The sequence below is a fragment of the Ensifer sp. Root558 genome, from assembly GCF_001427045.1.
In the GTDB taxonomy this organism is placed as follows: domain Bacteria; phylum Pseudomonadota; class Alphaproteobacteria; order Rhizobiales; family Rhizobiaceae; genus Ensifer; species Ensifer adhaerens.
On record NZ_LMGC01000039.1, the window covers coordinates 56,235 to 111,073 of the forward strand.

54 protein-coding genes (2 of these 54 cut by a window edge) are annotated in these 54,839 nt (G+C 63.4%); 27 read left to right on the forward strand and 27 right to left on the reverse strand.

Going from position 1 to position 54,839, the window contains the following annotated elements; all coding sequences use genetic code 11:
* The 11 genes from mnhG to ASD63_RS33260 form a co-directional block, all read right to left on the reverse strand.
* On the reverse strand, window positions 1–15 hold the 5' end (the start) of the coding sequence (gene mnhG / locus ASD63_RS33210) for a monovalent cation/H(+) antiporter subunit G (RefSeq protein ID WP_034787092.1). It extends 357 nt beyond the left edge of the window; only the first 15 of its 372 coding nucleotides appear in the window; its start codon is at window positions 13–15; its stop codon lies off the left edge, out of view.
* The gene (locus tag ASD63_RS33215) at window positions 12–293 is read right to left on the reverse strand and encodes a K+/H+ antiporter subunit F (RefSeq protein ID WP_034787089.1); all 282 of its coding nucleotides are present in this window, start codon (window positions 291–293) and stop codon (window positions 12–14) included. The genes mnhG and ASD63_RS33215 overlap by 4 nt, the downstream gene beginning before the upstream one ends.
* Window positions 290–775 carry a Na+/H+ antiporter subunit E gene (locus tag ASD63_RS33220; RefSeq protein WP_034787086.1) on the reverse strand — a complete coding sequence of 162 codons (486 nt, stop codon included), beginning with the start codon at window positions 773–775 and terminating at the stop codon, window positions 290–292. Before ASD63_RS33220 ends, ASD63_RS33215 begins: the two co-directional genes overlap by 4 nt.
* Window positions 776–778: 3 nt before the next feature.
* The gene (locus ASD63_RS33225) at window positions 779–2,395 is read right to left on the reverse strand and encodes a monovalent cation/H+ antiporter subunit D (RefSeq protein ID WP_034787084.1); all 1,617 of its coding nucleotides are present in this window, start codon (window positions 2,393–2,395) and stop codon (window positions 779–781) included.
* Window positions 2,388–2,735, reverse strand: a complete 348-nt coding sequence (locus ASD63_RS33230; RefSeq protein WP_034787081.1) for a Na+/H+ antiporter subunit C — start codon at window positions 2,733–2,735, stop codon at window positions 2,388–2,390. Before ASD63_RS33230 ends, ASD63_RS33225 begins: the two co-directional genes overlap by 8 nt.
* Complete coding sequence (locus ASD63_RS33235; protein ID WP_335668806.1) at window positions 2,735–5,653, reverse strand: monovalent cation/H+ antiporter subunit A; 2,919 nt, start codon at window positions 5,651–5,653, stop codon at window positions 2,735–2,737. The genes ASD63_RS33230 and ASD63_RS33235 overlap by 1 nt, the downstream gene beginning before the upstream one ends.
* Window positions 5,654–5,964: 311 nt before the next feature.
* Window positions 5,965–8,604 carry an EAL domain-containing protein gene (locus ASD63_RS33240; protein WP_060530581.1) on the reverse strand — a complete coding sequence of 880 codons (2,640 nt, stop codon included), beginning with the start codon at window positions 8,602–8,604 and terminating at the stop codon, window positions 5,965–5,967.
* Between the two features lie 132 nt (window positions 8,605–8,736).
* A complete protein-coding gene (locus ASD63_RS33245) occupies window positions 8,737–8,922 on the reverse strand; it encodes a DUF3008 family protein (RefSeq protein WP_034787077.1) in 186 nt (61 codons plus the stop codon).
* Between the two features lie 63 nt (window positions 8,923–8,985).
* On the reverse strand, window positions 8,986–10,605 hold the full coding sequence (locus ASD63_RS33250; protein WP_034787074.1) for a cisplatin damage response ATP-dependent DNA ligase: 1,620 nt from the start codon (window positions 10,603–10,605) through the stop codon (window positions 8,986–8,988).
* Window positions 10,606–10,609: 4 nt separating this feature from the next.
* Window positions 10,610–11,620 carry a ligase-associated DNA damage response exonuclease gene (locus ASD63_RS33255; protein ID WP_034787073.1) on the reverse strand — a complete coding sequence of 337 codons (1,011 nt, stop codon included), beginning with the start codon at window positions 11,618–11,620 and terminating at the stop codon, window positions 10,610–10,612.
* An 88-nt stretch (window positions 11,621–11,708) separates the two neighbouring features.
* Entirely contained in the window at window positions 11,709–12,662 is a 954-nt protein-coding gene (locus ASD63_RS33260; RefSeq protein WP_034787069.1) for a nucleoside hydrolase, read from the reverse strand.
* Between the two features lie 204 nt (window positions 12,663–12,866).
* Here ASD63_RS33260 and ASD63_RS33265 point away from each other — a divergent pair, with 204 nt between their 5' ends.
* Window positions 12,867–13,190, forward strand: a complete 324-nt coding sequence (locus ASD63_RS33265; RefSeq protein WP_034787066.1) for a hypothetical protein — start codon at window positions 12,867–12,869, stop codon at window positions 13,188–13,190.
* A gap of 199 nt (window positions 13,191–13,389) precedes the next feature.
* The gene (locus tag ASD63_RS33270) at window positions 13,390–14,049 is read left to right on the forward strand and encodes a hypothetical protein (protein WP_034787288.1); all 660 of its coding nucleotides are present in this window, start codon (window positions 13,390–13,392) and stop codon (window positions 14,047–14,049) included.
* 97 nt (window positions 14,050–14,146) lie between these two features.
* On the opposite strand, the gene lysS is transcribed toward ASD63_RS33270, so the two are convergent.
* Both lysS and gltX read right to left on the reverse strand, forming a co-directional pair.
* Window positions 14,147–15,643, reverse strand: coding sequence for a lysine--tRNA ligase (gene lysS / locus ASD63_RS33275; protein WP_060530582.1), 1,497 nt, complete (start codon window positions 15,641–15,643; stop codon window positions 14,147–14,149).
* A gap of 10 nt (window positions 15,644–15,653) precedes the next feature.
* Window positions 15,654–17,111, reverse strand: a complete 1,458-nt coding sequence (gltX, locus tag ASD63_RS33280) for a glutamate--tRNA ligase (RefSeq protein ID WP_034787058.1) — start codon at window positions 17,109–17,111, stop codon at window positions 15,654–15,656.
* 257 nt (window positions 17,112–17,368) lie between these two features.
* Between gltX and ASD63_RS33285 the strand changes: the two genes are divergently transcribed.
* Window positions 17,369–17,716 (forward strand): metalloregulator ArsR/SmtB family transcription factor, encoded by a 348-nt coding sequence (locus ASD63_RS33285; protein WP_034787053.1) that lies wholly within the window; start codon window positions 17,369–17,371, stop codon window positions 17,714–17,716.
* 226 nt (window positions 17,717–17,942) lie between these two features.
* A complete protein-coding gene (locus ASD63_RS33290) occupies window positions 17,943–18,323 on the forward strand; it encodes a VOC family protein (RefSeq protein WP_034787050.1) in 381 nt (126 codons plus the stop codon).
* Between the two features lie 239 nt (window positions 18,324–18,562).
* Here ASD63_RS33290 and ASD63_RS33295 read toward each other — a convergent pair whose 3' ends face one another.
* The 3 genes from ASD63_RS33295 to ASD63_RS33305 all read right to left on the reverse strand — a co-directional run bounded on the left by ASD63_RS33295 (window position 18,563) and on the right by ASD63_RS33305 (window position 21,104).
* Window positions 18,563–19,312, reverse strand: coding sequence for a TerC family protein (locus tag ASD63_RS33295; protein WP_034787044.1), 750 nt, complete (start codon window positions 19,310–19,312; stop codon window positions 18,563–18,565).
* A gap of 169 nt (window positions 19,313–19,481) precedes the next feature.
* Window positions 19,482–20,321, reverse strand: a complete 840-nt coding sequence (locus tag ASD63_RS33300; protein ID WP_034787039.1) for an AraC family transcriptional regulator — start codon at window positions 20,319–20,321, stop codon at window positions 19,482–19,484.
* A gap of 111 nt (window positions 20,322–20,432) precedes the next feature.
* On the reverse strand, window positions 20,433–21,104 hold the full coding sequence (locus tag ASD63_RS33305; protein WP_226020723.1) for a TetR/AcrR family transcriptional regulator: 672 nt from the start codon (window positions 21,102–21,104) through the stop codon (window positions 20,433–20,435).
* A 191-nt stretch (window positions 21,105–21,295) separates the two neighbouring features.
* Here ASD63_RS33305 and ASD63_RS33310 point away from each other — a divergent pair, with 191 nt between their 5' ends.
* The 5 genes from ASD63_RS33310 to xylB all read left to right on the forward strand — a co-directional run bounded on the left by ASD63_RS33310 (window position 21,296) and on the right by xylB (window position 28,138).
* On the forward strand, window positions 21,296–22,507 hold the full coding sequence (locus ASD63_RS33310) for an HlyD family secretion protein (protein ID WP_034787034.1): 1,212 nt from the start codon (window positions 21,296–21,298) through the stop codon (window positions 22,505–22,507).
* Window positions 22,508–22,655: 148 nt separating this feature from the next.
* Entirely contained in the window at window positions 22,656–24,245 is a 1,590-nt protein-coding gene (locus ASD63_RS33315; RefSeq protein ID WP_090427252.1) for a DHA2 family efflux MFS transporter permease subunit, read from the forward strand.
* Between the two features lie 89 nt (window positions 24,246–24,334).
* Window positions 24,335–25,450, forward strand: a complete 1,116-nt coding sequence (locus ASD63_RS33320; protein WP_060530583.1) for a metallophosphoesterase — start codon at window positions 24,335–24,337, stop codon at window positions 25,448–25,450.
* A 145-nt stretch (window positions 25,451–25,595) separates the two neighbouring features.
* Entirely contained in the window at window positions 25,596–26,633 is a 1,038-nt protein-coding gene (locus tag ASD63_RS33325) for a LacI family DNA-binding transcriptional regulator (RefSeq protein WP_034787022.1), read from the forward strand.
* Between the two features lie 50 nt (window positions 26,634–26,683).
* Window positions 26,684–28,138: a xylulokinase gene (xylB, locus tag ASD63_RS33330; RefSeq protein ID WP_034787284.1), complete on the forward strand. Its 1,455-nt coding sequence runs from the start codon at window positions 26,684–26,686 to the stop codon at window positions 28,136–28,138.
* Window positions 28,139–28,173: 35 nt separating this feature from the next.
* Here the strand turns inward: xylB and ASD63_RS33335 are convergent, their stop codons facing one another.
* Window positions 28,174–28,536: a nuclear transport factor 2 family protein gene (locus ASD63_RS33335; RefSeq protein ID WP_034787281.1), complete on the reverse strand. Its 363-nt coding sequence runs from the start codon at window positions 28,534–28,536 to the stop codon at window positions 28,174–28,176.
* Window positions 28,537–28,678: 142 nt separating this feature from the next.
* On the opposite strand from ASD63_RS33335, the gene xylA reads away from it, so the two are divergent.
* From xylA to ASD63_RS33355, 4 genes are all read left to right on the forward strand, one after another.
* Entirely contained in the window at window positions 28,679–29,989 is a 1,311-nt protein-coding gene (xylA, locus tag ASD63_RS33340; protein ID WP_034787018.1) for a xylose isomerase, read from the forward strand.
* A gap of 326 nt (window positions 29,990–30,315) precedes the next feature.
* Window positions 30,316–31,368: a sugar phosphate isomerase/epimerase gene (locus ASD63_RS33345; protein WP_034787015.1), complete on the forward strand. Its 1,053-nt coding sequence runs from the start codon at window positions 30,316–30,318 to the stop codon at window positions 31,366–31,368.
* A 260-nt stretch (window positions 31,369–31,628) separates the two neighbouring features.
* Complete coding sequence (locus tag ASD63_RS33350) at window positions 31,629–32,810, forward strand: Gfo/Idh/MocA family oxidoreductase (RefSeq protein WP_034787011.1); 1,182 nt, start codon at window positions 31,629–31,631, stop codon at window positions 32,808–32,810.
* 146 nt (window positions 32,811–32,956) lie between these two features.
* Window positions 32,957–34,324, forward strand: a complete 1,368-nt coding sequence (locus tag ASD63_RS33355) for a GH1 family beta-glucosidase (protein WP_034787007.1) — start codon at window positions 32,957–32,959, stop codon at window positions 34,322–34,324.
* 54 nt (window positions 34,325–34,378) lie between these two features.
* Here the strand turns inward: ASD63_RS33355 and ASD63_RS33360 are convergent, their stop codons facing one another.
* Complete coding sequence (locus tag ASD63_RS33360; protein ID WP_034787004.1) at window positions 34,379–35,251, reverse strand: NAD(P)-dependent oxidoreductase; 873 nt, start codon at window positions 35,249–35,251, stop codon at window positions 34,379–34,381.
* Window positions 35,252–35,665: 414 nt separating this feature from the next.
* Here ASD63_RS33360 and ASD63_RS33365 point away from each other — a divergent pair, with 414 nt between their 5' ends.
* From ASD63_RS33365 to ASD63_RS33380, 4 genes are all read left to right on the forward strand, one after another.
* Window positions 35,666–36,748 carry a methionine ABC transporter ATP-binding protein gene (locus tag ASD63_RS33365; RefSeq protein WP_034787001.1) on the forward strand — a complete coding sequence of 361 codons (1,083 nt, stop codon included), beginning with the start codon at window positions 35,666–35,668 and terminating at the stop codon, window positions 36,746–36,748.
* Complete coding sequence (locus ASD63_RS33370) at window positions 36,738–37,403, forward strand: methionine ABC transporter permease (protein WP_034786999.1); 666 nt, start codon at window positions 36,738–36,740, stop codon at window positions 37,401–37,403. Before ASD63_RS33365 ends, ASD63_RS33370 begins: the two co-directional genes overlap by 11 nt.
* Window positions 37,404–37,439: 36 nt before the next feature.
* On the forward strand, window positions 37,440–38,216 hold the full coding sequence (locus ASD63_RS33375) for a MetQ/NlpA family ABC transporter substrate-binding protein (RefSeq protein WP_034786995.1): 777 nt from the start codon (window positions 37,440–37,442) through the stop codon (window positions 38,214–38,216).
* A 113-nt stretch (window positions 38,217–38,329) separates the two neighbouring features.
* Window positions 38,330–38,737, forward strand: a complete 408-nt coding sequence (locus ASD63_RS33380; protein WP_034786992.1) for a GFA family protein — start codon at window positions 38,330–38,332, stop codon at window positions 38,735–38,737.
* Window positions 38,738–39,000: 263 nt separating this feature from the next.
* Here ASD63_RS33380 and ASD63_RS33385 read toward each other — a convergent pair whose 3' ends face one another.
* The 3 genes from ASD63_RS33385 to ASD63_RS33395 form a co-directional block, all read right to left on the reverse strand.
* Window positions 39,001–39,957, reverse strand: coding sequence for a rhodanese-related sulfurtransferase (locus ASD63_RS33385; protein ID WP_034786988.1), 957 nt, complete (start codon window positions 39,955–39,957; stop codon window positions 39,001–39,003).
* Window positions 39,958–40,066: 109 nt separating this feature from the next.
* Window positions 40,067–40,975, reverse strand: a complete 909-nt coding sequence (locus ASD63_RS33390) for a CHAD domain-containing protein (RefSeq protein ID WP_034786985.1) — start codon at window positions 40,973–40,975, stop codon at window positions 40,067–40,069.
* On the reverse strand, window positions 40,972–41,445 hold the full coding sequence (locus ASD63_RS33395) for a CYTH domain-containing protein (RefSeq protein ID WP_034786982.1): 474 nt from the start codon (window positions 41,443–41,445) through the stop codon (window positions 40,972–40,974). The genes ASD63_RS33390 and ASD63_RS33395 overlap by 4 nt, the downstream gene beginning before the upstream one ends.
* A 200-nt stretch (window positions 41,446–41,645) precedes the next feature.
* Between ASD63_RS33395 and ASD63_RS33400 the strand changes: the two genes are divergently transcribed.
* The 4 genes from ASD63_RS33400 (at window position 41,646) to ASD63_RS33415 (ending at window position 44,270) form a co-directional block, all read left to right on the forward strand.
* The gene (locus ASD63_RS33400) at window positions 41,646–42,284 is read left to right on the forward strand and encodes a 2-dehydro-3-deoxy-phosphogluconate aldolase (RefSeq protein WP_034786978.1); all 639 of its coding nucleotides are present in this window, start codon (window positions 41,646–41,648) and stop codon (window positions 42,282–42,284) included.
* A 207-nt stretch (window positions 42,285–42,491) separates the two neighbouring features.
* On the forward strand, window positions 42,492–43,205 hold the full coding sequence (locus ASD63_RS33405; RefSeq protein ID WP_034786977.1) for a tellurite resistance TerB family protein: 714 nt from the start codon (window positions 42,492–42,494) through the stop codon (window positions 43,203–43,205).
* A gap of 120 nt (window positions 43,206–43,325) precedes the next feature.
* The gene (locus ASD63_RS33410) at window positions 43,326–44,021 is read left to right on the forward strand and encodes a GNAT family protein (protein WP_034787278.1); all 696 of its coding nucleotides are present in this window, start codon (window positions 43,326–43,328) and stop codon (window positions 44,019–44,021) included.
* A 42-nt stretch (window positions 44,022–44,063) separates the two neighbouring features.
* On the forward strand, window positions 44,064–44,270 hold the full coding sequence (locus ASD63_RS33415) for a hypothetical protein (protein ID WP_034786975.1): 207 nt from the start codon (window positions 44,064–44,066) through the stop codon (window positions 44,268–44,270).
* A gap of 22 nt (window positions 44,271–44,292) precedes the next feature.
* Here ASD63_RS33415 and ASD63_RS33420 read toward each other — a convergent pair whose 3' ends face one another.
* The 3 genes from ASD63_RS33420 to ASD63_RS33430 all read right to left on the reverse strand — a co-directional run bounded on the left by ASD63_RS33420 (window position 44,293) and on the right by ASD63_RS33430 (window position 46,978).
* The gene (locus tag ASD63_RS33420) at window positions 44,293–45,345 is read right to left on the reverse strand and encodes a nickel/cobalt transporter (RefSeq protein ID WP_034786973.1); all 1,053 of its coding nucleotides are present in this window, start codon (window positions 45,343–45,345) and stop codon (window positions 44,293–44,295) included.
* Complete coding sequence (locus tag ASD63_RS33425) at window positions 45,339–45,983, reverse strand: DUF1007 family protein (RefSeq protein ID WP_034786971.1); 645 nt, start codon at window positions 45,981–45,983, stop codon at window positions 45,339–45,341. The genes ASD63_RS33420 and ASD63_RS33425 overlap by 7 nt, the downstream gene beginning before the upstream one ends.
* A gap of 101 nt (window positions 45,984–46,084) precedes the next feature.
* Window positions 46,085–46,978 carry a LysR family transcriptional regulator gene (locus tag ASD63_RS33430; RefSeq protein WP_034786968.1) on the reverse strand — a complete coding sequence of 298 codons (894 nt, stop codon included), beginning with the start codon at window positions 46,976–46,978 and terminating at the stop codon, window positions 46,085–46,087.
* 695 nt (window positions 46,979–47,673) lie between these two features.
* Here ASD63_RS33430 and odc2 point away from each other — a divergent pair.
* The 3 genes from odc2 (at window position 47,674) to ASD63_RS33445 (ending at window position 50,316) form a co-directional block, all read left to right on the forward strand.
* Window positions 47,674–48,813: an ornithine/lysine decarboxylase gene (odc2, locus tag ASD63_RS33435; RefSeq protein WP_218686560.1), complete on the forward strand. Its 1,140-nt coding sequence runs from the start codon at window positions 47,674–47,676 to the stop codon at window positions 48,811–48,813.
* A gap of 88 nt (window positions 48,814–48,901) precedes the next feature.
* Window positions 48,902–49,492 (forward strand): N-acetyltransferase, encoded by a 591-nt coding sequence (locus ASD63_RS33440; RefSeq protein ID WP_034786966.1) that lies wholly within the window; start codon window positions 48,902–48,904, stop codon window positions 49,490–49,492.
* 197 nt (window positions 49,493–49,689) lie between these two features.
* Window positions 49,690–50,316 (forward strand): LysE family translocator, encoded by a 627-nt coding sequence (locus ASD63_RS33445; RefSeq protein ID WP_034786964.1) that lies wholly within the window; start codon window positions 49,690–49,692, stop codon window positions 50,314–50,316.
* 6 nt (window positions 50,317–50,322) lie between these two features.
* Here the strand turns inward: ASD63_RS33445 and ASD63_RS33450 are convergent, their stop codons facing one another.
* The 3 genes from ASD63_RS33450 to ASD63_RS33460 all read right to left on the reverse strand — a co-directional run bounded on the left by ASD63_RS33450 (window position 50,323) and on the right by ASD63_RS33460 (window position 52,081).
* Window positions 50,323–50,730, reverse strand: a complete 408-nt coding sequence (locus tag ASD63_RS33450; RefSeq protein ID WP_034786961.1) for a VOC family protein — start codon at window positions 50,728–50,730, stop codon at window positions 50,323–50,325.
* Between the two features lie 144 nt (window positions 50,731–50,874).
* A complete protein-coding gene (locus ASD63_RS33455) occupies window positions 50,875–51,447 on the reverse strand; it encodes a hypothetical protein (RefSeq protein WP_034786960.1) in 573 nt (190 codons plus the stop codon).
* 1 nt (window position 51,448) lies between these two features.
* On the reverse strand, window positions 51,449–52,081 hold the full coding sequence (locus ASD63_RS33460) for a LysE family translocator (protein ID WP_034786957.1): 633 nt from the start codon (window positions 52,079–52,081) through the stop codon (window positions 51,449–51,451).
* Between the two features lie 274 nt (window positions 52,082–52,355).
* On the opposite strand from ASD63_RS33460, the gene ASD63_RS33465 reads away from it, so the two are divergent.
* The 3 genes from ASD63_RS33465 to ASD63_RS33475 all read left to right on the forward strand — a co-directional run.
* Window positions 52,356–52,802 (forward strand): glyoxalase superfamily protein, encoded by a 447-nt coding sequence (locus ASD63_RS33465; protein ID WP_034786954.1) that lies wholly within the window; start codon window positions 52,356–52,358, stop codon window positions 52,800–52,802.
* 310 nt (window positions 52,803–53,112) lie between these two features.
* Window positions 53,113–54,240: a multicopper oxidase domain-containing protein gene (locus tag ASD63_RS33470; protein ID WP_034786951.1), complete on the forward strand. Its 1,128-nt coding sequence runs from the start codon at window positions 53,113–53,115 to the stop codon at window positions 54,238–54,240.
* Window positions 54,237–54,839: the 5' portion of a ZIP family metal transporter gene (locus ASD63_RS33475; RefSeq protein ID WP_034786948.1), read on the forward strand. The gene runs 582 nt beyond the window's last position; the window shows 603 of its 1,185 coding nt (coding positions 1–603); its start codon is at window positions 54,237–54,239; the stop codon falls past the right edge of the window. Before ASD63_RS33470 ends, ASD63_RS33475 begins: the two co-directional genes overlap by 4 nt.

A 54,839-nucleotide genomic window follows, 5' to 3' on the forward strand; every position in this document is an offset into this window, starting at 1 on the left:
GGTGAGGTGGCTCATTCGATGATCTCCCCGCGCATCAGGAACTTGCCGAAGGCGATCGACGAGACGAAGCCGATCAAAGCCACGATCAAGGCGGACTCGAAATAGAGCGAGTTGGCCGTGCGGATGCCGAAGGTCAAGAGCATCAGCATGGCGTTGATATAGAGCGTGTCGAGGCCGAGGATGCGGTCCTGGGCGCGCGGTCCCCTCACCATGCGATAGAAGGCAAAAGCCATCGCCAGGCCGAGCATGATCTGGGCAATCAGGATCGACCAGATGATTGATAGTTCCATCATCCGAATATCTCCTTCAGGGCGGTCTCATAGCGCTTGACCGTATCGAGCCAAATGTCCTCGTTCTCCATGTCGAGCACGTGGAAGAGCAGGGACTTGCGGCCGCGATCGTATTCGAGCCAGGCCGTTCCCGGCGTGGCTGTCATGACACAGGCAAGCAGCGCCAGGGCGTTTTCGTCTTCCAGATCGAGATCGATGGTCAGGAAGCCCGAGTTCGGCGGTCGGCGCTGGCCACGCAGGATGACGGCGATGACGGCGATGTTCGAGCGGATCACGTCGACGGCGACGGCAAAGCCGAAGCGCACGATCAACAGAACCCGGCGCGGGTGCGAGCGCACGAGGCCAAGCTTCAGCGTCACCCAGCCAAGACCGGTTGCCAGTACCGTCCCCATCAGGAAGGTGCCGGGCGCAACCGACTGATTGAGCAGGAGCCAGATGATGAGCAGCCCGACGGAGAGCAGGGGATAGGGGAGCCAGGTGCGCATCGCCTATTGCCCTCCCGCCCGCGGCGCTGAGAGCACCCGCTCCGTATAACCCGCAGGATCGAAGAGCGAATCCGCTGTTGCCTGCATGTAGCGCATCGCCGGCCCGGCCTGCACGCTTAAGAAGATGCAGGCAGCGAGCAACACGACGACGGGGGTGATCTCGATGACCACGACGCGCGGCACGGTGTTTTCGATCGACGCCCAGAAGGTGCGGATGCCGACGCGGTTCATAGCGATCATCGCGGCGAGACCGGAAACGATCAGCAGCGTGACATAGGTCCAGTCGGCGGCGGAGACCGCCGGGGTGGCTTCCGCTCCCGACAGGCCGAAGAGACCGCCGAGGATCGCGAACTTGGCGACGAAGCCGGAGAGCGGCGGCAGGCCGGCAAGCAAGAGGGCGCAAAGGCAGAAGCAGAGGCCGAGGATCGCCATCGTGCCGGGGATCGCCGAGCCGACTTCTTCTTCCTCCTCGTCCTCGTCGGCGTCGCCGTAGGCTTCCATCGTCACCGCCAGAACGTCGGCGCCGGCGTCACGTCCGCGCTCGACCAGTTCGATCAGCAGGAAGAAGGCGGCGATCGTCAGTGTCGAGCTGACGAGGTAAAAGAGCGCACCGGCGATCATGCTTGGGTGGCCGAGGCCGATGGCGGCGAGCAGGGTGCCGGAGGAGACCAGCACCGAATAGGCGGCGAGGCGGCCCATGGCCTGCGATGCGAGCACGCCGATGGCGCCGAAGGCGATCGTCAGCAGGCCGCCGGCAAGCAGGATCGGCTGGCCGAAACCGGCAGACGCGCCGGCACTCGCGCCGAAGACCAGCAGCGACAGCCTGAGGATGACATAGATGCCGACCTTGGTGAGGATCGCAAAGACGGCGGCGACCGGCGGCGTCGCGGCTGCATAGGCCGTCGGCAGCCAGAAGCTCAAGGGCCACATGCCGGCCTTCACCAGGAAGGCGACGCCGAGCACGCCGGCACCGACCTCGACCATCTGGCGATCCTCCGGCGAGAGCGTCGCCAGCTTCATGGAGAGATCGGCCATATTGAGCGTGCCGGTCGCGCCATAGATCAGGCTGACGCCGATCAGGAAGAGCGAAGAGGCGGCGAGGTTGATCGCGACATAGTGCAGGCCGGCCTTGACGCGCAGCGGCCCGGAGCCGTGCAGCAGCAGCCCGTAGGACGCCGCCAGCATGATTTCGAAAAAGACGAAGAGGTTGAAGAGGTCGCCGGTCAGGAACGAACCGTTGAGGCCGGCGATCAAGAGCTGGAACAGCGAATGGAAATGATGGCCCGCGGTGTGCCAGCGCGCGATCGAATAGGCCTGGGCGGCAAGCGCCAGTCCGCTCGTCAGGCACAGCATCAGTGCCGAAAGGCGGTCGAGCACCAGCACGATGCCGAAAGGGGCGGGCCAGTTGCCGAGCTGATAGACGCCGTTGCCTGCGGGCGCCCCATCCATCGAGGCGATCCGCATCAGCACGATCGAGAGGATGAAGAGCGCGAGCGTCGAGACGAAGCTCAGCACACCCTTGAGCGAGCGGTTGCGCTCGTCGATCGGGATCATCGCGGCGCCGACCATCAGCGGCAGCAGGATCGGCAGGATCAGCAGGTGGTGCATCCAGTTAGTCATGGCGCTGCTCCCTGCCGTCGACGTGGTCGGTGCCGGTGAAGCCGCGCGAGGCGAGCAGCACGACGAGGAAGAGCGCGGTCATGGCAAAGCCGATGACGATCGCTGTCAGCACCAGGGCCTGTGGCACCGGATCGGTGAAGCGGCTGAGATCGCCGACACCGCCTGGCTCCAGCACCGGCGGCGCGTTCACGCGAAGGCGCCCCATGCCGAAGATGAAGAGATTGACCGCATAGGAGAGCAGCGAGAGGCCGATGATCACCTGATAGGTACGGGGACGCAGCAGCAGGTAGACGCCGGATGCCGTAAGCACGCCGATGGCGGCAGAGAGAATGATCTCCATCAGCGTGCCTCCTTTCGCATGGCGCGTGCATGGGCACGCGGCGCGCGGATCGACTGGTGGGCGAGCGCGATGAGGATCAGCACGGTCGCGCCGAGCACCAGCGAGAAGACGCCGAGATCGAAGAACAGGGCGCTCGCCAGCGGAAACTTGCCGATGATTGGCAGCGTCACGTATTGCGAATGCGACGTCAGGAACGGATAGCCGAAGAACCAGGAGCCGATGCCGGTCGCAGCGGCCACCAGAAGCCCGATGCTCATCCAGCGCAGCGGATGGATGCGCAGCCGCTCCTCGACCCAGCGGGTTCCGCCGGACATGTATTGTAGGATGAAGCCGATCGACATGGCGATGCCGGCAGCAAAGCCTCCGCCCGGCAGGTCATGGCCGCGCAGGAAGAGGTAGGCTGCGAGCATGCCGATGACCGGGAACATCCAACGCATGATCACCGATGGCACGAACAGGTATTCAGCCACGCTGTCACCCTTGTTGCGATCCGGGTGATCGTCGTCGAAGGCGTTCTGGACGCGCTGCTGTTCCGGAGCCTCCAGGCTGTCGGCCTGCGGGCGGAAGCGCAGCAGCAGGGCGAAGACGGTAAGCGCGACGATCGCCAGCACCGCGATCTCGCCGAGCGTGTCGAAGCCGCGGAAGTCGACGAGGATGACGTTGACGACATTGGTGCCGCCGCCCTCCTTGTAGGCGCGCTCGAGGAAGTAGCTCGCGATCGTGTCAGGCATGGGCCGGGTCATGATCGTATAGGCGATCAGCGCCACGCCGCCGCCGGCGACGATCGCCAGCAGGAAGTCACGCAGGCGCCGGAAGCGGACCTTCAGCGACAAGAGCTCGGTTTCCTCGGTGTCCTCGATGCGCTTCGGCAGCCATCGCAGGCCGAGCAGGATCAGCACCGTCGTGACGATCTCGACGAGGAGCTGTGTAACCGCCAGATCCGGCGCCGAAAGCCAGACGAAGGTGAGGCAGGTGGTGAGCCCGGCGCCGCCGAGCAGCACGAGTGCCGCCAGCCGGTGGAACTTCGCCAGGATCGCAGCACCGATGGCACAGGCGATGCCGACCGCCCAGAGGAGGGCAAAGGCCGGATCGATGCTGCGCACGAGAAGCGGCGGCAGCTCGAAATGATTGAGAAGCAGCGGCAGCGCGCCGGCGGCGATCGCGATGAAGACGAGGAAGCGCATCTGCGGCTGCAGCCGCCGCGTGCCGAGGCGCTGCTCCAGCGAACGCGCCCATTTCCAGGAGAGCGTTACCAGCACGCGCTCGAAGATGCGCTGGCCGTGCAGCAGGCGGAAGATCGGTGGCCCCTCGACGCTGGTGGCGAGGTAGTTGCGCATCAGGAAGTAGAGACCGATGCCGCCGGCAAGAGCGACGAAGCTCATGATCAGCGGCAGGTTCCAGCCGTGCCAGACGGAAAGGCTGTAATAGGGCGTGTTGGCGCCGAGAATGGAGACGACAGCCGTGTGCAGGAACGGGCCGATGGTGATCGCCGGAATGATGCCGACGACGAGGCAGGCGAGCACCAGGAACTCGATCGGCACACGCATCCAGCGCGGCGGCTCGTGCGGCACCTTGGGCAGGTCCTCCGGCGTTTTGCCGAAGAAGACGCTGTGGATGAAGCGCAGCGAATAGGTAACGGCAAACATGCCGGCGAGCGTCGCGACATAGGGCGTCATCGTATCGAGAATGTTGGCCTGGTGCGTTTCGATCGCTTCGGCGAAGAACATTTCCTTCGAGATGAAGCCGTTCAAGAGTGGTACGCCAGCCATGGCCGCGCTCGCGACCATGGCGAGCACCGCCGTTCCAGGCATGTACCTGATCAGCCCTCCGAGCTTGCGCATGTCGCGCGTTCCGGTCTCGTGGTCGATAATGCCGGCCGCCATGAACAGCGACGCCTTGAAGGTCGCGTGGTTGACGATGTGGAAGACCGCGGCGACCGCGGCCAGCGGGCTGCCGAGGCTCAGGAGCACGGTGATCAGGCCGAGATGGCTGATAGTGGAATAGGCGAGCAGGCCCTTGAGGTCCTGCTGGAAGATGGCGAAATAGGCGCCGAGCAGCAGCGTCGAAAGACCGGCAAGGCCAACGATCCAGAACCAGGCCTCGGTGCCGGCCATGACCGGCCAGAGGCGCGCCAACAGGAAGACGCCGGCCTTCACCATGGTTGCCGAATGCAGATAGGCCGAAACCGGCGTCGGCGCCGACATGGCGTGCGGCAGCCAGAAATGGAACGGGAACTGCGCGCTCTTCGTCAGCGCGCCGAGCAGCACCAGGATCAGTACCGGCATGTAGAGCGGCGAGTTGCGGATGAGGTCGCCGGAGGCGAGCACCACGTCGAGATCGTAGCTGCCGACGATGCGACCCATCAGCAGAAGGCCGACGAGCATGCAGAGGCCGCCTGTGCCGGTCACGGTCAGCGCCATGCGGGCGCCGTCACGGGCGTGGGCATTGTGGTGCCAGTAGCCGATCAAAAGGAAGGAGACGATGCTCGTCAGTTCCCAGAAGACGGCGAGCAGGATGAGATTGCCTGAAAGCACGACGCCGAGCATCGAGCCCATGAAGGCGAGGAAAAGCGACAGGAAGCGCGGCACCGGGTCTTCCGCGGCCATATAGTAGCGGGCGTAAAGCACCACGAGCACGCCGATCGCGGTTACCAGAACCGTGAAGAGCCAGGCGAAGCCGTCCATCCGGAGCGTGAAGTTGAGGCCGAGTTCCGGCAGCCAGGCGATGTCATAGCGCAGGACGCCGCCCGAGGTGACGAAGGGATAGAGGCCGGCGGCGACGAGGAAACAAAGGAGGGCGATCGCTCCTGCAAACCAGGCTGTCGCACCGCGCTGATCGGGCGGAAAGAAGATTGCAAGGAGGCTTCCCACAAATGGGGCGAGAATGAAGACAGAAAGCAATTTTCCCGCGTATTCGATCGTACCGTTCCCTTCGTTCGGGTTCATGGAGAGCGGGCACCCGAGCGCCGTGCTTTCCAAAAGAATGCACAAGGGACGCACCAGGATTTTGATTCTAGAGCATCTTTTCCGCTTTCAGTGGTTCCACTTGAAGCGAGACACTCTAGAGGCCCGAAAGGGCGGTCGCATCAGCGACTGCCGCAGGTGATGCCGCCATTCCCAAGAATGTGGAGGCAGGCAATTGTTTTTATGGCGATTCGCGGCAGGGCTGCCAAGCCTCAAGCCTGCGAAAAATGCACGCACCTGCGCTTTTTAGCTGAGGCCGAAGCCTCTCAGGCTGCCAGCCACCGACGCTCGAAGGCGAAGGTCGCAAGGTCGTTGGCGCTCATGGGCCGCGCGAAAGCATAACCTTGCAGCCCATGGCAGCCGAGTTCCTTCAGGATGGCCGCGTGTTCGAGGGTCTCGACGCCTTCGGCGATCACTTCGATGCCGAGCGACGTACCGATGTCGATGATGGACTCGACCAGACGCTTTTCGGCTGGGGATTTGAGGATCGGCAGGACGAGCTGGCGGTCGATCTTCAAGCGTCGCGGCGTCAGCTTCAACAGGCTGACGATGGATGCATAGCCGGTGCCGAAATCGTCGATCTCGATGGCGATGCCGAGTTCCTTGATCCGGCGGATGTTCGACAGGACCGTCATGTCGCTTTCGTCGAAGGAGATCGACTCCAACAGTTCAAACGACAGGCGGCCGGCCGGGATCTGCAACTGTTCCAGGCGCTCGATCAGATTTTCGTCGTGAAGCCGGGCATAGGAGAGATTGACAGAGACTTTGGGGATACGAATGCCGCTTGCTTCCCAGCGATAGATCTGGAACAGCGCCTGCTCCAGGATCGCCTGGTCGATCGCGGCCACGACGTTGATGTCTTCGGCCGTCTTCAGGAACGTGTGCGGGCCGAGCAGGCCCTTGGTGGGATGGTCCCAGCGCGCCAGCGCCTCGACGCCGATGATGTCGAGCGAGCGCGGGCAGAACTGCGGCTGGAAATGCGCGATGAATTCGTTGTGTTCGAGCCCGCGCAGGATCTCGTCGGCCGTCTGCTTGGTCTTGAAGACGGCCGTCTTCAGTTCGCCGGTAAAGATCTCGTGGCGGTTGCGGCCGCGGCGCTTGGCTTCATAGAGCGCGATGTCGGCGTTGACGAGCACGTGCGACAGCTCTTCGCTCGTCTGGCTTTGGGCGGCGATGCCGATGCTGACGCCGATGCGGCACTCCTGGTCCTTGTAGCGGACGGGCACGCTCATCGCCTCGATGATGCGTGACGCCAGCCGGGCATCCGGCTCGATGCCTCCATCCTGGCGGACGAGCACGAATTCGTCGCCGCCGATGCGGGCGACGAAGTCCTTTTCGTCGGCATTGCCGCGCAGAAGCTCGGCGGCATGCCGCAGGATCTCGTCACCGGCCGCGTGGCCGAGCGTATCGTTGATCTGCTTGAAGCGGTCGAGGTCCATGTGGAAGATGCTGAGTTTCGCCTCCCGCGCGAAATGCCGGTCGCGATCGGCCAGGACCTGGTCGAGGAAACGCCGGTTTGGCAGGCCGGTCAGCGGATCGTGCAGCGCGTTGAACTCCATGCGATGGCGCGCCGCTTCGAGTTCGACGCTGTGCGCCTCCGCGGTGCGCTTGGCTTCGAAAAGCGTTTCGCGGGTTTCGAAGTCGGCGGTCACGTCCCAGTTGACCCCGACGATCTTCCTGTGGCCGTCGGCGCCGATATAGAACGAGCCGTTGGCCGGGATGTGGCGCGTGCTGCCGTCGGGGAGGCGAACGCGGAAGTCGGAATTGTAGGCGAGCCCGGATTCCAGCGCCTCGGCAAATTCCCGCTCGGCGCGGTCGAGGTCGTCGGGGTGCAGCGCGTCCTTCCAGTCGTCATAGGCCTGACGCAACGACGTCTTTTGCCCATAGAGTTCCTTGGTCCGCTCGTCCCAGAGCAGCTTCTTGCTGGCGATGTCGAGTTCCCAGATGCCGATCTGGGAGGAGTCGAGCGCGATCTTCAGCCGATGGGACAGTTCCTGGAGCTGCACCTTGCTGTATCTGAGCGCACGAATGTTGCCTTGCCGCTCGCTCAAGAGGCGCCCGGTCAACACCATCGGCAGGATGATCATCAGTCCGCCGATGACGATGAGGCCGCGGATGAGCCAGGCGTTGCCCGCCGTCGTCGGCCAACCGCCCTTCGGAACGGCTGCGATATGCCAGGAACCGCCGGGTAGGAGCACGGTCATTTCGACCGGCGAGCCACGGAAAATATTGGCGTCGCCGTAAAAGACCGGACCTTGCGCGCCTGTGCCGTCCTGACCGGCAATGGCGACGTCTATGCCGAGTTCATCGGAAGAAAGGCCGCTGTCGCGATAGAGCCGGTCCACGTCGATGATGGCCGAGACGATGCCCCAGAAGCGGTTGCTGCCGCCGCCGGCGTCTATCGATACGGGGAAGCGGCCGATCAGCCCTTTGCCGCCCTGGACGAGATCGACAGGCCCGGCAAGCACCATTTGGCCGGTGTCCTTTACGCGCATGACGGCGGCGCGCTGCGCTTCGTTCCGGCGGTAGTCGAGGCCGAGTGCGCGGCGATTTTGTTCGAGCGGGTAGACGAGCGAGACGATGAGATTGGGCGCAGCCGCGATGCTGCGCAATTGCGAGCGCTCGGTGAAGACGCTGCGCGACAGCGCGGCGAAGCGCTGCTGATCCATTGCCGGCTCGGTGACCAGCGTGCCGATCAGCCCACGCACGAGCTGGATGTTGCCGTTGACGTTGGCCTCGAGCTTGGAGCGGATGGGATTGAGTTCCTCGGCGACGCGCGCGCGCTGGCGCGCCTCGTCGACCACCTGGTTCTGGTTGTCCGCAAGGATGCCAGCGACCAGAACAACGAAGGCGGCAATGATCGCCGGAAGATAGCTTGGCGTCAAAACCCTGGAGAGCCTCTTCATCCCGAGGTTGAAAGCATGTCTGGCAGGCACGAAACACCCCGGCGGCACGCGAATGGCTATGTCTTGAGCCGGATAATCCCAAAAGGGTCTTAATAAACCTTGTTTTAGGTCCCGCTTTTATTCCTTCGCGTCTCAGTCACCTTTGTGCTCGGGCAGCTTCTTGTGCTTGGTTTCTGCAAGGTCTTCGAGTTCACCTTCGCTCATGGATTTCTCCATTTCGCGCGAGGCGCCCTTGAGGCTGGATTTCTTGACGTCGCCGCGCTTGGCGGCAAGGGCAGCGCCGGCTGCACGCTGTTGGGCTTTCGACTTGGCTGGCATGGCACATCGCCTTTCGGTTGGTTGCCCTGGCCAACGCGAGGCAGCGCCGGATGTTCCGCGAAGCTAGGTATTCTCCCGCGCTTCGATCATCGCCTGCAGCGTCTCCAGCCGGTCGGCGTCACGCGGCAGCTTGTCCTGTCTCAGGCGCGCGATGCGCGGGAAGCGCATGGCGACGCCCGACTTGTGGCGGCTCGAGCGGTTGATACCCTCGAAGGCGACCTCGACGACGAAACCGAACTCGGGCTCGGCCCTGACGGCGCGCACCGGCCCGAAGCGCTCGGTCGTATTGTCCCGGACGAAACGGTCGAGAATTTCCAGTTCGGCATCGGTGAAGCCGAAATAGGCCTTGCCGACCGGTACCAGCGTTTCCTTTCCGTCGATGTCGGTCCAGACGCCGAAGGTGTAATCGGAGTAGTAGCTCGAGCGCTTGCCGTGGCCGCGCTGGGCATACATCAGCACCGCGTCGATGTTGAAGGGCGCGCGCTTCCACTTGAACCACGGGCCTTTGACGCGGCCCGGCGTATAGGGCGAATCCAGCCGTTTCAGCATGATGCCCTCGATCACCGGATCGGGCGGGTCGGCGCGCAGGCTGTCGAGTTCTTGCCAGGACGAGAAGGGCACCAGCGGCGACAGGTCGAAATGCTGCGGCGAGGCGCGCTCGACGATGTCGGCGAGCCGCGCGCGTCGTTCGACGAAACCCAGTGGGCGAACGTCCTCTTCGCCTGAGAAGAGAATGTCATAGGCGCGGACGAAGGCCGGATAGGTCTCGATGAGCTTAGGGTTGACCGTCTTGCGGTTCAGCCGTTGCTGCAGGTCGGCGAAAGTTCGGGTTGCGCGGTTGCTGCGCGCGGTGCCGCCCACGAGCAGTTCGCCATCGATCACCCCGGTGAAGTCGACGGCCTCCAGGACGTCGGGAAAGGCGCCGGAAATCTCGTCGCCACTGCGGGAATAGAGCCGGCGCACGCCGCCGATATTGGCAAGCTGCACGCGGATCCCGTCCCACTTCCATTCGGCAGCGAAGTCCTTGGGGTCGAGCCCGTCGAGATCGCCGTCGCCGACAGGATTGGCGAGCATGACCGAATGGAAGACGGCCGGCGTCGAAAGCTCGGGCTTTTCCGCCTCGCCCGAAAGCCAGCGGAAGAGCGGCAGATAGGGCGGCGACAGGCCGTGCCAGAGGGTCTCGATCTCGGCGACGTCCTTGCCGCCCATGTCGGCGAGCGCCTGCTTGGCGAGCTTCGCCGATACGCCGATGCGAAGGCCGCCCGTCACAAGTTTGAGGAAGGCGAAGCGCGCCGACGTATCCAATCGGTCGAGCATGTCGCGAACGACGCCGCGCACATCGGCCCGTCCGGTCCTTTGCAGACGCTCGATGGCCTCGCCAAGCGGTATGTCCGCCTCTACGGTGCCGGCAGGCGGCTCCCAGACGAGCGACACCGTTTCGGCGAGGTCACCGACATAGTCGTAGGAATACTGGAAAAGCACCGCGTCCATGCGTTCGAGCAAGAGGTCGCGGATCATCGCCGGCTTGACGGTGTTGAGCGACAGCGTGCCGGCGATCGCCGCGAGCGCATAGCCGCGATCCGGGTCCGGCGCGGTCCGGAAGTAATCGACAAGCAGGCGGATCTTGGCATTGCGCTGCGGGCTGAGGACGAGGCGGTCGAGCAGTTCGGCGAAGGCGCGCATCTCGTCACTCTCCCTCGTCGTCGTAGCCGACGAGGTGAAGCGGGCGGGCGGCGATGCCCTTGAGCTCGCACCAGCGCACCAGCGCTTCTTCGCGTCCGTGCGTGACCCAGACCTCGGCCGGCGCGATCTCGGTGATCGTTGCCGTCAGTTCGGCCCAGTCACAATGGTCGGAGATGATCAATGGCAGCTCGACGCCCCGCTGTTTCGCTCGTTGCCGGATCAACATCCAGCCGGAAGCGAAACTGGCAATCGGGTCGGAGAAGCGCCGCGACCAGCGATCGGCGAAGGCGGCGGGCGGGCCGATCACGATCGTGCCCTTGAAATCCTGCTTTTCGTCGGCGGCAAGCGTTGCCGGACGTAGGGCGCCGAGGTCGATGCCCTGGCTCTGATAGTAGTCGCACAGCCGTTGCAGGGCGCCATGGATGAAGATCGGCTGGTGATACTCCTCTTCGCGCAGGAGTGCGATCACCCGCTGCGCCTTGCCGAGCGCATAGGCACCGACCACGTGCGTGCGCTCGGGAAACTGGGCGAGCGACGTCAGCAATTTGCGGGTTTCCGCGCGATCGTCCGGGTGGTGGAAGACCGGCAGGCCGAAGGTGGCTTCGGTGATAAAGACATCGCAGGCGACCGGCTCGAAGCCAGCGCAGGTCGGATCCCGCCGTCGCTTGTAGTCGCCAGACGCGACGATGCGCACGCCGTTTGCACGAACGGAGATCTGCGCCGAGCCGAGTACATGACCGGCCGGATGGAAGCCCACGTCGACGCCATTGACGACAAGGGGTTCACCGAGGCTGATCGCCTGGCTCGTGCCGCAGAAGTCGTCGCCGTAGCGGATGCGCATGATGTCGAGGGTCTCGCGGGTGGCGAGCACGTGGCCGTGCCCCGCGCGGGCATGGTCGGAATGGCCGTGTGTGATCAGCGCCCTTTCGACCGGTTGAACCGGGTCGATGTAGAAGTCACCGATCGGGCAATAGAGGCCTTTGGGGGCGGGGTAGAGCAGGGCGTCCGGTTTCATGGACTGAAAGATAGCCGGCGAATGCGCATTCGCCAGCCGTCTTGTTCAAGTTTTTCAAGGCGCAACATTCGCTGCGCCTCGATCAGGTTCAGCCGGGCAGAACCAGCGTGTCGATAATGAGCTTCAGCGTGCGGGCGGCATCGATGTCGATGCAGGCCTTCTGGCTCGGCAGATCGTCCCAGGGGCTTGGCGGGAACAAACGGTTGTCGGGGCTCTGGATCGTCTGGCCGTCGGCAATGCCGCCGCAGACGACACGGATCGATCCGCTCCTGACGGTGAAGAGGTCGGGCGCCACGACATAGGCGCAGGCGCAGCTGTCATGCACGACCATGCCGTCGGGCACGTGCTGCTCGTAGAAGGTGACGTAGAATTTTGAGATATCGGCAAGCAGCTTGCCGGCGTCGCCGCCGCGTTCGGCGATATCGGCGATCATCGCCTTGGTCATCACGGTCTGGGTGGTGACGTCGAGGCCAACGACGGTGACCGGCCAGGGCGCCGTCATCACGACGTCGGCAGCTTCCGGGTCGCCGTGGATGTTGGCCTCGGCAGCCGGCGTGATGTTGCCGTTGACGTCGAAGGCGCCACCCATGATGACGACTTCGCGCACGAGCGCTGCGAAATCGGGATCCTCGCGCAGTGCCAGCGCCAGGTTGGTCATCCGGCCAACGGCGATCAGCGTCACTTCGCCGGGATGGGCGCGAACGGTGTCGATGATGAAGCGGTGCGCCGGGCGCGGATCGACCGGCAGGTCGACCGTCTCGGGCACGTCGATGTTGCCGAGGCCATCGTCACCGTGGATGAAGGTCGGCCAGCCGACATGCGGGCGGTCGGGATTGAAAGTCTTGTCGAGACCCTTGGCGACGGGCGCATCGATGCCCCAACGCTGCTTCAGGAACAGCGCGTTGCGGGTAGTGGTTTCGACCGAGGCGTTGCCGAATACGGTGGTGATGCCGATCAGGTCGATGGCCGGGTGACGGTGCAGGAAAAGCAGCGCCATTGCATCGTCGATGCCCGGATCCGTATCAAAGATGACTTTATGCATTCTCGTTCTTCTTTTCTTGTTCTTGTGTTTGACGGCTCGCAATGGAGGCAAGATGGCTGCGAATGTCAATCGCCATCCGGGTTGACTCGGGGAGCGGCCGCGCCTCTGGCCATGGTTTCCATGGGAACATCACCAACCGGGCGAGCATGGCAAGCTCTGCGTGTGGATGAGAACGGCTCATCCAGTCAACCGGGAGGTAATGTCATGCATCGGCTGGTCCTTGTTTCCATGATCGTCGTCACCGCGGCAACGTCGTTTGCCGCCCCCTCCTTTGCCCAAAGTGCCGGTGGCAAGGGCCGCGGCGGCGGTGGTGGCGGACACGGTTCTTCCGACAGCAGCGACTGGTATGCCGGCATCGGTTCCTTCACCCATGCCAACGACAGCTACAGCCGGCGGCGCCCCAAGGTCATCCTGACGAAGTCGGGCGCCTATTGCGTCGAAAACCGCCGGTGGATCGATGCCTCGGGCAAGGTGCATCTTTCGCCTTACCGCGAGTGCCGCGACCGGATCGATATCGCCGTCGACTGATCGGCGTGCATGCTTCAGACAGGAGGCCGGCGCACAATCACCGGCCTCCTGTCTGTTGATCTGCCACCCGCCGGTGTCTTGCGGGTTGCCGGAAGATCGCTACCGCAATTTAAACTTTCCGAAAGGTCGCGCGCCTAATGTTGTGCTGCCCGTTCCGGGCTTTCTGCAATTTCTGGATATGATGGCGGAGTCCACGCTCGTGAAGGCTATCCTCGGCAAGATCAGGCCATCAAAGAGACTGCTCGTCATTCTCACGGCGGCTTTCGGTGTTTCCGCCGCTTCGGGCGGTGCTGCCGTCTATGTCAGCCGCGATGCGCTCATGGCGGAACTTTCCAAGCCGAAGGTTTCGGGCCTCGAGTGCACGACCATTCGCACGTTGAAGCTCGGCCACAACGGCCAGCGCTGGATCCGCATGCACGTCAAGACCGACCGCGCCGACGGCCAGGCGCGCATGCGCACGGCGTTGCGCGTCGTGGGCGCCCTCGCGAAGGCCGAGCGGGCAGATCTCTATCAGGTCGTCGTGCTCGATTCCGCCGGTCCCGAAAACCGGGCTGACGTGCGCGGTGCGGCGATCGGTGCGGAGGTGCTCTTCGCCCCCGGTCCGCAGAGCGTTCCGGGCATGAGCGAGACGTTTCGGGCGTTCTACAATGACGGCACGGCAAATTCTGTCGGCGTCTTCCATGGCAAGACCGTCGACCTTTCGATGGACGACATCCGCACGATGATGGCGGCCATGGACGACCATTCGCCATGCATCGACCCATCGGCCGCACCGGCCGATGGCGTGAGCGCCGAGGGCGGCGCCGGTGAGCAGGAGGCCAAGCCGGCCGAGACCGCCGAGGCGCCTGCGGGCCACTAGGCCCGGGTTACGTTCGGTAATCCGTTCTTTCTGAGAATTGAAAAAGGCCCGGCGCGTGAGCGGCGGGCCTTCGTGTTCGTGGGTTTTGCGACCTTGATCAGTCAGCCTTCTGCCGGCGGGCCGGGAAGAGGATGACGTCGCGGATCGACGGTGCGTTGGTGAGCAGCATGATCAGGCGGTCGACGCCGATGCCGAGGCCACCGGCCGGCGGCATGCCCTGGTCGATCGCGTCAAGGAACTCGTCGTCGAGCTGCTTGGCCTTTTCGCCGCGGGCGTGGGCCTGTTCCAGCTGCTCGACCATGCGTGCGCGCTGCTCTTCCGGATCGTTAAGTTCGGAGAAGGCGTTGCCCAGTTCCCAGGCGTTGCAATAGGTCTCGAAACGCTCGACGAGGCGCGGTTCGCCCGGCACTTCCTTGGCAAAGGGCGAGATGTCCTTCGGGAAATGCGTGACGTGGGCCGGCTGGATCAGCGTGCCTTCGACCTTCTCTTCGAAGATGAAGGCGAGGCACTCGCCCCAGGTCCAGTCCTTCTCGACCTCAAAGCCGGCAGCCTTGGCGGCAGCGCGGGCTTCTTCGTCGGTCTTCATCGCCAGGAAGTCGATGCCGGTCGCTTCCTTGACAGCGTCGGGCATCGGCACGCGGCGGAACGGACCCTTGAAGGAGATTTCCTTGTCGCCATAGGCAAACTCGGTCGAGCCGTGGATCGCCATGGCAAGCTCACCGAACAGCCGCTCGACGAGGTCCATGATGTCCTCGTAGTCGGCATAGGCCCAGTAGCACTCCATCATGGTGAATTCCGGATTGTGCCGGGTGGAGACGCCTTCGTTGCGGAAGTTGCGGTTGATCTCGAAGACCTTGTCGGTGAGGCCCGAAACCAGCGTGCGCTTCAGGTACAGTTCCGGCGCGATGCGCAGGAACATGTCGAGCTTCAGCGTGTTGTGATGCGTCTTGAACGGCTCGGCGGTGGCGCCGCCGTAGACCGAGTGCAGCATCGGCGTCTCGACTTCCATGAAGCCGTCGTTTTCCATGAAGCGGCGGATGCCCGAGACGATCTTGCTGCGCTGCTGGAAGCGCAGCTTCGATTCCTCGTTGGTCATGATGTCGAGGTGGCGCTTGCGGTAGCGGATCTCGATGTCCGACAGGCCGTGCCACTTTTCGGGCATCGGCAGCAGCGACTTCGTCAGCATGGTGATTGCCTGGGCGTTGATCGTCAACTCACCACGCTTGGTGCGGCGAACGACGCCGGTCACGCCGATGATGTCGCCGATGTCGATCATCGGCAGCAGCGCGCGGGCGTCTTCCGGCGTGGGGTCCTTATGGCTGAAGATCTGGATCTTGCCGGAGGCGTCATGGATGTCCATGAACATGCCGGAGTTGCGCGAGGAATAGACGCGGCCGGCAACGGTCACGACATCCTGGGTCTCGGTGTCCGGCTCCAGGCTCTCGTACTTTGCGGTCAGCTCGGCATTGCTCATCGTCCGGTGGAAATGCGCCGGATAGACGTCGCCGATCTGCTCACGCAAAAGCTTCAGCTTCTGTGCACGCACTTCCGTGGCGTCGGAGGAGAGGCCAGTGGTCTCGGTCTTGTCGTTCATCGTGCTCTCCTTACTTTCCGCTGCCGACCATGGAGGCGACCACCTGGGACGCGACCTTGAGACGCTGGCGGACCACGGCGCGGCCGAGGATTTCCATGCTGTCGAACAGCGGCAGCGAGCGCTGCGAGCCGGATACAGACACGAAGAGCGGCGCCAGGATCACCTTCAGCTTCTTGCCCATGCGCTCGGCGACCGCGCGCAGTTCGGCTTCGATCGATTCCTTGTTCCATTCGAGGATCTTTTCAAGGTCCGGCTGAACGGTGTTGAGGATCTCGAGCAGTTCTTCGGGCGTCGACTTGACGCCGGCGAAGGCTTCGGGCTTGAGGCCGAGGTCGGACTTCAAAAGGAAGCTTGCGAGATCAGGCAGTTCGCCGAGCTTCGAAATGCGCGACTGGCTGAGCTTCAGGCCCTGTTTCAGGCGGTCGTTTTCCATGGCCCAGGCAAGGACGCGGGCGGCGAATTCTTCTTCCGAAAGCTTCTCGCGGATCCAGCGGGCGTTCAGCCAGTCGAGCTTCTGGATGTCGAAGATCGCGCCGGCCTTGGAGAGGTTCTCCGAGTCGAACTTTGCAGCCAGTTCCTCGATCGTCAGCAACTCCTCGCCTTCGGCGATCTGGATGAAGAACAGGCCGAGGAAGTTCATCAGCGCTTCCGGCAGATAGCCAAGCGCCGTGTAGTACGAGATCGACGTCGGGTTCTTGCGCTTCGACAGCTTCGACTTGTCGGCATTGCGCATTAGCGACAGGTGCATGAAGACCGGCGGCTCGAGGCCGAGATAGCGGTAGATCAGGATGTGCTTTGGCACGGAGGCCAGCCACTCCTCGCCGCGGGCGACGTGGGTGATCTTCATCAGGTGGTCGTCGACGACGTTGGCCATGTGGTAGGTCGGCATGCCGTCGGCCTTCAAGAGGACCTGCATGTCGACGGCATCCCACGGAATTTCCACGTCGCCATAGACGCCGTCGGTAAACTTGCACGAGCCCTCGGTCGGGATCTTCATGCGCACGACATGCGGCTCGCCGGCGGCAACGCGCGAGGTCACTTCTTCGGCGGACAGGTGGAGACACAGGCCGTCATACTTCGACGGCTTGCCGGCGGCGCGCTGGCTCTCGCGCATCTGCTCGAGCCGCTCGGGCGTGCAGAAGCAGCGGAAGCCGTGACCATTCTCGACGATCTTCTCGACGTAGGGGCGGTACATGTCCTTGCGGTCGCTCTGGCGGTAGGGACCATAGGGACCACCGACATCAGGACCTTCCGACCATTCGAGCCCGCACCATTTCAGCGCGTCCAGCACCTTCTGTTCGAACTCGGGCGTCGAGCGGGTGGCATCGGTGTCTTCGATGCGCAGGATGAACTCGCCGCCGTGCTTCTTTGCGAAGAGGTAGTTGAACAGAGCGATGTAGGCGGTGCCGACATGCGGCTCGCCGGTGGGGGAGGGTGCGATGCGTACCCGGACTGCTGAATTTGCCATGGTCTTTGCCCGTCTGACGTGCTTTTCGCCCCTTGCCGGAGAAGAAACCGGCCGCCGGGGGCGCGCATTTTATGGGAAGGAAAGGCCCGCAAGGGTGCCGCAACAACGGTATCGGCAGGCTATTCCAATAGGCTCGCGTGAGACCATAGAACGCCGATCATGTCAACGGAAACCCGATCACGCCGGTTTTTGTTGACACTGCCGCCTGCGGGCGTTAATGAACCGAAAGGTTATTTAACTGAAAGGTTTTTTAGAAAATGCCGGAAGATCGCTTGTCGACGACGCTCTCAGCTCTGGCCGATCCAACGCGAAGGGCCATTCTCGCCCGCCTCGCACTTGGAGAGGCCTCGGTCGGCGAGCTGGCGGAGCCCTTCGAAATGAGCCTGCCGGCAGTCTCCAAGCATCTCAAGGTTCTCGAGCGCGCCGGGCTGATCAGCCGTGGCCGCGAAGCGCAGTGGCGACCATGCAAGCTTGAAGCCGCCCCGCTGAAGGACGTCAACAGCTGGCTCGACGGCTATCGTCGCTTCTGGGAGCAGAAGTTCGACCGTCTCGACGCCTATCTGCAGGAACTCCAGCATGTCGACCCCGGTGCCGGCAAGAACTGATCGCCGGCCCGTCTTCCGTCCTTGGCCGTTCTGCGCTAAGCAGGGGACGTCGAAAAAGGCAGGACCGGATATGGTAAGCCCGGTCCCTTCGGTTTTCTAAACGAAGCTCTGCTCGAACGTCCCGTTCGAACCCGCGACGTGGTTCCGATGCAATCGCATCGGTCCGCGGCGGGGTGTATGCAATCGACGCAGTCCGCCGCGTTTCTCGAACACGGAGACTGTAAACATGCGACTGAACCATATCGACCTCTATAGCCCTGTCGTTGCCGAAACGGCGTCCTTCCTCATCGATCATTTCGGCCTGACGCTGGTCGAAAAACGCGGCAAGGATGCCTTTTTCCGCCTGACGGACGGTTCCGGCCTGGTGCTCGTCGTCAGCCCGCCGATCACTGCGCTCGGCGGCGGCGACCAGGTCAGCCTCGGGACCCAGACCTACCACATAGGCTTTTTGCTGCCGGTGCGGGCCGACGTCGACGATGCCTATCAGCGGGTGCTTGGATCCGGCGCCCAGGTGATCCCGCCTGCCGATCGGCACGGCGCCTATGTTTTCTACGTAGTGATACCCGGCAACATTCTGGTCGAGGTCGGCCATCGCCCGGATGTTTGAGCGGCTGAAACCGGATCGGAACGTTTCCTGAGGAGATGCGTTGTCCAACCAGAAGGCGTGGGGACTGGCCCCGGCAAGCTTGGCGGAAAGAGGAAACGACCCCGTTTGTCTTGCCGCCGATGGCTCGCGGTTGACGGCCGGTCAGCCAGCCTCCGCGTCTTCCAGAACTCCCGCAAGCAGAAGGCCCGCATCTTGGATGCGGGCCCTTCTCATGACGGGATTGTTTTCGGCCCGGCGCGTCAGTCGAGCTTTCCGGCCTTCCTCAGGCGCGCATTGCGCGCGACCATGTTGAGGATTTCGACGAGCGCCGAGAAGGCCATGGCGGCGTAGATGTAACCCTTCGGCACATGCAGGCCCATGCCTTCGGCGATCAGTGTCGTGCCGATCATCAGCAGGAAGGCGAGCGCCAGCATGACGATCGTCGGGTTCTTCTCGATGAAGTTGGCGAGCGGGTTGGCTGCAACGAGCATGACCGTGACGGCGGCGATGACGGCGATGACCATGATCGGCAGGTGCGGTGTCATGCCGACGGCGGTGATGATGCTGTCGACGGAGAAGACGAGGTCGAGCAAAAGGATCTGGGCGATCGCGGCGCCGAAGCTGTTGATCGCCGAGGAGGCGATGAAGTCCTCGCCGTGATCGGCCGGATCGACATTGTGGTGGATTTCCTTGGTCGCCTTCCAGACGAGGAACAGGCCGCCGGCAATGAGGATCATGTCCTTCCAGGAGAAGCCGTGGCCGAAGGCCTCGAACACCGGCGTCGTCAGCTTGACGATCCAGGCAACCGTGCCGAGCAGCGCAAGGCGCATGACGAGGGCAAGGGCGATACCGATGCGCCGGGCCTTTTCGCGATGCTCGACAGGCAGCTTGTTGGTGAGGATCGAGATGAAGATCAGGTTGTCGATGCCGAGAACCACCTCCATGACGACCAGGGTGACGAGGGCGACCCAGGCGGCGGGGTCTTGAGCAAGCAACAGGATATCCTGCATCGGCGATCTTTCTCTTTCAGCACTTCATAAGTTCCACAGCGCCGCGCGTCCGATGGACGCGCGGCGCTGTGGGGGATGGCGCGTCGACGCGCAAGAATCGCCGAAAGTATTTAAGAAACATTGCGGAAGAGACAAGCGCCGCTGCCCGATTGCAGCGGCGCTTTACCGTTTACGATTTGACAGGAATCCACATTTCGACCACGCCCATGCCCGAATGCGGGTCAAAGCGCGCATCATAGCGTTCGATGAGGTCGGGCGTTTCTCCATGCTGCAGTCCGGATTCGGGCAGCCATGTGCCGAAGACGTAGTCGGCGGTTTTGGCGATCGCGGAGATGTGCCCGCGATGCAGAAAGACGGCGTAGCGCTGCTTCGGCAGCCGTAGCGTCGAAAAGCCTTCCGCCAGGTCGTCGGCGTCACTGATTTCGGCTGCCGCCATGTAGCGGAAGGTGCCAGCCTCGCCGTTGCTGTCGGTGCACACACCGTAGGCGATGTCGCCTCTCTGTCCGGGTATCGCGCCGAAATGGCGATTGAACCGTTGCCAGAGCGACGGGATGCCTTCGGTGCGGCCGTAGGTGTAGGTTTCCGAAAGGCCCGCCAGAAGCAATGGCGGGCTGTCTTCGAAGCGGGGCGGGTCGATCTTGAGAAGGCGGGTATCGTCCATTCTTAAAGGCTCCATCAGCTCGATGTTTCGAATGTGCCTTTGCTTGCGAACCGTTTCGGGTGTCACGCCGAACTGGTCGCGAAAGGCACGGGTGAAAGCCTCGTGCGAGCTGTAACCCGCATCGAGTGCCACCGAGAGAATGCTGATGGAGCCATCGGCAAGCGCGCTGGCGGCATCGCTGAGACGCCGTCCGCGGATATAGGCGGTGATCGAGCGGCCGGTGACCAGCCCGAAAACGCGCGAAAGATGGAAGCGCGAAAGGCCCGCGGCCCCGGCGATTTCATCCAGCGATATCTCTTTTGCGAAATGGCTCTCGATGAACCAGACCGCCCGTCCGATGGCACTCATCTTCACTCCCCTGGCAACGCCCTTTTGATAGGGGCTCGGCTGAAGGCGCGCTTGATCGAAATTGCTCGATTGAAACGCAGGAGGGCTGAAGGAGGTTCGGCGTCAGTCCGCCTATTTCTTCTTCTTCGGACCGTAGGCGGACATGAAGACGCGGACGGCGGCGGTCACCGTCGCCTCGATCTGTTCTTTCGGCGGTGCCGAACACATGCCGCCGAAAAGCCGGTGCTTGAAGAGGCCGGCTTGGGCCATCTCGATAAACTGGCGGGCGGCCATTTCTGTGTTGTCGATGTCGAGCACGCCGGTCGGGACCTGCCGGTCGAGATAGGCCTTGAGCACAGTGTAGCCGTTCTCCGGTGCTTCGCTGAAGAAGCGCTCGGCCAGATGCGGCATGCGGTCGATCACCCCGATCACCATGCGCATGGAGCGGATCGTCTCTTCCGCCGTCATGCTCGTCGTCAGCGTCACGCCGAAATCGTAGAGTGATTCTTCGACGTCGTCGTGATCGTTGAGCGCGTGCTTGGCGGTCTGGACCACCCGGGTCTTGCCCTTGATGATCAGCGCCTTGAACAAGTCTTCCTTGTTCTCGAAATAGACGTAGAGCGTGCCCTTGGAGACGCCCGCCTCGCGGGTGATGTCGTTCATGCTGGCGGCATCGAAACCTTGGCTCAGGAACGCGCGTCGCGCGCCTTCGAGGATCTGTTCACGCTTGGCTGGATCCTCGCCGGCGGCGTGACGGCCGCCACCCGAACAGAGATCCTCATCCATGCCGGCTGCCGGCTGCATGACGTCCTGGGTTCCGTTCTTTGCCTCGCTCATGATGGTCGCTTGTTTCCGCCCTGCTCATATTAAATTTAAGTCATCGAACCACGCGGTTCGATTTCCTCTTGATATGCGACCAGAAAGGGCCTATGTCAAGTTCCAATCGAACCGAACGGTTCAGTTCGTTCAGCAATCCTTAACCAGGCCGGTGCCCAATGTCCGCATCCAACACGTCCAGCGCTGCCCGCGTCCGTCCCGTCGACGAGACTTTCGAAGTGCAGCAGGAAACCGCGCTTGAGGCGAAGGCGCCCGCTGCGGAGCAGGCGGTCGCGCCGGCTCCGGCAAAGGAAGCCGCCGCGCCGCAGAAGAAGGCGCGCAAGCCCATCCTTCCCGTACTCGGCCTGGCGCTTCTGGCTGCTGGTGCCTGGTATGGCTACGACTGGTGGACCAATGGCCGCTTCATGATCTCGACCGATGACGCCTATATCGAAGGCGACATCGCGACGATTTCGCCGAAGGTTTCCGGTTATGTCGCCAAGGTCGACGCCGTCGCCAACCAGAAGGTGAAGGCCGGCGACCCGCTGGTCACGCTCGATGACGGCGACTACCGCATCGCCGCCGAGCAGGCCGAGGCGAAGATTGCCACCCAGAAGCTTGCGCTCAGCCGCTTCGATGCGCAGATCGCCGGCGCCAAGGCGAGCCTTGCCCAGACCGAAGCGCAGAAGAAGGCTCTCGAAGCGACGGTGCGCGGCGCCGAACTCGCGCAGAAGCGCGCGAGCGACCTCCAGTCCAAGGCCGTTGGCACCGTCGCTTCGCTCGATAACGCCGATGTGGCGCTCGACCAGGCACGGGCAAACCTTGCCGGTGCCGATGCCAACATCGCCGCTGCCAACGCCAGCATCACCGTTCTCGAAGCGCAGCGCACGGAAGCCGAAAGCGAGATCCGTTCGCTGGAGCTTGCGCGCGACAAGGCCAACCGCGACCTCGGCTTCACCGTGCTGAAGGCGCCCTATGACGGCATCGTCGGCAACGTCGCGGTGCAGGTCGGCGACCTCGTGTCGGCCGGCCAGCGGCTTGCCGCCCTGGTTCCGGTCGACCAGCTCTATATCGACGCCAACTTCAAGGAGACCCAGATCGCCCATCTGGTGCCGGGCTCCAAGGTGAAGGTGCATGTCGACGCCTATGAGGATCATGCGATCGAAGGCACTGTCGCCTCGATCTCCCCGGCCTCCGGCTCGGTCTTCTCGCTGCTGCCGGCGGAAAACGCCACCGGCAACTTCACCAAGGTGATCCAGCGCGTGCCGGTGCGCATCACCCTGCCGGCCGACGTGCTGGCTGAAGGTCACCTGCGTGCGGGCTTGAGCGTTGTCGTCGACGTCGACACGCGCACAGCGCCGGATCAGACCAAGGTTGCCGCGACCAAGTAAGCGGACGAAATGCCGGCGCGCCCTTGGGCGCGCCTTTTGTCGAGACCCCGGCGCTACGGAGCGCGGTGAAGTCCGGAACGCCGGCGCGGCGAAACGCGCATGTCCAGAACGCTGGCGCCCAAGCGCGCCCATGCAAGGAGTGGCTGAGATGGCCGCAACGGCAACAGCAGGCTCGGTGGCGGCCGCCGCACCGAAGGTCGAGGAACATATGGACCCGAAGAGGCTGATCGCCTTCTTCGCCATGGTCGTCGGCATGTTCATGGCCATCCTCGACATCCAGATCGTCTCGGCCTCGCTTGCCGAGATCCAGGCCGGCCTTTCGGCCGGTTCCGACGAGATCGGCTGGGTGCAGACCTCCTATCTCATTGCCGAAGTCATCATGATCCCGCTCTCGGGCACGCTGGCGCGCATCGTCTCGACGCGTGTGCTGTTCTCGGTTTCGGCGGCGGGCTTCACCGCGGCAAGCGCGCTTGCCGCGACCGCGACGAACATCGACCAGATGATCGTCTATCGCGCGATCCAGGGCTTCATCGGCGGCGGCATGATCCCGTCGGTCTTTGCGGCCGCCTTCACCATCTTCCCGCCGTCGAAGCGCAACATCGTCTCGCCGATCATCGGCCTGATCGCCACGCTTGCCCCGACCATCGGTCCGACGGTCGGCGGCTATCTTAGCCACGCCTTCTCCTGGCACTGGCTGTTCCTCGTCAACGTCATTCCCGGCATCATCGTTGCGACGCTCACCTGGACCTTCATCGACTTCGACAAGCCGGAGCTTGGCCTGCTCAAGAAGTTCGACTGGTGGGGTCTCGCCTCGATGGCGATCTTCCTCGGCGCGCTCGAATACGTGCTGGAAGAGGGCAACACCAACGACTGGTTCAACGACGAGCACATTGTCATCGGTGCCGTCGCTTCGGCGATTGCCGCCATCGTGTTCTTCTACCGCGCCTTCAAGGTGGAGTTCCCGGTCGTCGACCTCAGGGCCTTTGCCAACCGAAACTTCGCCTTCGGCTCGATGTTCTCCTTCGTCATGGGCATCGGCCTTTATGGTCTCACTTATCTCTATCCGCTCTATCTCGGCCGTATCCGCGGCTACGACTCGCTGATGATCGGCGAGACCATGTTCGTCTCGGGCCTCGCCATGTTCTTCACGGCGCCGGTTGCGGGTATTCTCTCGGGTAAGCTCGATCCGCGCGTGCTGATGACGATCGGCTTCACCAGCTTTGCCAGCGGCACCTGGATCATGGGGCACCTGACGGCCGACTGGGACTTCTACGAGCTGTTCATCCCGCAGATCCTGCGCGGCGTCGGGCTGATGCTGTGCATGGTGCCGATCAACAACATCGCGCTCGGCACCATGCCGCCGGCGCGCATGCGCGGCGCCTCGGGCCTGTTCAACCTGACCCGTAACCTCGGCGGCGCGGTGGGGCTTGCGGTTATCAACACGATCCTGACCCAGCGCCAGGACTTCCACTATGCCCGCCTTGCCGAGCATATCCAGTGGGGTAACCCGGAAGCCATGGAACGCTTCAACAACATGGCCGCCAACTTCAACGCTCATGGTCTCGACGGCACGACGATCGCGATCAAGCAGCTTGCGGGCATGGCGCAGAAGCAGGCGATCATCCTGTCCTTCGGCGACATTTTCATGCTGCTGACGGTGCTGTTCCTGTCGCTGATCCTCGGCGTCATGATGATCAAGAAGCCCGAGGGCGTCGGCCCTAGCGGCGGCGGTCACTAGCTCCCCCTCTTAAGCAGGACGCGACTCTCGGTTTACGCGAGCCGAGCCTTGCGGCACACTTCTGTCCCAAGTGTGAGAGGGGGAGCGGCATGCGGCGATCGGGTTCTGACGGCATATCCAGGCGATCATTCGTTGCGGGCCTTGCCGGTCTCGGGGCAGCGCTTGCTGCCTCCCGAAGCCGCGCCGCAGTCCCGGCCATCGACGCGACATTCCTGTTTTCCAACGATATCCATGCCTGCCTCGTTTCAATCGAAGGGCTTGCTCCCAACTGCGCGGCCGAAGGCAAGACGGACGCAAATCTGCTGCGCCACGTCGCGGCGCTGAATGCCGTGCACGCCATGCGCTGGCCGGAGACGGTTGCCGGCAAGCCGAGCGGGCTTGCAAGCGCCGGGCGAGAGATCGGCAAGCCGCTCGGCCTGGTGCTCGGCGGCGATCTCACCGATGACGGCGGCGGCCAGGTGCGCCAGCCGCGCGAGGGGCGGCAGTTGCAGCAATTTTCAAGTCGCTACCAGGAAGGGGCGGGACCCGACCACGTCCACATGCCCGTCTATGTCGGCCTCGGCAACCACGACCTCGACCAGGATGGGCCCCCGCCGCATGTCGACTGGTATCGCCGCGAACTGCGCGACTATGTTGAGCTCAACCACCGCCAGTCGGTGTTCTACAAGCCTCCGGTGCCGGTCACCAACTACGATCCGCTGTCGGATTGCTATTCCTGGGACTGGGGCGGGCTGCATCTGGTGCAGTTGCAGCGCTTCGGCGGCGACGAGACCAAGGGTGCGGTCAATGCGCTGCCCTGGCTGAAACAGGATCTGGCGTCCTATGCCGCCGACGGCCGGCCGGTGATCCTCTTCCAGCACTACGGCTGGGACGCCTTTTCGACGGAGGTCTGGGATGCGAAGGCCAGGACTTTCGACGACGAAGGCGACGGCGCTCCGCATTGGTGGAGCATCCCTCAGCGCCAGGCGCTGCTCGACACCGTCAAAGGCAGCAACGTCATAGGCCTGTTCCACGGGCATCAGCACGAAACCGCAATGATCTACCGGCAGGGCGGGCTCGATCTCATCAAGCCGAAGGCCGCTTACATGGGCGGCTTTGGCGTCGTGCGCGTTACCGATGGCTTCATGGACGTGGCGCTGGCGGAGGCTGGACAGAGCCATGGCGAGGTTGTCTTTACCGATACCTTCAGCAAGCGCCTTTCCTAGGTCGAAAACTCTATCTGAATCAAATATTTAAGGTGTCGAATCCCCTGTCTCCGGACAGCCGTGCGGCGCTCCGTTTTTCACGTCTTGCGGATTTTTGATTTACGTACATCAGAAATTCCTCTAAAGGCAGAACCCGGAGGAAAACATGCGCCCGACAGTTCACGATATCGCTGCTAGAGCCGGGGTCAGCCTCGCGACCGTCGACCGGGTTCTGAACAACCGGCCGGGCGTGCGTGGTGTCACCCGCGACAAGGTCGAGCGCGCCATCGAAGCGCTCGGCTATGTGCGCGACGTCGCCGCCGCCAACCTCGCCAAGAGCCGGATCTACCCGCTGGTCTTCATCCTGCCGGAGGGCGACAACACCTTCATGCGCGGCCTTGCGGCCGAGGTGGAGGCGGCGAAGGCGCGCTCGGCAGTCGAGCGCACGGCGATCACGGTCTTTTCCGTGCCGGCCTTCGACCCGGAAGCGTTGGCTGCAGCCCTTCATAAAGCGCGGGCGCTTGACCCGGCCGGCGTCGCGGTCGTTGCGATCGATGCGCCCGAGGTCGTCAGTGCGGTAGATGCGCTGCGTGAAGACGGCGTCGCCGTCGTGACGTTGGTTTCCGACCTGCCGGGATCGTCGCGCGATCATTTCGCCGGTGTCGACAACGTTGCCGCCGGCCGGACCGCCGGCACCCTGATGGGACGTTTCCTCGGTGGCCGAAACGGCCCGGTGGCGATCGTAGCCGGCTCGATGCTGGTGCGCGACCATCGCGACCGTCTCGAAGGTTTTGGCGCGGCCATGGCAGAAAGTGCGCCTGGCCGCCGGCTGCTGCCCGTCGTCGAAGGCCATGACGATCCGGCCGAGGTCGATCGCCTCGTCTCCAACCTTCTCGCCGATCAACCGGAGCTTGCCGGCATCTACAGTCTCGGCGCCGGCAATCGTGGCCTGATCGCGGCACTGGAAAAGGCCGGTCGCGAAAAGGCTGTCTGCGCCATCGCCCATGAACTGACGCCGCACAGCCGCGCGGCACTTCTTTCCGGCACGCTCGACGCTCTCCTCAATCAGGACGGCGGCCATGAGGTGCGCAGCGCCATCCGGGTGCTGAAGGCCCGCGCCGACGGCCTTTCGGTGATCGGGGCGCAGGAGCGCATCCGCATCGAAATTTTCCTGAAGGACAACCTGCCGGTCGATCCGGCGTAGCGCTTTGAATTTACGCAGTTCTTTCGAAGAATTGCTCAATGGAGGCAAGCATGTATCTCGGACTGGATCTCGGCACTTCGGGCGTCAAGGCAATGTTGATCGATGGCGGCCAGCGCATCGTCGGTTCGGCCTCCGGCGCGCTCGACGTCTCGCGGCCGCATCCCGGCTGGTCGGAACAGGACCCGGCCGATTGGGTGCGCGCCACCGAAGAGGCAATTGCCGGGCTGAAGGCGGCACACCCGGCGGAGCTTTCGGCGGTGCGCGGTATCGGCCTTTCCGGCCAGATGCACGGTGCGACGCTGCTTGATGCCGACGACCGGGTGCTTCGGCCCTGCATCCTCTGGAACGACACCCGCAGCTTCCGAGAGGCGGCAGCGCTCGATGCGGACCCGCAGTTCCGCGCCATCACCGGCAACATCGTCTTCCCCGGCTTCACCGCACCGAAGCTTGCCTGGGTGCGGGCCAACGAGCCCGACATCTTCGCCAAGGTGCGCTGGGTGCTGCTGCCGAAGGATTATCTGCGCCTGTGGCTGACCGGCGAGCACATGTCGGAAATGTCCGACAGCGCCGGCACTGCCTGGCTCGACACTGGCAAGCGGCAGTGGTCGGAAAGCCTGCTTGCCGCCACCGACATGGACGAAAAGCAGATGCCGAGTCTGGTCGAGGGAACCGATGCGGCCGGGAAGCTGCGTTCGGAACTGGCCGCGCGCTGGGGCATTTCCGGTGACGTCGTGGTTGCCGGCGGTGCAGGCGACAATGCGGCTTCTGCCTGTGGCATGGGCACGGTCGGCGAGGGCAATGCCTTCGTCTCGCTCGGTACCTCGGGTGTTCTCTTCGCGGCGAATGCGAGCTACTTGCCCAACCCGGAAAGCGCCGTGCATGCCTTCTGCCACGCGCTGCCGAATACCTGGCACCAGATGGGCGTGATCCTGTCTGCGACCGATGCGTTGAACTGGTACTCCGGCATCGCCGGCCGCAGTGCTGCCGACCTGAGCGCCGAACTCGGCGATCATCTGAAGGCGCCTTCGGGCGTCACGTTCCTTCCCTATCTGTCGGGCGAGCGCACGCCGCACAATGACGCGGCGATCCGTGGCGCCTTTGTCGGGCTTGGCCATGAGAGCGGCCGGGTGGTGCTGACCCAGGCGGTGATGGAGGGCGTGTCCTTCGCCATTCGCGACAGCCTGGAAGCCTTGCGCGCCGCCGGCACGACGCTTTCTCGGGTGACGGCGATCGGTGGGGGTTCGCGCTCGCGCTACTGGCTCAAATCGATCGCTACGGCGCTCAACCTGCCGGTCGACCTGCCCGCCGACGGCGATTTCGGCGCTGCCTTCGGGGCGGCCCGCCTCGGCCTGATCGCCGCGACCGGTGCCCATCCCGTTGTCACCTGCTACGCCCCACAGACGGCCGAGACCATTGCGCCGGAGGCGTCGCTGGTTTCGGCCTATGAGGCGAGCTACCAGCGCTACCGCCGGCTCTATCCGGCGATCAAGGGCGCCGTGTCGTGATGCGGCGCCCCCTGTCTCGATCCGCCGCCTCGTGCTCAGCGGACCGGAACCTTGTCGAGGAAACCGGTGACCGTCTTCAGCCGACCATTTTCGATCTGGCAGACATCGGTGCCTTCGATGACAGAGGGAACGCCGTCCGGACCGAGTGCCCAGGAAAAGCGGATCGTGTCGGCGTAACCGTCGGCGGCACCCTTCAGCGTGAAGCGGAAGCCGGGGAACTGTCCGTGCACGCCGGCAATGAGCGCATCCATGCCGGCATGGCCGTCGCCCTGCATGATCGGGTCGCGATAGGCGACGTCGGCGGTGAAGGCCTTCTCGATCTGGCCGGCGCGGCTTGCGGCGTCGGTCGTGTTCCAGGCGGCGATGTAGGCTCTGGCGATGGCGTTGAAGTCGTGCATCGAAGTGTTCCTTTCGTTTGGCGTTTCGATGCTTCCGGTATCGCCGGACGAGGGAATGAAACCAATTACCTTCCACGTAATGGCCGCGCCTATCGCATGGGCGACGCCGGCCGACACCACTCTTGAAAGAGGAGCAAGACCCGTGAGCACTGGCTTTTTCGGCGATATCGCCAAGATCAAATATGAAGGACCGGATAGCGCCAACCCGCTCGCCTTCCGCCATTACAACAAGGACGAGGTCGTGCTCGGCAAGCGCATGGAAGATCACCTGCGCTTCGCGGTTGCCTACTGGCACACCTTCGTCTGGCCGGGCGGCGACCCCTTCGGCGGACAGACCTTCGAACGTCCCTGGTTCAAGGACGACATGGCTGCGGCCAAGCTGAAGGCCGACGTCGCCTTCGAATTCTTCGACCTGCTCGGCGTCCCGTTCTATTGCTTCCACGATGCCGACGTGCGCCCGGAAGGCAAAAGCTTCGTCGAGAACACGAAGAACCTCAACGAGATTGTCGACTACTTCGAAAAGAAGCAGGCCGAGACCGGTGTCAACCTGCTGTGGGGCACGGCGAACCTCTTCTCCAACCGGCGCTACATGTCGGGTGCGGCGACCAATCCGGATCCGGACGTCTTCGCGTTCGCAGCCGCGACGGTGAAAACCTGCCTTGACGCCACCAAGCGCCTCGGCGGCCAGAACTACGTACTCTGGGGCGGTCGTGAAGGCTACGAGACGCTGCTCAATACCGACATGAAGCGCGAGCTCGACCAGCTCGGCCGTTTCGTCAACCTCGTCGTCGAGTACAAGCACAAGATCGGCTTCAAGGGCGCGATCCTGATCGAGCCGAAGCCGCAGGAACCGACCAAGCACCAGTACGACTACGACGTCGCGACGGTCTACGGCTTCCTCAAGAACTACGGCCTGGAAAACGAGGTGAAGGTCAACATCGAGCAGGGCCATGCGATCCTCGCCGGCCACTCCTTCGAGCACGAGCTGGCGCTTGCCAACGCGCTCGGCATCTTCGGCTCGATCGACATGAACCGCAACGACTACCAGTCCGGCTGGGATACCGACCAGTTCCCGAACAACGTGCCGGAAATGGCGCTCGCCTATTACCAGGTTCTTGCCGGCGGCGGCTTTGCGACCGGCGGCACGAACTTCGACGCCAAGCTGCGTCGCCAGTCGATCGATCCGGAGGACCTGCTGATCGGCCATATCGGCGGCATGGATTGCTGCGCGCGTGGCCTGAAGGCAGCGGCAAAAATGATCGAGGACAAGGCGCTCTCCGCACCGCTCGAAGGCCGCTATGCCGGCTGGCAGGTGCCGGAAGCCAAGAAGATGCTCGACGGCGGCTTCTCGCTGGAAGAGATCGAGGCCTGGGTGCTGAAGTCGGACCTCAACCCGCAGCCGAAGTCCGGCAAGCAGGAGCTGCTCGAAAACGTCGTCAACCGCTACGTCTGAGCGGAGATGGATATCGAAAGGGCGCCTCGAAAGCGCCCTTTCTCTTCGTCGACGCGCACGGGAGGCGATCGTTGATGTCGCGGATTTCTGCAGCGAGGGCGTGCCGTGGCTGGTCTAATGCCGTGTGCAATGAAATCGATTACAAAACTTTTCGGAATCCGGTCGTGCGCTGTTGCCCCTCGCTGAAAATCTGCTAGCTTCGGCGCCTGCAACGTTTCAGATCCGGCAGTTCTGGGAGAAAACAAAGGCGTGCAATCGCCTTTCATGCCGGCTGTCAGGACAAGGCCAACACCAATTTCGGCCGTTCCATCGGGAGGAAAATCAGCATGAAGACCATCAAGGGGCCAGGGCTCTTTCTTGCGCAATTCGCCGGCGATGCCGCGCCGTTCAATTCCTGGGATGCGATCACCAAATGGGCGGCCGATTGCGGCTACAAGGGCGTGCAGGTGCCGAGCTGGGACGCGCGGCTGATCGATCTGAAAAAGGCGGCGACCTCGAAAGCCTATTGCGACGAGTTCGCCGGCACGGCGCGCGACAATGGCGTCGAGGTAACCGAGCTTTCGACCCATCTGCAGGGTCAGCTCGTCGCCGTGCATCCGGCCTATGATGAAGCCTTCGAGGGGTTTGCAGCACCCGAGGTGCGCGGCAATCCCAAAGCACGCCAGGCCTGGGCGGTGGAACAGGTGAAGCTGGCGCTGACGGCCTCGAAGAACCTCGGCCTCAACGCCATGGCAAGCTTCTCCGGCGCGCTCGCCTGGCCTTTCGTCTATCCCTGGCCGCAGCGGCCGGCCGGTCTCGTCGAGACCGCCTTCGATGAACTGGCGAAGCGCTGGAAGCCGATCCTCGACCATGCCGAGGATTGTGGCGTCGACGTCTGCTACGAGATCCATCCGGGCGAGGATCTGCACGACGGCATCACCTACGAGATGTTCCTGGAGCGCACCGGCAACCATGCCCGCGCCTGCATGCTCTACGACCCTTCGCACTACGTGCTGCAGTGCCTCGACTATCTCGACAATATCGACATCTACAAGGACCGCATCCGCATGTTCCACGTCAAGGACGCGGAGTTCAACCCGACCGGGCGCCAGGGCGTCTACGGCGGCTACCAGGGTTGGGTCAACCGCGCCGGCCGCTTCCGCTCGCCCGGCGACGGCCAGGTGGATTTCGGTGCGGTGTTCTCGAAGATGGCCGCCAACGATTTCGCCGGCTGGGCGGTGGTCGAGTGGGAATGCGCGCTGAAACATCCAGAGGATGGGGCACGCGAGGGTGCCGATTTCGTCAAGCATCACATCATCCGCGTGACCGAGAAGGCGTTCGACGACTTTGCCGGGGCTGGCACGGACGAGGCGGCCAACCGGCGCATGCTGGGGATCTGAGGCAGGTAGGACCTGAGGGTGCGACTGCCCGGTCTCCTCGGGTTAACCCGAGGACTGGCCCTCTTCCCGCAGGCGGGGAGAGGGGACGTGGATTGCCGCTGACCACGGGTTATCGTGGCTGCTGTTGCTGCGGTTTCGCAAGCGGGTGCGGCATGAGCCCTTCTCCCCGCGTGCGGGGAGAAGGTGCCGGCGGGCGAATGAGGGGCATCCCTTGCGCCAGGAAACGAACAAACAACACGGAACGAACAGGGGAGAAGATCATGGCAATCGAAGGAACGAGCGAGAAGCGCGAGCGTCGCATCCGGCTCGGCATGGTGGGCGGCGGCTCCGGCGCATTCATCGGCGCGGTGCATCGCATCGCAGCCCGTATCGACGATCACTATGAGCTGGTGGCCGGCGCGCTGTCGTCGACGCCGGAAAAGGCGGAAAGCTCAGGCCGAGAGCTCGGGCTCGATCCGTCGCGTGTCTATTCCGACTTCAAGCAGATGGCGATCCGCGAAGCGAAGCTGAAGGATGGCATCGAGGCGGTGGCGATCGTCACGCCAAACCATGTGCACTACGCTGCGGCCAAGGAATTCCTGAAGCGCGGCATCCACGTGATCTGCGACAAGCCGCTGACTTCGACGCTTGGCGACGCGAAGAAGCTGAAGAAAGCGGCGGACGAGAGCGATGCGCTGTTCGTGCTGACGCACAATTACACCGGCTATCCGATGGTACGGCAGGCGCGCGAGATGGTCGCCAATGGCGAGATCGGTGCGGTGCGGCTGGTGCAGATGGAGTACCCGCAAGACTGGCTCACCGAAAACATCGAGCAGTCGGGCCAGAAGCAGGCGGCCTGGCGCACCGATCCGGCGCGCTCGGGTGCCGGCGGCTCGACGGGTGATATCGGCACGCACGCCTATAATCTCGGCGCCTTCGTCTCCGGCCTCGAACTCGAAGAACTCGCTGCCGATCTCGACAGCTTCGTTGACGGCCGCCAGCTCGACGACAATGCCCATGTGATGATGCGCTTCAAGGCGAAGGACGGCGAGCGCGCCAAGGGGCTGCTCTGGTGCAGCCAGGTGGCGCCCGGCCACGAGAACGGCCTTATGGTGCGCGTCTACGGCACCAAGGGCGGGCTTGAATGGACGCAGAAGGACCCGAACTATCTCTGGTACACGCCGTTCGGTGAGCCGAAGCGCCTGCTCACTCGCGCCGGCGCCGGGGCGGGTGCGGCCGCAAACCGCGTCAGCCGTATTCCGTCGGGCCATCCGGAAGGTTACCTGGAAGGCTTCGCCAACATCTACACGGAGGCGGCGCGCGCCATCTTTGCCAAGCGCAAGGGCGAGAAGATCGATCCGGCCGTCACTTACCCGACCATCGACGATGGCATGAAGGGCATGGTCTTCGTCGACGCCTGCGTACAGTCATCCAAACGAAATGGGGCGTGGGTAAAGGTATAACCGCAGGCCAATACCGGCGGAAGGGCGGGGCTTTCCCGCCCTTTTTCGCGAGTTGACATTTGCCGGCATGGATTTAGGTCGGCCCGCTACAAACCGAAAACCAAGGTCCCGCTGGCAGCGGGGCCGGAACGAGACGAGACAAAGAGATGACCGATCCCAAGATCCTGGCAGAGCGCTTCCCGGGCGATTTCGTATTCGGGGTGGCGACCGCCTCCTTCCAGATCGAAGGCGCGACCAAAGCTGACGGGCGCAAGCCGTCGATCTGGGATGCCTTTTCGAACATGCCGGGCCGTGTCTTCGGGCGTCACAACGGCGATGTCGCCTGCGATCACTACAATAGGCTCGACGAGGATCTGGACCTGATCAAAAGCCTCGGCGTCGATGCCTATCGGTTTTCCGTTGCCTGGCCGCGGATCATTCCTGAAGGCACCGGCCCGATCAACGAAAAGGGTCTCGATTTCTACGACCGCCTCGTCGACGGCCTGAAGGCGCGTAACATAAAGGCCTTCGCCACGCTTTACCATTGGGACCTGCCGCTGGCGCTGATGGGCGATGGCGGCTGGACGGCGCGCACGACGGCCTATGCCTTCCAGCGCTACGCCAAGACCGTGATCGCTCGCCTCGGCGACCGGCTCGATGCGGTCGCGACCTTCAACGAGCCCTGGTGCTCGGTGTGGCTCAGCCACCTCTATGGCATCCATGCGCCGGGCGAGCGCAACATGGACGCAGCCCTGCATGCGCTGCACTTTACCAATCTGGCGCACGGGCTCGGCGTCGACGCCATCCGCTCCGAGCGGCCGAACTTGCCTACGGGCATCGTCATCAATGCGCATTCGGTCTACCCGGGCAGCGACAGCGCGGCCGACAGGAAAGCCGCCGATCGCGCCTTCGACTTCCACAATGGCGTCTTCTTCGGCCCGATCTTCAAGGGGGAGTACCCCGAAAGCTTCATGAGTGCGCTCGGCCATCGCATGCCCGCGATCGAAGACGGCGACATGGAGACGATCTCCCGGCCGCTCGACTGGTGGGGGCTCAACTACTACACGCCGATGCGGGTCAGTGCCGATCCGGCCAAGGGCGCAGAATATCCGGCAACCATCAATGCCAAGCCGGTGAGCCAGACAAAGACGGATATCGGTTGGGAGGTTTACGCTCCGGCGCTAGGCAGCCTGGTCAAGACGCTGAACGCGACCTACCAGCTGCCCGACTGCTACATCACCGAGAACGGCGCCTGCTACAACATGGGCGTCGAGAACGGCATTGTCGACGACCAGCCGCGGCTCGACTATATCGCCGACCACTTGTCGGTGACGGCGGATCTGATCGCCGAGGGTTATCCGATGCGCGGCTATTTCGCCTGGAGCCTGATGGACAATTTCGAATGGGCCGAAGGTTACAAGATGCGTTTCGGCATCGTCCATGTCGACTACGACACCCAGGTCCGCACCATCAAGAAGAGCGGTGAGTGGTACCAGGCTCTGGCCGAACAGTTCCCGAAGGGCAACCACATCTGACGCTCAAGCGGGCGGGCTCACCCGCCCGCAACGCTTCCGTGCGGCTCGGTCAATTCACCGCCGGACCGGCAGGACTTCCAGGCTCTGCCGGTCGAGCTGGGCCAGCACTTCCTTGAAACCGTAGCGCGGCTTCCAGTCGAGCTTTTCGATCGCAGCACTCGGGTCATACACCCGGTCGATGGTCGCGGGCAGCGGCCAGTCGCGATCGGCAAAGGCCTGCGACAGTTTTGGCGCACGCTCACGCAGGAGCCCTGCGGCATCCTCCGCCAGCCGGCGGCAATCCGTTGGAAGGAACGGCGTTTCGCCCGAGATGATGTAGCGCTGAAAAGCCGGGCCGCCATTGTCGAGTGCTGCCACATGCGCGGCAGCCACGTCGCGCGCATCGATGCCGCGGTGCAGGCGGTAGCTTGCGATACGATCGGCGACCTCCGGGAAACAGCGCGACATGCGCAGCACCCGCACATGCAAAGCACGATCCGCCGCGTTTTCGAGCAGAGCTTCGGCCGCAAGCTTGGTGTGGTGGTAGATGGTGTGCGGCTTCGGCGGCGTCTCCTCGGTGATCCAGGCGCAGCCGCCTTCCGTGACCGCGTGACCATAAAGTGCCGTCGTGCTGGTAAAGACGATGCGGCCGACGCCGGCGGCCTGGGCTGCGGCAATCACCAGATGGGTGCCCATCACATTGACGCGCTCGAACTCCTGGTCGGCGACGGCGTCTACATGTGGCGCGTGCAGGGCCGCCGTATGGATGACGGCGTCCGTCCCTTCCATCGCGCGCTCCAGCAGTTCGCCATCGACGAGATCGCCGACGACGGCCGTCGTGCCGAAGGGCGCGCGATCGATGCCGATGACGTCATGGTCGGCGGCGGCGAGCGCGTTGTAGATCGCTCTGCCGATGCGGCCGGAACTTCCGGTCAAGACGATGCGCATTTCTCACCTCATAATCCTGTTCCTGCCCGTTAGCATGAAATGCGGTCGGACACAGTCCGCCCGAGCAAGGATTTCCAAGATGGCGATTTGCGGGATGACGGCGCGTTGCGAAGCAAAAGAGCATGGTTTTGCCGTTGCTTGGCAAATTCGGAAAAATCATGCCTGTGAAAGGGCGTGGCAATTCTCCATAAGACCCGTAGATTATGTCGCATGCGGGCCATGCGGCAGCAAAGTTGAACTGACTGGTTGCTTGATGTTAGAGAAGTGCTCCCTGTTCCGAATGCGTTGTCGAATGTCGGCCTGACCAGACGCGCGTTCCATCCCGGCCAGGCCCGGGATCATGAGTTTTGAACATCCGAGAGCACTTATGTACCCGCACATTCCGACTGCGCCTCATTCGGGGAATTCCGAACGATGAGCGTTTCCGCCCAAAACGCCGCGCCATCGGCTGACGCGGCCGTCGTCTTCGACGGCGTTTCCAAGCATTTCCCCGCGTCCGGCACCAGCGGCGCCTTCACTGCGCTCGACAAGGTCTCGCTGACCGTCGACCGTGGTTCGATCACCGGCATCATCGGCCGCTCCGGCGCTGGCAAGTCGACGCTGATCCGACTGGTCAACGGGCTCGAAAAGCCGACGGGCGGCAAGGTGCTGGTTGACGGCGTCGATGTCGGCGGGCTCGACGAGGCGGCGCTGCGCAGCCTTCGCCGCTCCGTCGGCATGATCTTCCAGCACTTCAACCTGCTGTCCTCGCGCACCGTGTTCGGAAACGTCGCGCTGCCGCTCGAAATATCCGGCATGGACAAGCGCGCGATCGAACAGCGCGTTCGGCCGCTGCTCGATCTCGTCGGTCTCGCCGATAAGCACGGGCGCTATCCGGCCGAACTTTCAGGCGGCCAGAAACAGCGCATCGGCATCGCCCGGGCGCTTGCGACCGAGCCGAAGCTCCTGCTCTCCGACGAGGCGACCTCGGCGCTCGATCCGGAAACGACCCAGTCGATCCTGGAGCTTTTGAAGCGCATCAATGCCGATCTCGGCCTGACGGTGCTGCTCATCACTCACGAGATGGAAGTGGTGAAGGCGGTGACCTCAGACGTCGCCGTCATCGATCATGGCCGCATCGTCGAGCGTGGCCACACCTTCGACGTCTTCACCCATCCGAAGCACGAGACGACGCGGGCGCTGCTCTCGGGGCTGCCGGGTTCGAAGCTTCCAGACGCGGTCGCCCGCGCCCTGAAGCCTGCACCCGCGGCCGGCGATCGCGCCGTCGTGCGGCTCACCTTCTTCGGGGCTGCGGCCGAGAAGCCGCTGATCTCGCAGCTGATCAAGTCTGTCGGCGCCGAGGTCAACATCATCGCCGGCACGATCGACGAGATCGGCGGCGCGCCCTATGGCTCGCTGGTCGTCGCCTATGGCGCGGATGCCGAGACGTCCGGCCGCGCCGAACGCTTCTTTGTCGAAAACGGTCTGGTCACGGAGGTGCTCGGTTATGTCGCCTGATATTCTCCTGCGCATCGGCGGGGCCACGGTCGACACGATTTACATGGTCGCCATCGCCGGCCTGATCGGCTCGCTGATCGGCGGGCCAATCGGCATCTTCCTCGCCACCAGCGGCAAAGGTGAACTCTTCCCGGCGCCGACGCTCAACCGCATCATCGGGCTGATCGTCAACGCCACGCGCTCGACGCCGTTCATCATCCTCGTCGTCGCCATCATTCCGTTTACCCGACTGCTCACCGGCACCTCCATCGGTACGAAGGCTGCGATTGTGCCCTTGACGATTGCCACCATTCCCTTTGTCGCACGCCTGGTGGAAGCGGCGATCCGCGAGATCGACAAGGGCCTGATCGAGGCGGCGCGCGCCATGGGCGCGACCCCGATGCAGATCGTCTTCAAGGTGCTGCTCGCCGAAGCGCGGCCCGCGCTGACCCTGGCGCTCACCATGACCGCCGTCAGCCTCATCGGCTATTCGGCGATGGTCGGTGCCGTCGGCGGCGGCGGGCTCGGCGACCTCGGCATCCGCTACGGCTACCAGCGCTTCATGCCCGACGTGATGCTCGTCGTCGTCATCGTGCTGATCGTGCTGGTGCAGCTCGTCCAGAGCGCCGGCGACGGGCTGGCGCGGCGTTTCGACAAGAAAAACCGCAAGACCTGATTCCTCCCAAGACTGAACGTGAACAAGGAGACGACCATGAAGAAGCTTATCATCGCGGCAGCGATTGCCGCTCTTTCCGCCGGCACGGCACTCGCCGAAACCATCAAGGTCGGCGTCACGCCGGGCGAACACGCCCAGATCATGGAGAAGGTGAAGGAAATCGCAGCTCCCAAGGGCCTCGATATCGAGATCCTCGAATTCTCCGACTATGTCGTCCCGAACCAGGCTCTGGCTGACGGCGACCTCAACGCCAACTCGTTCCAGCACCAGCCCTATCTCGACAACCAGATCGCCGATCGTGGTTTCGACATCGTCAGCGTCGGCACCACCATCACCACCCCGATGGGCGTCTATTCGCAGAAGGTGAAGAGCCTCGACGAGCTCAAGGACGGCGCCACGATCGCCATCCCGAACGACCCGACCAATGGCGGCCGCGCGCTGCTGGTTCTGGCGTCGAAGGGCCTGATCAAGGTCAAGGAAGAGGTCGGCCTCAAGGTCACGCCGGCCGACATCACCGAGAACCCGAAGAACATCACGTTTGCCGAGCTCGACGCTGCCCAGCTGCCGCGCTCGCTGCAGGACGTCGATGCCGCCGTCATCAACACCAACTACGCGATGGAGGCCGGCCTGCACCCGAAGAAGGACGCGATCGCGATCGAAGGCGAGAAGTCGCCCTACGCCAACGTGATTGCCGTGCGCAAGGCCGACAAGGATGCTCCGTGGGTGAAGACCCTGGTCGAATCCTACCACGACGAAAAGGTGAAGGCCTTCATCAACGACACCTTCAAGGGCGCGCTGATCCCGAGCTGGTAAGCGTCTCTGGTAAAGAGAAACATGGACCGCGCGCTGCAACTTGCGGCGCGCGGTTTTTCTTTGACCGCATGGCTTGCTTGGCTATCCTCCTGGCACTTCGAGGAGGACGAACCATGAGCGTCTTGAAAGGCGGATGTCTCTGCGGTGCAATCCGGTATGAGCTGAACCGTGAGCCGCTCTTTTCCGGTTTCTGCCATTGCCGCGATTGCCAGCGCACGACAGGCACCGGTCATTGCTGTTACATGATCTTCGAGCGGGCCGATGTGACGATGTCGGGAACCGGCCGCGGTTACGAGACGCGCGCTGAAAACGGCAATCCTTCGATCCGCTATTTTTGCGAAACCTGCGGCAGCCAGGTTTATGGCTCCGGCCCGCCGGACGATCCGCGTGTGTCGATCTATGCCGGCACGCTCGACGACCCGTCGGTATTTCGACCGACAGACGCCATTTTCACCCGCAGCCGCCATGAATGGGACCGCAGTGCGTTGGCACTTGAGGAATGCGAGGCGTTGCCGGGCTGACTGCGTTCGCGAGTGAAACCGCCGCTCACCCTAACCCTCTCCCCGCAAGCGGGGCGAGGGGACGTGCCACGCTGGGGCGCCGCGGAACGGAGCTCTCGGTACCCGGGGAACTGCGTGCAAGTCGCAGCCGTAAGCTGGAGTTAGCGTTGTCGGCCGGGGCGGTGCCGCAAGTCCCTTCGCCCCGCTGCGGGGAGAAGGTGCCGGCAGGCGGATGAGGGGCGCTTCCCGCTCGCACAAGCGAAGGGCGGATGCCCAAGCGTATGTCAGCTACCGAGGTGGCGCTCGCCGCGCTTCTTGGCAAGTTCGATCTGCCGCTGGCGCTGGCGGTAGCGTTCGCGGTCCTCGTCGGTGCGGACCTCGTGGCAATGGATGCAGGAGACGCCGTCCTCGTGGTGCGGTGAAGCCAGGTCCGCCTTGGTCAGCGGCTGGCGGCAGGCGTGGCAGAGCGTGTGCTCGCCTTCCTCGAGGCCATGGGTGACGGAGACGCGATCGTCGAAGACGAAGCAGGCGCCTTCCCAGAGGCTTTCTTCCTGGGGCACTTCCTCGAGATATTTCAGGATGCCGCCCTTGAGGTGGTACACCTCATCAAAGCCCTGCTCCTTCATGAAGGCGGTCGCCTTCTCGCAGCGGATGCCACCGGTGCAGTACATGGCGATCTTCGGCTTGTTGTGCAGGCCGGTGTTGTTGTGCACCCAATCGGGAAATTCGCGGAAAGTTTTGGTGTTCGGATCGACCGCACCCTTGAAGATGCCGATGGCGGTTTCGTAGTCGTTGCGCGTATCGATGACGATCGTCTCGGGATCGGAGATCAGTGCATTCCAATCCTTCGGATCGACATAGGTGCCGACGATCTTGTTGGGGTCGATATCCTCGACGCCCATGGTGACGATTTCCTTCTTCAACCGCACCTTCATGCGCAGGAACGGCATGGACGATGCACGGCTTTCCTTGTGCTCCAGTGCGCCGAATTCGGGCTGCGCGCGCAGGAACGAGAGCACCGCGGCGATGCCGGCATCCGTGCCGGCGATCGTGCCGTTGATGCCTTCATGCGCCAGAAGCAGCGTTCCCTTGACGCCGTTTTCGTCGCAGACGGCCTGCAGCGGTTCGCGAAAATCGGAGAAACGCGGGAAGCGTGCGAAATGATAGAGCGCGGCCACCAGAAACTTGCCATGCGTCTCACCATGGGGCTCAGAGCGCGGGGTCGTGAAAATGTCGGTCATGGCCCGTGCAAATACAGCTTTCGCGCCGCAAGCGCAATCGCGGCGGGGCCCAGGGGCACTCTGTCGCGGCGCGGACAGTCGGTCCGCCCGCCGAAATTTCGCCGAAACATCAGCGCGCGGCGTCGAGCCAGAGCAACCGGATCGTTCGGCTTTCGTCGTCCGGTTCCTCCTGGAAGACCTCGGCGGCGAGATCAAGAGCGTGCTTGCGCAAGCTTCCCTGTCGGTCGATGACGGCCGCGATGAGGTGGGCCTGATCCTGACTGTTACCGGCAAGCCCCGGATCCTCGTTGATCAACTGGGTCATGACCGCGAGATCGTTGAGGTGCCCGAGCGTGTCGACCAGCGCTTTAGCCTCGGCGCGCTTGGCCTGCAGGGCGGAAGGCCAGACCGCGTGCATCAAGCCGAGATGCATGCGGTAGTCCTGCGCCCGCTTTCGCAGCTCGTGGAACGCCGGGGCTTCCGAAGTCTCGCTGCATGCCTGCCGGGCGCGCTTGGCCCGCCTCAGAGTGCGCCGCCATCCCTTCGTCAGCCGGTCTGCGGTCTTGCGGCGTCGATCGTCGAATGTCACTTGGCTGAGGGCCTGCAGTGCCTGCTCGCAGCGCACGATGGTGGCTGCCACGCGGTCCTCGATATCGGTCGCGCTTGCCGTGATGCGGTCCCGGCGTGTCGTCAGCCGCTCGCAGACATGGGCGAGCGCCCGTTCTTCCTCCTCGTTGCAAGCGGCTGCCTTGAGGTAATGGGCGTTCTCGACCAGTGCGGCCGCGTCCCGAACGGTTGAGAGGTTGCGGGCCATGTCGCGGATGCGCGCATTTTCGTGCTTCTGAAAAAGCGGCACGTCCGCTGCGACGAGACGGTACAGCGAGCGCAGGCGCTTGAAGTTCTTGCGGGCGTCGTGGATCGCCTCGTGCACCCCGTCAGGCCGATCCTCGAGCTTCATCACCGCCTGTGTGAGCTGTTCGGCGGCGATCGTGCGGAAGTCTTCGGAAAAAGGCCGTCCAGGTTCGAAGGCGTAAGTCATGGTTGCGGTTCCGTCAGTCCTTCTGTGGCGAGGGACTGGTTGGAGTAGCGGCGATCGCCCGTGATTTCCTGCCCGACCCAATCGGGCAGCGCCGGCATGTCGGTCTCGCGCTTCATCTCGACTTCCGCAACGACGAGGCCTTTGAGCGCGCCTCCATAGACGTCGACTTCCCAGGTGAACCCCTTGTGCGGCACCCGGTAGCGCCTCTTCTCGATGACGATCCCGACCGCCTGGGTCAGCATCTCGCGGGCATCGTCCATCGGCAGGTCGTACTCGTATTCGTTTCTGACCAGTGCCGACTTGCCGATCTTGATGGTCAGCCGCGCCCATTTGTCGCCGTGGATGCGCACGCGCAGCGAGCGGTCGTCCATGGTCACGACATAGGCCTGCCTGAGGTCAATGCCCTTGTCCGCACGCTCTCGCCATCCATCGGAAGCGACGAGAAACTTGCGCTCTATTTCCTTCGCCATGGAAAATCCGCCATTTCGGGGGCCCGCAGTTTCAACCTATCGCTTTCACGCAAAGGCTCAAGTCATCTCTTTGTCGCAAGTTGCATATTACCGTTGCCTTACATGCGAAAGCCGCGCTCCCGCCGCCTTGGGTCTCGACAACCGGTGGCCGGGGGAGTATGCGGAGGGCATATTCAATCGTTTTAAAAAGGACGATCGGCATGAGCGCGAAATCCGACAGGCTTCTTTCAACCCTCAAACTGGCGCCGGTTGTTCCGGTGCTGGTGATCGACGACGTGGCGACCGCCGTTCCCCTGGCGCGCGCGCTCGTTGCCGGCGGGTTGAAGGCGATCGAGATCACGTTGCGCACGCCGGCCGCACTCGAAGCGATCCGCGCCGTTGCCAACGAAGTCGAAGGCGCTGTTGCCGGCGCCGGTACGATCCTCAACGCCGCCCAGTTCGAAGCCGCGGTCGAAGCCGGCTCGAAGTTCATCGTCAGCCCCGGCACGACGCAGGAACTGATCGATGTGGCCAACGACCACGAGGTGCCGCTTTTGCCGGGTGCGGCGACGGCGAGCGAAGTCATGGGTCTGCGTGAAGAAGGCTACGACGTCATGAAGTTCTTCCCGGCCGAGCAGGCCGGCGGCGCCGCCTACCTCAAGTCGCTGTCCTCGCCGCTTGCCGGCACGCTCTTCTGCCCGACGGGCGGCATTTCCCTTGCCAATGCGCGCGACTATCTGACGCTGCCCAACGTCGTTTGTGTCGGCGGCTCCTGGGTTGCGCCGAAGGAACTGGTTGCCAAGGGCGACTGGGCCGGCATCACCAAGCTTGCGGCAGAAGCCTTCGTGCTCAAGGGCTGAGCGGCAAGCAACGCCTTCCGTTTTTTTGAAAGGCCGGGTGGAGAGCCCGGCCTTTTTCTTTGGCTGTACGGCGTCGCTCGCCTCTGGCGCGAATTTGTATTTTCCCTGCAACGTTCCTATGTCTCAATCCATTCAGCGACGGGCGCGCGGGCGGCGCACCCTTGAGCTCGCCTTCAACCGCCCGGAACCGACAAGGAGCGAAACCCGATGTTCGACGCGAAGAAATTGCTGGATCAGTTTCTGGGATCGCAGGTGCCCGGTGCCGGCGGCACGGTGCGCGATCGCGCGACCCAGGCGACGCAGCTTGCCAAGGACAATCCACTGGCGAGCGGCGCCATTGCCGCTGTTCTGCTCGGCACCAAGTCGGGTCGTCAGCTGGCCGGCAACGCCGCCGTGCTTGGCGGTCTCGCGGCGATCGCCGGTCTCGGCTACCAAGCCTACAAGAATTATCAGGCCGGCAATACGCCGGGCGGTGCAACGGTTGCCAAGGGCGAGCCGGAACTTCTGCCGCCGCCGGCCGATTCCGGCTTCGCCTCTGCTCCGGAAGCCGTCAGCCATGATTTTGCGCTGACTCTCGTGCGCGCAATGATCGCCGCTTCGCGTGCCGACGGCCATATCGACGAGGCCGAGCGCCAGCACATTATGGACAAGTTGTCGGTCTCGGGCCTTTCGGCCGATGCCGCGGCCTTCCTCGAAGGCGAGCTTGCCAACCCGGTCGATATCGACGCGATCGTCGGCGCGGCAAAGACCGAAGAGGAGCGCGTGGAGATCTACACCGCGTCGCGCCTGACGATCGAGCCGGAAACCCGTGCGGAGCGCGGCTATCTCGACCTGCTCGCCGGACGCCTCGGACTTCCCGACGCGCTCGTCGATCACATCGAGGCGACGGTCTCGGCCGCCAAGGTGCCGGCCACCGCGTAGGATACCGTTCGGGGGGCATGGTTTCATCACCGGTTCGAACAGGGTTCATCACCAGTTTGAATTTGTGTCGGCCGCCACTCTGGCCTATGCCGAAGGGCAGGGATGAAGGAGGAGCGGCCGATGCAGGATCTGAAGAACTGGAAAGGGTGCCCGGCGCCGAAGGGCGTCGCGCTCGAAGGGCGTTTCGTCAAGCTCGAGGCCTATGAGCGCGACCGGCATCTGCAGGACCTCTGGGAAGGCCTCGGCGGTATGGCGATCAACCCGCTGCTCAAATACTTCACGCAGCCGGATTTTAGGGATATCGACGCTTTCGATGCCTGGCTGACGGCGGCGCAGGAGAAATCCGGCTGGGTTACAGAGGTCTTCCGCGACAAGGCGACCGGCATCGTCGTCGGCATGGCCAATTACATGCGTGCCGATCCCGCCAACGGCGTCGTCGAAGTCGGCTCCGTGGCACACGGCGCCGCCATGGCCCGCTCGCCGCTCTCGACCGAAGTGCATTACCTGATGGCGAAGCACGCCTTCGAGGATCTCGGCTATCGCCGCTACGAGTGGAAATGCCATAGCGAGAACATGGCGAGCCGCAAGACCGCCGCCCGGCTCGGGTTTACCTTCGAGGGCATCTTCCGCCAGCACATGATATCCAAGGGCGGCAACCGTGATACGGCCTGGTTTTCGATGATCGACAGCGAATGGCCGCTGCTCAATGCCGCATTCGAAACCTGGCTTGCAGCTGATAATTTCGATGAAGACGGTCGCCAGAAGCGGCGGCTTGAAGATATACGCTCGGATCTGGAGCTGCAGGCGTCGAAATAGGCGCTGGCTGCTTAAGCCGCAGCAGACAACAACAGGGAAGTCATGCAGAACAAGGAAAAGTCACCGGCGATCGCCGCTGCGATCATTCTCGTCGTCGCCGGTCTCGGCTTCTTCGTCCTGCCGTCGATCATGCTCAAGCTCGGCGATATCTCGCCCTGGCTTGCTGCCGCCTTCGGCGTGATCTTCGTGCTCGGCTTCTTCCTGCTCTTCTGGCTGCGCGCCCGCTACCAGCGCAAGCGCGGGCTCTGACGGCCCGATCAGGCCGCGTGCGTCAGCTCTGCAGAGCCGCGCCGAGCAGCGCCAATCCCAGCAACAGAACCAGGGCAGCGCCGGCGATCTCGATGCCGTTCGAGATCCGGGCAGCCGCCGCGCCGTTTGCCGCATAGCGCAGCGCAACGCCCTTTGCGGTGACGGCCATGGTCGCAAGGATTGAGACGGTGATCGCCGTACCGATCGACATGGCGAAGACCGAAAGCACGCCGCCGAGGTAAAGCCCGTTCAGGAGTGCGAAGGACAGCACGATGAGTGCGCCGGAGCACGGGCGCAGGCCGACGGCGATGACTGCCGACCAAGCTTCGCGGAGCGCAAAACGATCCCCTTTCAGCATCGACGGGTCGGGCGCATGCGCATGGCCACAGCTCGAGCAGACCTCGCCCGGGCCATGGCTGTGCCCGTGGTGATCATGATGGTGGCTATGATGATGATCATGATGATCATGATGGTGATCGTCCGCGAGCTGGACGTGCCCGCCGCCGGCAACGGAAGCCAAGGCAACCGGACGCAGCATCTGCCGTAGCTTGCGCAGGAGAAGCCAGCCGCCGAAGGCGGCGATCAGCGCGTAACTTGCGATCTCCAGCCAGCGCGTGGCGCTGGTCATGCTGATCGAGGTACCGCGCAGGATGAGGTAAACGGCGCCGATCAGGAGGATCGCGACCACGCCCTGCAGCAGCGAGGACAGGAAGGAGAGCAGCACGCCGCGCTTCAGTTCCGTCTCGTTGGCGATCATGTAGGACGAGATCACCGCCTTGCCGTGGCCGGGGCCGGCGGCATGCAACACGCCATAGGTGAAGGACAGGCCGACCAGCGACCAGAGCTGCCAGGGGTTCTCACGCATCCCCTTCAGCGCATTGGTCATCAGCCGGTAGAAGCCCTGCTGCTCCATGTTGATCCAGGCGAAGAAGCCGCCGAGAAAACCGGTCGTCTTGAACGCGGGCTCGGCCGTGCCGATGCCGAGGGGCGACTGCGCCGCGGCGATCGTTGCAGAAAGCGCCGTGACGACGAGCGCGGCCGTGACCAGACGTGCGATCCCGCGGGTGTTCAGCATGTGATCTCGATCCTGGTTGCAAACAGCTTCGACATGTCGGTGCCCGTCGGGTCGCTCCAGAAGGCGTCGGTCAAGGTGTCCTTGTTCTCGGCGAGAACTTCGTCGGGATCAGGGCGGACGACCTTGTGCTCACAGGCATTGATCTTGTCGCCGACGACGGTCAGGTCATCGTCGGTGGCGAAGTCCATGGCCGTATACATCGTTGGATCGTAGACGCCGAAGGAGAGCTTGCCCTTGAGCGGCATCGGCTCGGCCGGCTTGACCGCGAACATCATCAGCAATTGCCCGTCCTTGTAGTCGACGGTGATGTGATCCGGCTTGTTGACCTTGATGGTTTTGCCGTTGTCGAGGATCGTCGTGTAATAATTGTACTCGGACAGGGACTCCATCACCGTCTGCCCGACTTCGGCCAATTCATCCGGATCGAGCGTCGCGTTCGAGTTCTTGTCGAAATCGAGCACCACGCTGGAGGAGAACAGTTCGTCGAAGCGCCAGACGTTCCTGAGTTCGCTGATCTCGTCCTTGTCGTCGGAGACGACCTCGAGGCGCGCTTCCGCAAAGATGTGCGGGTGGGCAAAGGCCAGCGACGGGGCAGCCAGGGTGGCAAGGCCGGCCATGACGAGGCGTTTGGTTCTCATGTGGCGGCAATCCTTTCGGCTGGAGCGATCGCTCCGCGATTCGTTTCCGGGAATGTACCGGAAATGGGACGGAATTGGGACTTTGAGGTGCCGGCGCCCGATCACCGTGGCTTGCGAAACCAGGCGTGCAGGAAGTCGACGAGGGTTCTGACCTTGGCCGGGAGGTAGCGGCGATGCGGATAGATCGCATAGATGCCGCGGTCGCGGGGGAGGAAATCGTCGAACAGCGTGACGAGTTCGCCGGTAGCGATTTTCGGGCGGGCGATGAAATCCGGGATGATCGATACGCCGAGGCCGGAGACGGTGGCTCTGAGGGCTGCAAGCGGGCTGTTGACCTCGATCGGGCCGCGGACGGGCACGGTGAAGGCCGAACCATCGGGCTCGACGAAGCGCCAGTTGGAATAGGAGCGGCCATTGGTATCGAGAATGCAGGGCAGCTTGGAAAGGTCCGTCGGGTGAGCGATGGGGCCAGATTTTTCCAGGAATTCCGGGGCAGCGCAGATCAGCACCTGGAAATCGTCGAGCTTGCGGGCGATCAGCGTCGAATCTTCGAGCCGGGTGATGCGGATGGCGACGTCGAAGCCTTCCTCGACCAGATCGACGAAACGGTCGTCGGAGATGATTTCGAGCGAGAGTTCGGGATGCTGCTTGCCGAAATCGACCAGCGACTGGCCGATGTCGGCATCGACGAAGGTGCGCGGCGCGGTGATGCGTAGCCGTCCCTTCAGGTCGGAATTGTTGGCGCGCACGAGATCGGCGAGATTGTCGATCTCCTTCAGGATTTCCGACGCGGTGCGATAGTAGGTGTGGCCAGCCTCGGTCAGCGAGAACTGCCGTGTCGTGCGGTTGAGGAGCAGCGCACCGAGTTCATCCTCGAGCTCGCGCACATATTTCGAAAGCAGCGCCTTCGACTTGCCGACACGCCTTGCGGCGGCCGAGAACCCCTCGGCGTCCACGACATCGATAAAGGCGCGGATGCGGGTGAGTGTGTCCATGGCGATCTTTCTTTCGTGCTCTCAATCGTGCTTCGCCGATTCGCCGGCGAAGGCCTCTTTCCGCGTCGATAATGCAGACGGCAGATTGTCCGTCGCTTGCGTCATTGCGCCGGGTTCTGCCTTCAGTGCCTGTTCTTATAAATAATAGTCTTCTTTCAATGCTTTAGCGTTGTGGACGATCTGGCGCCAAGCGTTCAAAATTTGTGAACATCGACAGTTTTGCCCGGCTGGAAAAAAATTCAACCGCGGTTGTGAAAAAACTCTTGATTACGACGGGCTTTTTTCTTACCTACGCCCTTGCCCAAAGTCGCACGTGCCTGTGGGTGTCCGCCGACCCTCGATTAGGTGAGGGTATCGGTAAGGTACCTGGAACTAACCCCTCCAGTCGCTATTCCGGCCAACCGGGAAATGCGAGGACATCTTGAAGCAACGACGGTGCGGGCCTTTCTGGTGTCTGCCGGCTTTCCAACAGCCGGGGTTACTGAAGAGGCACACCTTCATTGCCGGAAGTGCGGTTGGGTTATTCCCTCCAATCCATGGCAGACAAAGCCGAATTGAAGCCTAGGCGGGCTTTGATTCACCGTTCGCGCATCGAGCGCATGCATGGTTCCGGGGTCTCCACCGGCTGGTTCCAGAGCATGTGCGCGTATGCCCTTTGTCCTCCGCGAAAGCGGGGCATCTTGGATCAGGGGAATATGGCCATGACCACGGCTCGCATCATCGACTTCATCAACACCCGACGACCGGAAGGCCCGTGCCTTGTTGTCGACCTCGACGTCGTGCGCAACAATTTCAAGGCTTTCCGCCATGCGATGCCGGACAGCTCGATCTATTATGCGGTCAAGGCAAACCCGGCGCCGGAAATCCTGCGCCTGCTCGCCGGCATGGGCTCCTCCTTCGATTGCGCGTCCGTCGCCGAAATCGAAATGGCACTCGACGCCGGTGCGACCGCGAGCCGCGTCTCCTATGGCAACACCATCAAGAAGGAGCGCGACATTGCCCGCGCCCACGCGCTTGGGGTCAACCTGTTCGCGGTCGACAGCCACGAGGAAGTGGAGAAGGTTGCCCGCGCAGCCCCCGGCGCTCGCGTGTTCTGCCGCGTCCTGACCGATGGTGAAGGCGCCGAATGGCCGCTGTCGCGCAAGTTCGGCTGCGTCCCGCAGATGGCCGTCGACGTGCTCGTCTACGCCCACCAGCATGGCCTCGTTTCCTACGGCGTCTCGTTCCATGTCGGTTCGCAGATGACGAAGCTGGATGCCTGGGATCAGGCCCTTGCCGATGCCAAGCGCGTCTTCGTGCAACTGGCCAAGCAGGGCATCGAGCTCAAGATGGTCAACATGGGCGGTGGCTTCCCGACGAAGTACCTGAAGGACGTGCCGACGGCGGAAGCCTATGGCCAGGCGATCTTCGGCGCGCTGAAGAAGCACTTCGGCAACCACATCCCGGAAACGATCATCGAGCCCGGTCGCGGCATGGTCGGCAACGCCGGCGTGATCAAGGCGGAAGTCGTTCTCGTCTCGAAGAAGTCGGACAACGACGCCCATCGCTGGGTGTTCCTCGACATCGGCAAGTTCGGCGGACTCGCCGAAACCATGGACGAAGCGATCCGCTACCCGATCCGTACGGCGCGCGATGGCGACGAAATGGAGCCTTGCGTGCTCGCCGGCCCGACCTGCGATTCGGCCGACGTGCTCTATGAGAAGAACATGTATCCGCTGCCGATCACCCTTTCGATCGGCGACGAGGTTCTGATCGAAGGTACCGGCGCCTATACGACGACCTACTCGGCCGTCGCCTTCAACGGCTTCGAGCCGCTGAAGGCCTATGTGATCTGATCCGGCCTGCTCCCGTCCTCGGGCGGGAGCGCCACTTCACAATTTTCGTTCGGTCCGCCTGAAGCGGTTTTGATGACGGGAGGCCCCGATGGCCGCTGTTGTTGACGCCCTGCGCGCGTTTTTCGCGCCCACTACATTTGTAATCGATGCGGAGAATCCGGGCGACGTCGTCGCGCGCGAGAACCTGCTCGACCGTGCCATGGGGCCGGAGCGCCGCCGCAAGTCGTCGGAGAAGCTGCGCAGCGGCCGGCTGCCGGCCGAAGGCCTTGCCTTCGTCGCCCGCGATGTCGACGGTCACGTGATCGGCACGGTCCGGCTCTGGAACGTCGAGGCCGGCGTCAGCCGTGAGGGCCATGCCGTGCCGGCGCTGCTGCTCGGTCCGCTCGCAGTCGACCCCGCCCATGAGGGCAAGGGCATCGGCGGCATGCTGATGCGGGCCGCGATCGAAGAGGCCAAGAACCGCGGCCATGGCGCGATCCTGCTCGTCGGTGATGCTGCCTATTACGAGCGCTTCGGCTTCTTTGCCAGCCGCACCCAGCATCTGGTGATGCCAGGGCCGTTCGAACGCGACCGGTTCCTGGCGCTCGAGCTTCGGGACAACTGGCTCGAGGGCACCGCCGGCCTGATCGTCGCCAGCGGCCGCAAGCTCGCCATGCCGCCGGTTCGCCGCGCCGCCTGAGATCTCTTTCCGCCGCCAACCCTGCGGTGGCGGATTTTTCGCTGCTCCCTCGCTGGTCCGATCTGATCGGCGAGGGGGCAGACGCATGACATGCCGGGCGCTCCCTGCTGATCGGTTTGTGATCTTCCTTGACAAGGCAGCGCCGCTGACCTGTCCTTGCGCCAAGGCCTCGTTGCAGGCGGATGGAAGTCTCGCGCATGGATCCGTTCATTTTCGGGGCAGCGACCCTGCTGCCCTTTCTACTGACATCCTTCATCATCGAACTGACGCCGGGACCGAACATGGCCTACCTCGCCATGGTCGCGGCCTCGGAGGGGCGCAGGCCCGGCATGGCGACCGTCGCCGGCGTGGCGCTCGGCCTGGCGATCGTCGGCCTTGCCGCATCCTTCGGGGTCGCCGAGTTCGTCGGCCAGTCGGACATGCTCTATGGGGCGCTTCGCTGGGCAGGCGTCGGCTTCCTGCTCTATCTCGCCTTCGAGGCCTGGAACGGTGACGGTGAGGAGGCGGGGCCGAGCGGCAAGCCCGCATCCTTCTATTTCCGGCGTGGCCTGATCACAAATCTGCTCAATCCGAAGGCGGCGCTGTTCTTCGTCACCGTGCTTCCGACCTTCGTCGACGATACACGCCCGCTCTTGCCCCAGAACCTGACGCTTGCCGCGCTCTATGTGGGGGTCGCGACCGCGGTTCATGCCGCGATCGTGCTTCTGGCCGGGGCGTTGGAGCCGGTCCTCAACTCGCCGGCACGCGAACGGTTGGTGCGGCGTGTGCTCGCGCTGATGCTTGCGGCCGTGGCGATCTGGTTCGGCTGGTCGACGCGCCGTTAAGGCGGGTCAGGACGGGCTCTCGACCTCGCGGGCGTCGTAGCAGACGAAGGCCAGCTTGTTGCCGTCGGGATCACGCACATAGGCCGCGTAGAAGCCATCGCCATATTGCGGACGGAAGCCTGGTTTTCCCTCTTCGCTGCCGCCGCGCGCCATGGCGGTCTCGAACAGCCGGTCGATGACCTCGGCGCTTTCCACCAGGAAGGCGGTCATCGCACCGTTGCCGACCGAGGCGGCTTTCCCGTCGAAGGGGTGGCAGGCAAAGAAACGGGGCGCCTTGTCATCATCCTTTCGACCCCAGGAGGAAACCTGCTCGTCGCAGTAGCAGCGCTCCTGGCCGATCAGCGCCATCACCGGATCGTAGAAGCGCTCTGCGCGCCTCAGGTCCGCCGTTCCGACCATGGTGTAGCCGATCATGCCTGTCTCCTCGCCTTGCCTGATGGGGGTGGTCCGTTTCGGTGGCAAGTCGTCTCACACCTGCTTTAGGCACGCAACAGCGGCGATCGGGATTGGAAGGAATGACCGATCGTGTCCGCGTCACCGCCCGCTTTTTCACGCGGGCTATTCGCCGTCGAGATAGGCGCGCCCGCGGCCGGACAGGCGATAGCCGACATCGAGGCTTTCGGTGAGGCCGAGCTCCTTCAATTTGCGGATGCGCGCCTTGAGCTTCAGTTTCTCCATGCCGATGGCGGCGCTCAGCTCCGCTGCGGTCGTCCCGTCACGGACGGCGATCAGCTGCAGTACCGGACGCGTCCAGCCCATGCCGGCGCTGTCGTCGAAGCGCGCGAGCTTGCGGTCGATTTCTGCCCGTCCTTCACCGTCGAGGTCAGCCGCTTCCCGCAGGGCGATGCGTGGATCGTCGCCGGCCCGGTGGAAGGCGATGCGATAGCAGCGCCCTTCGGTGCGCGCGGTAAGCTCCTTCGCGAGGGCGGCGCGATCGGCAAAGCCGGCTTTGCGGGCATCGCTGTCGGTAATCGCGCCTTCGTCGATCTCGTCGACGGCATCGATAGCGAGAACACCGACTGCGGTGCGTAAGCTACCGCCGTCCTTGACAGTCGGCTTGGTCCAACGCCGGAAGGCCAAGGTTACGTCGCCGCTGGCGATGCCAGCGAGCACGTTTTGGCGAAACAGCATTTCAGGCGGTGGCGCGGCGATAGAGGGCGAGCGAGCCGGCGAGCGCCAGCAAGGCGCCGCCGCAGAGGCGGTCGAGCCAGACGGCGCCGGAACGCTTGAGGAAAGCTGCAGCCTTCGCGCCGAGCAGCGCATAGCCGAACATCACGGTAAAATCGACGACTGCGAAGACGAGCGCAAGCATGGCGTATTGCGACGCCTGTGGTGCCGTCGGATCGATGAACTGCGGCAGGAAGGCGGTGAAGAACAGATAACCCTTGGGATTGGTGACAGCGACCAGGAAGCTTTTGAGGAAAATCGCGGCAGAGGAAACGGGAGCCGCGCTGCCGGCTTCGTTTGCCACCTGGATCGTCCCTTTCGACCGCAGCAGCATGATGCCGAGAAAGGCCAGATAGCCCGCGCCCAGCCATTTGACGACGGTAAACCAGAATTCGGAGGCCGCCAGCAGCGCGCCGAGGCCAAGCGCGACCGCGCCGATCAGCACGAAATCGGAGAGGACGGCGCCGACCATGCCGGCGATTGCGCGCCGCACCCCGTAGCGCGATCCGTTGGTGAGTGCGAGGAGGACCGTCGGGCCCGGTGTCGCGATGCCGATGAAGGCAACCAGCGCGAATGCGAGTATCGTCATTTCGGTCATGAGTTCCTCCCTCGTCGTCTCCTTCAGTCGTCCCACAGCTTTTGCGCGTGCGCAATCGTCTTTCGCGGGGTCGCAGCCGCATTTCCGGGCCTGGTTTGACAGTCGAGGCGGCATCCCCTATGGAAGCGGCAGGGTGAAGGTCCCTGCCGTCCGCGAGCGTCATGCTTTGGTGAAGTCCTTCTTTTGAGACACGGTCAGCCGAAACGGCATGCGAACCGGTGGCAATGCGGGCTCCCATCTTCAAGGAATGCATGCCGCTGCAGGAGACCTTCTCATGACGCGCGGATCAATCCCGCTTCCCTCGCTCGACGCCCTGAAAGACCAGGCCAAGCGTCTGCGCATCCGCCTCGCATCCGAAGGCGAAACCATCGGCCATTCCCGCTCGCTCGAGCTGATCGCCGCACAATATGGCTATCGCGACTGGAACACGCTGCATGCCGCCGTCGGCAACCGGCCGCCCTTCAATCCCTGGATGCTCGGGTCCCGCGTGAAGGGGCGCTATCTCGGCCAGACCTTCGAAGGCGAGATCCTGGGCGTCCAGGCGATCGCGGCGCAGCCGGGACGCTATCGTCTGACGATGAAATTCGACCAGCCCGTCGACGTCGTCACCTTCGAGAGCTTCTCGGCCTTCCGCCAGCGGGTCACCGCGACGGTGGACGAGAGTGGCCGTACGGTCGAAAAAACCTCCAACGGGATCCCGCAACTCGAACTTGAATGGTGAGGCGCGGCCACCGCCTGCCGAGGCCCTGCGGACATGTTCGTTTCCGTTCCGGCGCCGAAGTTCAACCCAACGTCCCCGAGGCCAGCGCCTTCCGGGGACGTTTTCGTTTACGGGATGATGACGGGCGCGCCGTGCTGAGCGCGCGGTCCTGCCGGCCCCTTCGGACATCACGCTTCCCAAGTCAGTTGCGAATGGGATGCATTTGCACTATTGATGTTGTTGCAAATGATTTGCAGAAGCAGGTGGATCGTTGCTTGCCCCAGTCAGGCGCGGTGCGGTGCGTGTTACCCAATGAGGGAGAGGGGCGAATATGGACAAGCCGACAAGACCGGACCTGCTGCGAAGGCGCAGTCTGCTGATGGGCGGGCTGGCGGCAGCGGGTGGAACGGCGATCTGCACCAGCGCCGCCTTGGGTCAACAACAGGCGAGCCATGTCGGTCATGCCGCGCCATCGGGAGCGGCGGGACAGGAGCCGATGCCGGCCATGGGGCATGGCGCGATGATGACGGTCGGCGAGGTCGATAGCGCCGTCAACGGCTTCGACCCGACGGAGATGCTCACAGATTGGGACACGGGCACGGTTTCGACGCTGCCGGACGGACGGACGCTGCGCACCTTCGAGATGACGGCGGAGGACCGTGAGATCGAAATCGCGCCCGGCATCAAATTTCCCGCCTGGACCTATAACGGTCGGGTCCCCGGGCCGGCGCTCCGGGCGAAGGAAGGCGAGCGGCTGCGGATCGTCTTTCGCAACTATGCTTCGCATCCGCACTCGATCCATTTCCACGGTATTCACGCGGCGCGCATGGACGGCGTTCCTGGGGCCGGCATGGTCGATCCGGGTGACGAATTTATCTATGAGTTCGATGCCAAGCCCTTCGGCTGCCATCTCTACCACTGCCATGCGATGCCGTTGCGCCGGCACATCCACAAGGGCATGTACGGCGCCTTCGTGATCGATCCCGACCCGGAGCGCCGGCCGGAGCATGTGGAGGTCGCCCGCTCCAGGCTGCTCGGCACACCAGAGAATGCCGGCTGGCAGGAACTGGTGATGGTGATGAATGCCTTCGACACCAATTTCGATGCCGAGAACGAATTCTATGCGGTCAACACCATCGCGCACGCCTTCATGAAACGGCCGATCCGGATCGTGAAGGGCAGGCCGGTGCGCATCTATCTCATCAACGTCATCGAGTTCGACCCGATCAACTCCTTCCACCTGCACGCCAATTTCTTCGACTATTACGATCAGGGCACGACGTTGACGCCGACTTTGAAAACCGTCGATCTCATCACCCAGTGCCAGGCGCAGCGCGGCATCCTCGAATTCACCTTCACTGAGCACGAACCCGGCCTCTACATGTTCCACCCGCACCAGACCGAGTTCACTGAGCTCGGTTGGGTCGGCATGTTCGACGTGGTGGAGGCGCTCGCATGAACGAGATGCCAAGAGCTGCCATTCGCGCGGCAAAGACCAACCTGGTGTGGCTGGCGTTGCCTCTTATCGTCTTTGGCATCGCCGTTGCCTGGCTCGTATCGACCGATCCGTTGTCGGGCTTCCGCAACGGCGCGCCGCCGGTCGAAAACCTCACCTTCGAAAGAACCGTTCTCGACGATAGTGGTCTCAGTCTGCTTGTTCGCGCCGGCGGATCGGAACCGATGACGGTGGCGCAGGTCCAGGTGGACGACGCCTATTGGCAATTCGCTCAGGACCCGCCGGGGCCGATCGCACGCGGTGGGGCCGCATGGCTGAAACTGCCATTTCCATGGATGCTTGGCGAGGCGCATGCCGTGAAGGTGGTGACCAACACCGGCGCCACGTTTGCGCACGACATCGCCGTCGCCGTGCCGACACCGCAGGCGACGCCGGGCCAGTTGCGGCTGCAGGCCGTGGTCGGGATTATCGTCGGCATCGTGCCCGTGGCCGTCGGGCTGATGTTCTATCCGGTGCTGCGTGGTGTTGGGCGCGAGGGCATGGCCTTTCTGCTGTCGCTGACGATCGGCCTGCTCGGCTTCCTGCTGGTCGATGCGAGTGGC

What these genes read in the sequence shown, in the direction of transcription:
- ASD63_RS33215 (WP_034787089.1), bottom strand. Translation starts at nt 293, where the DNA reads ATGATGGAACTATCAATCATCTGGTCGATCCTGATTGCCCAGATCATG.
- ASD63_RS33220 (WP_034787086.1), bottom strand. Translation starts at nt 775, where the DNA reads ATGCGCACCTGGCTCCCCTATCCCCTGCTCTCCGTCGGGCTGCTCATC.
- ASD63_RS33225 (WP_034787084.1), bottom strand. Translation starts at nt 2,395, where the DNA reads ATGACTAACTGGATGCACCACCTGCTGATCCTGCCGATCCTGCTGCCG.
- ASD63_RS33230 (WP_034787081.1), bottom strand. Translation starts at nt 2,735, where the DNA reads ATGGAGATCATTCTCTCTGCCGCCATCGGCGTGCTTACGGCATCCGGC.
- ASD63_RS33240 (WP_060530581.1), bottom strand. Translation starts at nt 8,604, where the DNA reads ATGAAGAGGCTCTCCAGGGTTTTGACGCCAAGCTATCTTCCGGCGATC.
- ASD63_RS33245 (WP_034787077.1), bottom strand. Translation starts at nt 8,922, where the DNA reads ATGCCAGCCAAGTCGAAAGCCCAACAGCGTGCAGCCGGCGCTGCCCTT.
- ASD63_RS33250 (WP_034787074.1), bottom strand. Translation starts at nt 10,605, where the DNA reads ATGCGCGCCTTCGCCGAACTGCTCGACCGCCTCGTCCTCAGCCCGCAG.
- ASD63_RS33255 (WP_034787073.1), bottom strand. Translation starts at nt 11,620, where the DNA reads ATGAAACCGGACGCCCTGCTCTACCCCGCCCCCAAAGGCCTCTATTGC.
- ASD63_RS33260 (WP_034787069.1), bottom strand. Translation starts at nt 12,662, where the DNA reads ATGCATAAAGTCATCTTTGATACGGATCCGGGCATCGACGATGCAATG.
- ASD63_RS33265 (WP_034787066.1), top strand. Translation starts at nt 12,867, where the DNA reads ATGCATCGGCTGGTCCTTGTTTCCATGATCGTCGTCACCGCGGCAACG.
- lysS (WP_060530582.1), bottom strand. Translation starts at nt 15,643, where the DNA reads ATGAACGACAAGACCGAGACCACTGGCCTCTCCTCCGACGCCACGGAA.
- gltX (WP_034787058.1), bottom strand. Translation starts at nt 17,111, where the DNA reads ATGGCAAATTCAGCAGTCCGGGTACGCATCGCACCCTCCCCCACCGGC.
- ASD63_RS33285 (WP_034787053.1), top strand. Translation starts at nt 17,369, where the DNA reads ATGCCGGAAGATCGCTTGTCGACGACGCTCTCAGCTCTGGCCGATCCA.
- ASD63_RS33290 (WP_034787050.1), top strand. Translation starts at nt 17,943, where the DNA reads ATGCGACTGAACCATATCGACCTCTATAGCCCTGTCGTTGCCGAAACG.
- ASD63_RS33295 (WP_034787044.1), bottom strand. Translation starts at nt 19,312, where the DNA reads ATGCAGGATATCCTGTTGCTTGCTCAAGACCCCGCCGCCTGGGTCGCC.
- ASD63_RS33300 (WP_034787039.1), bottom strand. Translation starts at nt 20,321, where the DNA reads ATGAGTGCCATCGGACGGGCGGTCTGGTTCATCGAGAGCCATTTCGCA.
- ASD63_RS33305 (WP_226020723.1), bottom strand. Translation starts at nt 21,104, where the DNA reads ATGCAGCCGGCAGCCGGCATGGATGAGGATCTCTGTTCGGGTGGCGGC.
- ASD63_RS33310 (WP_034787034.1), top strand. Translation starts at nt 21,296, where the DNA reads ATGTCCGCATCCAACACGTCCAGCGCTGCCCGCGTCCGTCCCGTCGAC.
- ASD63_RS33315 (WP_090427252.1), top strand. Translation starts at nt 22,656, where the DNA reads ATGGCCGCAACGGCAACAGCAGGCTCGGTGGCGGCCGCCGCACCGAAG.
- ASD63_RS33320 (WP_060530583.1), top strand. Translation starts at nt 24,335, where the DNA reads ATGCGGCGATCGGGTTCTGACGGCATATCCAGGCGATCATTCGTTGCG.
- ASD63_RS33325 (WP_034787022.1), top strand. Translation starts at nt 25,596, where the DNA reads ATGCGCCCGACAGTTCACGATATCGCTGCTAGAGCCGGGGTCAGCCTC.
- xylB (WP_034787284.1), top strand. Translation starts at nt 26,684, where the DNA reads ATGTATCTCGGACTGGATCTCGGCACTTCGGGCGTCAAGGCAATGTTG.
- ASD63_RS33335 (WP_034787281.1), bottom strand. Translation starts at nt 28,536, where the DNA reads ATGCACGACTTCAACGCCATCGCCAGAGCCTACATCGCCGCCTGGAAC.
- ASD63_RS33345 (WP_034787015.1), top strand. Translation starts at nt 30,316, where the DNA reads ATGAAGACCATCAAGGGGCCAGGGCTCTTTCTTGCGCAATTCGCCGGC.
- ASD63_RS33350 (WP_034787011.1), top strand. Translation starts at nt 31,629, where the DNA reads ATGGCAATCGAAGGAACGAGCGAGAAGCGCGAGCGTCGCATCCGGCTC.
- ASD63_RS33355 (WP_034787007.1), top strand. Translation starts at nt 32,957, where the DNA reads ATGACCGATCCCAAGATCCTGGCAGAGCGCTTCCCGGGCGATTTCGTA.
- ASD63_RS33360 (WP_034787004.1), bottom strand. Translation starts at nt 35,251, where the DNA reads ATGCGCATCGTCTTGACCGGAAGTTCCGGCCGCATCGGCAGAGCGATC.
- ASD63_RS33365 (WP_034787001.1), top strand. Translation starts at nt 35,666, where the DNA reads ATGAGCGTTTCCGCCCAAAACGCCGCGCCATCGGCTGACGCGGCCGTC.
- ASD63_RS33370 (WP_034786999.1), top strand. Translation starts at nt 36,738, where the DNA reads ATGTCGCCTGATATTCTCCTGCGCATCGGCGGGGCCACGGTCGACACG.
- ASD63_RS33375 (WP_034786995.1), top strand. Translation starts at nt 37,440, where the DNA reads ATGAAGAAGCTTATCATCGCGGCAGCGATTGCCGCTCTTTCCGCCGGC.
- ASD63_RS33380 (WP_034786992.1), top strand. Translation starts at nt 38,330, where the DNA reads ATGAGCGTCTTGAAAGGCGGATGTCTCTGCGGTGCAATCCGGTATGAG.
- ASD63_RS33385 (WP_034786988.1), bottom strand. Translation starts at nt 39,957, where the DNA reads ATGACCGACATTTTCACGACCCCGCGCTCTGAGCCCCATGGTGAGACG.
- ASD63_RS33390 (WP_034786985.1), bottom strand. Translation starts at nt 40,975, where the DNA reads ATGACTTACGCCTTCGAACCTGGACGGCCTTTTTCCGAAGACTTCCGC.
- ASD63_RS33395 (WP_034786982.1), bottom strand. Translation starts at nt 41,445, where the DNA reads ATGGCGAAGGAAATAGAGCGCAAGTTTCTCGTCGCTTCCGATGGATGG.
- ASD63_RS33400 (WP_034786978.1), top strand. Translation starts at nt 41,646, where the DNA reads ATGAGCGCGAAATCCGACAGGCTTCTTTCAACCCTCAAACTGGCGCCG.
- ASD63_RS33405 (WP_034786977.1), top strand. Translation starts at nt 42,492, where the DNA reads ATGTTCGACGCGAAGAAATTGCTGGATCAGTTTCTGGGATCGCAGGTG.
- ASD63_RS33410 (WP_034787278.1), top strand. Translation starts at nt 43,326, where the DNA reads ATGCAGGATCTGAAGAACTGGAAAGGGTGCCCGGCGCCGAAGGGCGTC.
- ASD63_RS33415 (WP_034786975.1), top strand. Translation starts at nt 44,064, where the DNA reads ATGCAGAACAAGGAAAAGTCACCGGCGATCGCCGCTGCGATCATTCTC.
- ASD63_RS33420 (WP_034786973.1), bottom strand. Translation starts at nt 45,345, where the DNA reads ATGCTGAACACCCGCGGGATCGCACGTCTGGTCACGGCCGCGCTCGTC.
- ASD63_RS33425 (WP_034786971.1), bottom strand. Translation starts at nt 45,983, where the DNA reads ATGAGAACCAAACGCCTCGTCATGGCCGGCCTTGCCACCCTGGCTGCC.
- ASD63_RS33430 (WP_034786968.1), bottom strand. Translation starts at nt 46,978, where the DNA reads ATGGACACACTCACCCGCATCCGCGCCTTTATCGATGTCGTGGACGCC.
- odc2 (WP_218686560.1), top strand. Translation starts at nt 47,674, where the DNA reads ATGGCCATGACCACGGCTCGCATCATCGACTTCATCAACACCCGACGA.
- ASD63_RS33440 (WP_034786966.1), top strand. Translation starts at nt 48,902, where the DNA reads ATGGCCGCTGTTGTTGACGCCCTGCGCGCGTTTTTCGCGCCCACTACA.
- ASD63_RS33445 (WP_034786964.1), top strand. Translation starts at nt 49,690, where the DNA reads ATGGATCCGTTCATTTTCGGGGCAGCGACCCTGCTGCCCTTTCTACTG.
- ASD63_RS33450 (WP_034786961.1), bottom strand. Translation starts at nt 50,730, where the DNA reads ATGATCGGCTACACCATGGTCGGAACGGCGGACCTGAGGCGCGCAGAG.
- ASD63_RS33455 (WP_034786960.1), bottom strand. Translation starts at nt 51,447, where the DNA reads ATGCTGTTTCGCCAAAACGTGCTCGCTGGCATCGCCAGCGGCGACGTA.
- ASD63_RS33460 (WP_034786957.1), bottom strand. Translation starts at nt 52,081, where the DNA reads ATGACCGAAATGACGATACTCGCATTCGCGCTGGTTGCCTTCATCGGC.
- ASD63_RS33465 (WP_034786954.1), top strand. Translation starts at nt 52,356, where the DNA reads ATGACGCGCGGATCAATCCCGCTTCCCTCGCTCGACGCCCTGAAAGAC.
- ASD63_RS33470 (WP_034786951.1), top strand. Translation starts at nt 53,113, where the DNA reads ATGGACAAGCCGACAAGACCGGACCTGCTGCGAAGGCGCAGTCTGCTG.